At 63.2% G+C, this 56529-nt stretch carries 54 protein-coding genes, 1 tRNA gene and 1 other RNA gene; 26 read left to right on the plus strand and 30 right to left on the minus strand.

Features of this window, described 5'->3' with window-relative positions; genetic code table 11:
- Positions 1-241: 241 nt before the first annotated feature.
- The 9 genes from ACE3UG_RS02895 to ybgC form a co-directional block, all read right to left on the minus strand.
- Positions 242-317, minus strand: a tRNA-Lys gene (locus ACE3UG_RS02895).
- Between the two features lie 106 nt (positions 318-423).
- Positions 424-1539 (minus strand): YeeE/YedE family protein, encoded by a 1116-nt coding sequence (locus ACE3UG_RS02900; protein WP_374619377.1) that lies wholly within the window; start codon positions 1537-1539, stop codon positions 424-426.
- Between the two features lie 333 nt (positions 1540-1872).
- On the minus strand, positions 1873-2616 hold the full coding sequence (gene ybgF / locus ACE3UG_RS02905; RefSeq protein WP_374619380.1) for a tol-pal system protein YbgF: 744 nt from the start codon (positions 2614-2616) through the stop codon (positions 1873-1875).
- A gap of 10 nt (positions 2617-2626) precedes the next feature.
- Positions 2627-3127, minus strand: a complete 501-nt coding sequence (locus tag ACE3UG_RS02910) for an OmpA family protein (RefSeq protein ID WP_374619383.1) — start codon at positions 3125-3127, stop codon at positions 2627-2629.
- A gap of 30 nt (positions 3128-3157) precedes the next feature.
- A complete protein-coding gene (gene tolB / locus ACE3UG_RS02915; RefSeq protein WP_374619385.1) occupies positions 3158-4450 on the minus strand; it encodes a Tol-Pal system beta propeller repeat protein TolB in 1293 nt (430 codons plus the stop codon).
- Positions 4451-4551: 101 nt separating this feature from the next.
- The gene (gene tolA, locus ACE3UG_RS02920; RefSeq protein WP_374619387.1) at positions 4552-5592 is read right to left on the minus strand and encodes a cell envelope integrity protein TolA; all 1041 of its coding nucleotides are present in this window, start codon (positions 5590-5592) and stop codon (positions 4552-4554) included.
- Positions 5589-6023, minus strand: coding sequence for a protein TolR (gene tolR, locus ACE3UG_RS02925; RefSeq protein WP_374619390.1), 435 nt, complete (start codon positions 6021-6023; stop codon positions 5589-5591). Before tolR ends, tolA begins: the two co-directional genes overlap by 4 nt.
- A 21-nt stretch (positions 6024-6044) precedes the next feature.
- A complete protein-coding gene (gene tolQ / locus ACE3UG_RS02930; protein WP_374619392.1) occupies positions 6045-6719 on the minus strand; it encodes a protein TolQ in 675 nt (224 codons plus the stop codon).
- Between the two features lie 39 nt (positions 6720-6758).
- Complete coding sequence (ybgC, locus tag ACE3UG_RS02935; RefSeq protein WP_374619937.1) at positions 6759-7244, minus strand: tol-pal system-associated acyl-CoA thioesterase; 486 nt, start codon at positions 7242-7244, stop codon at positions 6759-6761.
- A 289-nt stretch (positions 7245-7533) separates the two neighbouring features.
- On the opposite strand from ybgC, the gene ACE3UG_RS02940 reads away from it, so the two are divergent.
- Together ACE3UG_RS02940 and ACE3UG_RS02945 are read left to right on the plus strand one after the other, a co-directional pair.
- Positions 7534-8442, plus strand: a complete 909-nt coding sequence (locus ACE3UG_RS02940; RefSeq protein ID WP_374619395.1) for an NAD(P)-dependent oxidoreductase — start codon at positions 7534-7536, stop codon at positions 8440-8442.
- Between the two features lie 298 nt (positions 8443-8740).
- Positions 8741-9499 (plus strand): IclR family transcriptional regulator, encoded by a 759-nt coding sequence (locus ACE3UG_RS02945; RefSeq protein ID WP_374619397.1) that lies wholly within the window; start codon positions 8741-8743, stop codon positions 9497-9499.
- A 74-nt stretch (positions 9500-9573) separates the two neighbouring features.
- Here the strand turns inward: ACE3UG_RS02945 and ACE3UG_RS02950 are convergent, their stop codons facing one another.
- The 3 genes from ACE3UG_RS02950 to ACE3UG_RS02960 form a co-directional block, all read right to left on the minus strand.
- Positions 9574-10215 (minus strand): SRPBCC family protein, encoded by a 642-nt coding sequence (locus ACE3UG_RS02950; protein WP_374619399.1) that lies wholly within the window; start codon positions 10213-10215, stop codon positions 9574-9576.
- Between the two features lie 10 nt (positions 10216-10225).
- Positions 10226-10756, minus strand: coding sequence for a glycine cleavage system protein R (locus tag ACE3UG_RS02955; protein WP_374619401.1), 531 nt, complete (start codon positions 10754-10756; stop codon positions 10226-10228).
- Positions 10757-10941: 185 nt separating this feature from the next.
- Entirely contained in the window at positions 10942-11649 is a 708-nt protein-coding gene (locus ACE3UG_RS02960; RefSeq protein ID WP_374619404.1) for a phosphatase PAP2 family protein, read from the minus strand.
- 430 nt (positions 11650-12079) lie between these two features.
- On the opposite strand from ACE3UG_RS02960, the gene ACE3UG_RS02965 reads away from it, so the two are divergent.
- The 10 genes from ACE3UG_RS02965 (at position 12080) to ACE3UG_RS03010 (ending at position 20781) form a co-directional block, all read left to right on the plus strand.
- Entirely contained in the window at positions 12080-12475 is a 396-nt protein-coding gene (locus tag ACE3UG_RS02965; RefSeq protein ID WP_374619407.1) for a GFA family protein, read from the plus strand.
- 104 nt (positions 12476-12579) lie between these two features.
- Positions 12580-14202, plus strand: coding sequence for a restriction endonuclease (locus ACE3UG_RS02970; protein WP_374619411.1), 1623 nt, complete (start codon positions 12580-12582; stop codon positions 14200-14202).
- A 229-nt stretch (positions 14203-14431) separates the two neighbouring features.
- A complete protein-coding gene (locus ACE3UG_RS02975) occupies positions 14432-14839 on the plus strand; it encodes a DUF2501 domain-containing protein (RefSeq protein ID WP_374619939.1) in 408 nt (135 codons plus the stop codon).
- Positions 14840-15005: 166 nt separating this feature from the next.
- On the plus strand, positions 15006-15650 hold the full coding sequence (locus ACE3UG_RS02980) for an FMN-binding negative transcriptional regulator (protein WP_374619414.1): 645 nt from the start codon (positions 15006-15008) through the stop codon (positions 15648-15650).
- 111 nt (positions 15651-15761) lie between these two features.
- Positions 15762-15920, plus strand: coding sequence for a hypothetical protein (locus ACE3UG_RS02985; protein WP_374619417.1), 159 nt, complete (start codon positions 15762-15764; stop codon positions 15918-15920).
- A gap of 51 nt (positions 15921-15971) precedes the next feature.
- The gene (locus ACE3UG_RS02990) at positions 15972-16913 is read left to right on the plus strand and encodes a DNA/RNA non-specific endonuclease (RefSeq protein ID WP_374619420.1); all 942 of its coding nucleotides are present in this window, start codon (positions 15972-15974) and stop codon (positions 16911-16913) included.
- A gap of 122 nt (positions 16914-17035) precedes the next feature.
- Positions 17036-17317: a hypothetical protein gene (locus ACE3UG_RS02995; protein ID WP_374619423.1), complete on the plus strand. Its 282-nt coding sequence runs from the start codon at positions 17036-17038 to the stop codon at positions 17315-17317.
- A 1222-nt stretch (positions 17318-18539) separates the two neighbouring features.
- Positions 18540-18707, plus strand: coding sequence for a hypothetical protein (locus tag ACE3UG_RS03000; RefSeq protein WP_374619425.1), 168 nt, complete (start codon positions 18540-18542; stop codon positions 18705-18707).
- 95 nt (positions 18708-18802) lie between these two features.
- Complete coding sequence (locus tag ACE3UG_RS03005) at positions 18803-19063, plus strand: hypothetical protein (RefSeq protein ID WP_374619428.1); 261 nt, start codon at positions 18803-18805, stop codon at positions 19061-19063.
- Between the two features lie 257 nt (positions 19064-19320).
- Entirely contained in the window at positions 19321-20781 is a 1461-nt protein-coding gene (locus ACE3UG_RS03010; RefSeq protein ID WP_374619431.1) for a M20 family metallopeptidase, read from the plus strand.
- A 156-nt stretch (positions 20782-20937) separates the two neighbouring features.
- Here ACE3UG_RS03010 and ACE3UG_RS03015 read toward each other — a convergent pair whose 3' ends face one another.
- The 6 genes from ACE3UG_RS03015 to ACE3UG_RS03040 all read right to left on the minus strand — a co-directional run bounded on the left by ACE3UG_RS03015 (position 20938) and on the right by ACE3UG_RS03040 (position 27222).
- Positions 20938-22191 carry a hydantoinase/carbamoylase family amidase gene (locus tag ACE3UG_RS03015; RefSeq protein ID WP_374619434.1) on the minus strand — a complete coding sequence of 418 codons (1254 nt, stop codon included), beginning with the start codon at positions 22189-22191 and terminating at the stop codon, positions 20938-20940.
- Positions 22192-22246: 55 nt separating this feature from the next.
- Complete coding sequence (locus tag ACE3UG_RS03020) at positions 22247-23197, minus strand: dihydroorotate dehydrogenase (protein WP_374619437.1); 951 nt, start codon at positions 23195-23197, stop codon at positions 22247-22249.
- Positions 23190-24158, minus strand: coding sequence for a dihydroorotate dehydrogenase electron transfer subunit (locus ACE3UG_RS03025; protein WP_374619440.1), 969 nt, complete (start codon positions 24156-24158; stop codon positions 23190-23192). The genes ACE3UG_RS03020 and ACE3UG_RS03025 overlap by 8 nt, the downstream gene beginning before the upstream one ends.
- A 66-nt stretch (positions 24159-24224) precedes the next feature.
- The gene (locus tag ACE3UG_RS03030; protein ID WP_374619443.1) at positions 24225-25490 is read right to left on the minus strand and encodes an MFS transporter; all 1266 of its coding nucleotides are present in this window, start codon (positions 25488-25490) and stop codon (positions 24225-24227) included.
- 186 nt (positions 25491-25676) lie between these two features.
- A complete protein-coding gene (locus tag ACE3UG_RS03035) occupies positions 25677-26000 on the minus strand; it encodes a hypothetical protein (protein ID WP_374619446.1) in 324 nt (107 codons plus the stop codon).
- 172 nt (positions 26001-26172) lie between these two features.
- Positions 26173-27222: a porin gene (locus ACE3UG_RS03040; protein WP_374619448.1), complete on the minus strand. Its 1050-nt coding sequence runs from the start codon at positions 27220-27222 to the stop codon at positions 26173-26175.
- A gap of 336 nt (positions 27223-27558) precedes the next feature.
- On the opposite strand from ACE3UG_RS03040, the gene ACE3UG_RS03045 reads away from it, so the two are divergent.
- From ACE3UG_RS03045 to ACE3UG_RS03075, 7 genes are all read left to right on the plus strand, one after another.
- Positions 27559-28473, plus strand: a complete 915-nt coding sequence (locus ACE3UG_RS03045) for a helix-turn-helix domain-containing protein (RefSeq protein WP_374619451.1) — start codon at positions 27559-27561, stop codon at positions 28471-28473.
- Between the two features lie 702 nt (positions 28474-29175).
- A complete protein-coding gene (locus ACE3UG_RS03050) occupies positions 29176-30303 on the plus strand; it encodes a hypothetical protein (RefSeq protein ID WP_374619454.1) in 1128 nt (375 codons plus the stop codon).
- Positions 30304-30670: 367 nt separating this feature from the next.
- The gene (locus tag ACE3UG_RS03055) at positions 30671-31393 is read left to right on the plus strand and encodes a gluconate 2-dehydrogenase subunit 3 family protein (RefSeq protein ID WP_374619457.1); all 723 of its coding nucleotides are present in this window, start codon (positions 30671-30673) and stop codon (positions 31391-31393) included.
- A gap of 3 nt (positions 31394-31396) precedes the next feature.
- The gene (locus tag ACE3UG_RS03060; protein ID WP_374619460.1) at positions 31397-33172 is read left to right on the plus strand and encodes a GMC family oxidoreductase; all 1776 of its coding nucleotides are present in this window, start codon (positions 31397-31399) and stop codon (positions 33170-33172) included.
- An 11-nt stretch (positions 33173-33183) separates the two neighbouring features.
- The gene (locus ACE3UG_RS03065; protein WP_374619462.1) at positions 33184-34584 is read left to right on the plus strand and encodes a cytochrome c; all 1401 of its coding nucleotides are present in this window, start codon (positions 33184-33186) and stop codon (positions 34582-34584) included.
- Between the two features lie 345 nt (positions 34585-34929).
- On the plus strand, positions 34930-36009 hold the full coding sequence (locus ACE3UG_RS03070) for a linear amide C-N hydrolase (RefSeq protein ID WP_374619465.1): 1080 nt from the start codon (positions 34930-34932) through the stop codon (positions 36007-36009).
- Positions 36010-36168: 159 nt separating this feature from the next.
- Positions 36169-36588, plus strand: a complete 420-nt coding sequence (locus ACE3UG_RS03075; protein ID WP_374619468.1) for a cell envelope integrity protein TolA — start codon at positions 36169-36171, stop codon at positions 36586-36588.
- Between the two features lie 108 nt (positions 36589-36696).
- On the opposite strand, the gene ACE3UG_RS03080 is transcribed toward ACE3UG_RS03075, so the two are convergent.
- From ACE3UG_RS03080 to ACE3UG_RS03110, 7 genes are all read right to left on the minus strand, one after another.
- Positions 36697-36984, minus strand: a complete 288-nt coding sequence (locus tag ACE3UG_RS03080; protein WP_374619471.1) for a transposase — start codon at positions 36982-36984, stop codon at positions 36697-36699.
- A 420-nt stretch (positions 36985-37404) separates the two neighbouring features.
- Positions 37405-37763, minus strand: a transfer-messenger RNA (tmRNA) gene (gene ssrA / locus ACE3UG_RS03085).
- Positions 37764-37792: 29 nt separating this feature from the next.
- Positions 37793-41794, minus strand: a complete 4002-nt coding sequence (locus ACE3UG_RS03090; RefSeq protein ID WP_374619474.1) for a DUF748 domain-containing protein — start codon at positions 41792-41794, stop codon at positions 37793-37795.
- Positions 41795-41910: 116 nt separating this feature from the next.
- Positions 41911-42636: a phosphoglycolate phosphatase gene (gene gph / locus ACE3UG_RS03095; RefSeq protein ID WP_374619478.1), complete on the minus strand. Its 726-nt coding sequence runs from the start codon at positions 42634-42636 to the stop codon at positions 41911-41913.
- A gap of 1 nt (position 42637) precedes the next feature.
- Positions 42638-43336: a bifunctional 2-polyprenyl-6-hydroxyphenol methylase/3-demethylubiquinol 3-O-methyltransferase UbiG gene (ubiG, locus tag ACE3UG_RS03100; RefSeq protein WP_374619481.1), complete on the minus strand. Its 699-nt coding sequence runs from the start codon at positions 43334-43336 to the stop codon at positions 42638-42640.
- Positions 43337-43563: 227 nt separating this feature from the next.
- Positions 43564-44697 carry an alanine dehydrogenase gene (gene ald / locus ACE3UG_RS03105; RefSeq protein WP_374619484.1) on the minus strand — a complete coding sequence of 378 codons (1134 nt, stop codon included), beginning with the start codon at positions 44695-44697 and terminating at the stop codon, positions 43564-43566.
- 106 nt (positions 44698-44803) lie between these two features.
- A complete protein-coding gene (locus ACE3UG_RS03110) occupies positions 44804-46090 on the minus strand; it encodes a D-amino acid dehydrogenase (protein WP_374619486.1) in 1287 nt (428 codons plus the stop codon).
- A 104-nt stretch (positions 46091-46194) separates the two neighbouring features.
- Between ACE3UG_RS03110 and ACE3UG_RS03115 the strand changes: the two genes are divergently transcribed.
- Positions 46195-46683 (plus strand): Lrp/AsnC ligand binding domain-containing protein, encoded by a 489-nt coding sequence (locus tag ACE3UG_RS03115; RefSeq protein ID WP_374619488.1) that lies wholly within the window; start codon positions 46195-46197, stop codon positions 46681-46683.
- 123 nt (positions 46684-46806) lie between these two features.
- Here the strand turns inward: ACE3UG_RS03115 and ACE3UG_RS03120 are convergent, their stop codons facing one another.
- The 5 genes from ACE3UG_RS03120 to ACE3UG_RS03140 all read right to left on the minus strand — a co-directional run bounded on the left by ACE3UG_RS03120 (position 46807) and on the right by ACE3UG_RS03140 (position 51800).
- On the minus strand, positions 46807-48015 hold the full coding sequence (locus ACE3UG_RS03120; RefSeq protein WP_374619490.1) for a PA0069 family radical SAM protein: 1209 nt from the start codon (positions 48013-48015) through the stop codon (positions 46807-46809).
- A gap of 236 nt (positions 48016-48251) precedes the next feature.
- The gene (locus tag ACE3UG_RS03125; protein ID WP_374619941.1) at positions 48252-49175 is read right to left on the minus strand and encodes a Rossmann-like and DUF2520 domain-containing protein; all 924 of its coding nucleotides are present in this window, start codon (positions 49173-49175) and stop codon (positions 48252-48254) included.
- A 54-nt stretch (positions 49176-49229) separates the two neighbouring features.
- Positions 49230-49679, minus strand: coding sequence for a hypothetical protein (locus ACE3UG_RS03130; RefSeq protein WP_374619492.1), 450 nt, complete (start codon positions 49677-49679; stop codon positions 49230-49232).
- Positions 49680-49688: 9 nt separating this feature from the next.
- Positions 49689-50501, minus strand: a complete 813-nt coding sequence (locus ACE3UG_RS03135; RefSeq protein WP_374619495.1) for a DUF4377 domain-containing protein — start codon at positions 50499-50501, stop codon at positions 49689-49691.
- Between the two features lie 219 nt (positions 50502-50720).
- The gene (locus tag ACE3UG_RS03140) at positions 50721-51800 is read right to left on the minus strand and encodes a sorbosone dehydrogenase family protein (protein ID WP_374619944.1); all 1080 of its coding nucleotides are present in this window, start codon (positions 51798-51800) and stop codon (positions 50721-50723) included.
- 330 nt (positions 51801-52130) lie between these two features.
- Here ACE3UG_RS03140 and rpsP point away from each other — a divergent pair, with 330 nt between their 5' ends.
- From rpsP to ACE3UG_RS03170, 6 genes are all read left to right on the plus strand, one after another.
- The gene (gene rpsP / locus ACE3UG_RS03145) at positions 52131-52382 is read left to right on the plus strand and encodes a 30S ribosomal protein S16 (RefSeq protein ID WP_017234865.1); all 252 of its coding nucleotides are present in this window, start codon (positions 52131-52133) and stop codon (positions 52380-52382) included.
- A gap of 203 nt (positions 52383-52585) precedes the next feature.
- Positions 52586-53161: a ribosome maturation factor RimM gene (gene rimM, locus ACE3UG_RS03150; RefSeq protein ID WP_374619502.1), complete on the plus strand. Its 576-nt coding sequence runs from the start codon at positions 52586-52588 to the stop codon at positions 53159-53161.
- 60 nt (positions 53162-53221) lie between these two features.
- Complete coding sequence (gene trmD, locus ACE3UG_RS03155; RefSeq protein WP_374619504.1) at positions 53222-53998, plus strand: tRNA (guanosine(37)-N1)-methyltransferase TrmD; 777 nt, start codon at positions 53222-53224, stop codon at positions 53996-53998.
- Positions 53999-54101: 103 nt separating this feature from the next.
- Positions 54102-54488: a 50S ribosomal protein L19 gene (gene rplS / locus ACE3UG_RS03160; RefSeq protein ID WP_374619507.1), complete on the plus strand. Its 387-nt coding sequence runs from the start codon at positions 54102-54104 to the stop codon at positions 54486-54488.
- Positions 54489-54726: 238 nt separating this feature from the next.
- The gene (locus ACE3UG_RS03165; protein ID WP_374619510.1) at positions 54727-55413 is read left to right on the plus strand and encodes a CoA pyrophosphatase; all 687 of its coding nucleotides are present in this window, start codon (positions 54727-54729) and stop codon (positions 55411-55413) included.
- 135 nt (positions 55414-55548) lie between these two features.
- A complete protein-coding gene (locus ACE3UG_RS03170) occupies positions 55549-56487 on the plus strand; it encodes a CobD/CbiB family protein (RefSeq protein ID WP_374619513.1) in 939 nt (312 codons plus the stop codon).
- Positions 56488-56529 lie beyond the last annotated feature (42 nt).

Consider the following 56529-nt stretch of genomic DNA (forward strand, 5'->3'; position numbering starts at 1 on the left):
CTTTCGGTTGGGGATTGGGGATCTTCCGTTGCGGGGGGTACTTTTTTTCCGGCCTTCTGTTTTCTAAAAACATGACCGCTCGGCCCGCACCGAATCCTAAATCTAAATGTTCCGGGTCTTTGTGCCAGGCAGTTGGTAGCGGCAGCAAATGGGGTGCGCGATCGTGGCGTTTTGCGGAAAACCCCATCGATTGCGGAAAACAAAAAGGGGTTGCGATTTCTCGCAACCCCTTGAATTTGTTTGGTAGGCCGTGCGGGATTCGAACCTGCGACCAACGGATTAAAAGTCCGCTGCTCTACCAGCTGAGCTAACGACCCAACGAAGACCGAGATTATAGCGACGCTATCGCCATAGTGTCAACTCCTGCGCGACGCCGTTGTGCCAACTTCAGCGCCATTCTCCGCATATGCGCGCGAATTACGCTCAAACACTGCGCTCAATGCGCCACATCTGGTACTTGAACGCGCAGACGCCGCCTACCAGAATTGCCGCAATGGCAAGGAACGACCCCAACGCCAGTGTCGACACGCCCGACAATCCCTGACCCACCGTGCAGCCCAACGCCGTCACGCCGCCAAAGCCCATCAGCACCCCACCCATCATGTGATTCGCTGTGTCTTCCGTGCCCTGAAATCCTTCCCAACGGAAATTGCGCGATACCACCGCATACACAAACGACCCCGCCACCACGCCCAATACGCTCGCAATGCCCAACGTGATCACATTGCTCGTGTCACTCCACATCATCAGCCAATACACCGTGTAAGCCAGCGGCGAGACGAACGACAGCGCTTCCATCTTCCCGGAATTCGTGGCAATGAAACTCTCCTCCAACGTGTTCGGATTCTCGGCAACATAGCCCACCTTGCCCGACACATACCACAGCGCCACGATGATCGCACCCACCACAACGCCGCCCAGCAGATTGTCGAACGTCCAGAACTCGCGTCGCGCAAGCGCCGCAATCACGAACGCACCCCCAATCGCCAGCCCAAGAATAAGCTGCGCGCGGTGCACGTCGCCCCCGAACAGCCCGCCCACCAGCGTCGGCAAATCCTGCGATGTCGCAAACGTCGTCTGCACACTATCGATGGCCGCCACGCGCAACACCGCGAACAACCCCTTGAGCGTCATGTAGGCCGACAAGCCAATCATCACGAAAACAAGCAGCGATTTCAAATTCCCGCCACCAATGCGCACGAGGGTCTTGCTGCCGCAACCCGACGCCAGCACCATGCCGAAGCCGAACATCCACCCGCCAACGATGTACGAGAGCCACGTAAAGCGCGGCGTCGTGTAAATGGCCTTGATCGGATCGATGATGCCCAGCCAGGCGAGTATGCCCGTCCCCATCGTCGCCACGCCAATCGCCAGCCACCACATGCGCATGCGATTCCAGTCGCCGATGTTCACAATGTCGGATAACGCACCCATCGTGCAGAAATGCGTGCGTTGCAACACAGCACCAAACACGAAGGCCAGGCCAAAGGTGAGCCACACGACAGTGTGGGAGAGGGCAGTGAGATCGACGTCAGTCATGAGGCGAGAGGACGATAGCGGCCGTGCCCGGCCGTTCGGTACATTGTCGCGAGCCACGGGGCGTAGCCGGCGTTGTTGTCATCAGACATGCCGCGCCATCTGCACGCAGGCACATCGCGGGTGCGGTCGTCATGTCGTACAGGCCCTCGGTTGACCCGCACACATCCCCTTGTGACGCCGCGCCTCGAGCGCTTGGAAAGCCCGTATTCTACTTGAGGTCGCGCCCCGCATCCGGAAACCCCGGAAACGACAACGCCGCCCAAGGGCGGCGTCATACGCTTGACGAGTGACCTCACGCGGAAGACCGGTTCGCACAGCCTCCCGAGAGACGTCTTACTTCAGCTTGGCCACACGCTTCTTGGCCTCCGCTGCCGATTCGCTGTCCGGATACCTGGACATCAAATCCTGCAACGTTTTCTTCGCTGCCGTAATCTGCCCGGATTCCGCCTGGTTGCTGGCAATCGCCAACATGGCCTCGGCAGCCTTCGGGCTCGTCGGGTACTTCGTCACGATCCCTTGCAGCGTCGCCGTCGAACCCTTCAGATCCTTGTTGGCATACTGCGCATTGCCAAGCCAGAACTGTGCTTCAGGTTGATACGGGCTGTCGGGATACTTGGCCGCGAAGGTCCGGAATGCCATCTGCGCACCCTTGTAGTCACCGTTGCGGAATTTCGTCAGCGCGGCGTCAAAGACATCTTTCTCGCCCGGTTGGACGGTGCCGGTCACGCCGCCGACGGTCATCTGCTGCGGTTCGAACTTCTTCAAACGCCCGTCGAGATCGTTGTAGAAATCCTTCTGACTCTGTTGCAGGTTCGCAAGCTGGTTTTTCAGATCCTCGTTCTGACCGCGCTGATCGGCCAGATCACGTTGCAACTGCTGAATCTGATTGTTCAAATCCAGCACGTTGCGCGTGAGCCCCTCGATTCGCTGCTTGTCCGAATCCAGACGGCTGCGGATATCGAGGATCGCTTTGCGCGCCTCGTCGTCATCGAACAATCCGGCATGCGCCAGCGGACTCAGCACCGCAGTGCCGAGCGTCACCGCGCAGATCATGTTTTTAAGCAAACGAGACGTCATGACGTTTCAATCAATAAGCCAGATCGGCACGACGATCTTGCGCCCAGCTCGCCTCGTCGGTACCCGTAGCCTTTTCCTTGCCCAGCGAAACGGCTTCCATTTGGCTGGTGTTGGCGCCCAGTGCCGACATCGCCTTCACCACGGCTTCAGCACGCTTCTGGCCCAGCGCCAGGTTGTACTCGCTCGTGCCGCGCGGGTCAGTGTTGCCCTGAACCAGCACGTGACGCTGCGAGTACTTGTTCAGGAACGCAGCGTGCGCCTGGAGCATCGGCGTGTACTGAGCATCCACACTGTACTGATTGAAGCCGAAGTACACGCTGCGCTTGGCGAGCGGGCCGTTCGGGTTGTTCAGTTCGTCGGCCGAAGCGTCGACGGGGGCGACCGCGCGGGCATCGGTCGTGGTTTGACCCTTGTTGGCGTTAGCCTGATCGTCGAGCTTCACGCCCGACGAGCAAGCGGCCAAAGCGGCCAGCGAAGAGATGGCGAAGATGTTACGAAGCAGGGAACTCATTTGAGCCTCCGATTGATGTTGCTGTTGATGTTATTGCATAAAAGGGCCCCAGGAGGGTTCGCGAACTTCCCCCCCTCGAACCTGAAGAATCTGCCGGGTCTGCCCGTCCACCGAGACTGCCGCGAGAACCTTGCGGCCCCCCGACTGCGTTGCATAAAGAATGTACTTGCCGTTCGCGGCAAAACTCGGTGACTCGTCGTGGCTGGTGTCGGTCAGAGCCGTAACATCGCCAGTACTCATATCCTGCACGCACAGCTTGAATGCGCCTGCCTGACGCGCGATAAACGCGAGCAACTTGCCGTCGGGACTGATGCGCGGGCTGACGTTGTAACTCCCCTTGAAGGTGACGCGCTGCGCCGCGCCGACCCCTTCGCCACCGGCCGGCATCTTATAGATCTGCGGACCACCGCCACGATCGCTCGTGAAGTAGATCCATTTGCCGTCCGGAGAATACTGCGGTTCGGTGTCGATCGCACCGCTGCGCGACAGACGCTTGAGGCCGCCGCCATTGGCGTTGACCTGGTAGATCTGCGTGTTGCCGTCGCGCGAGAGCGCCACCGCCAGCTTGCTGCCGTCCGGTGCCCACGCAGGTGCCGAGTTGTTACCCTTCTCATTGGCCAGCACAGCACGGCGGCCCGTCGGCAGATCGTGGATGTACACGACAGGCTTGCGCTTCTCGAACGAGACGTAAGCGACCTTGGTGCCGTCCGGCGACCAGGCCGGCGAGATGATCGGCTCGCGACTGTTGAGCGCGACGCGCGCGTCCTGACCGTCCGAATCGGAAATCTGCAACTGGTAGTGGTTGCCGCTATGCAAGACGTAAGACAGACGCGTGGCGAATACGCCACGATCTCCCAGCAGCTTCTGGTAGATGTAGTCCGCAATCTTGTGCGCCGTGAGACGCAGGTTCGCCGCCGACGAGGTGAGGGCCAGGCCGCCGAGCGGCTGACTGTTCACGGCATCGTACAGGCGGAAGCTGACCTGGAAGTTGCCGTTGCCTGCCGGCGCGATCGTGCCCGAGACGAATGCATTGGCACCCTTGGCGCGCCACGTGCCGAGGTCGACCGAATCGTCCACGCCAACGGCGGCGCTGCCCGCATCGATCTGATTGAAGCGCCCGCTGTTGGTCAGGTCAGCCTTGACGACGGACACGATGTCCGTCGGCGCCGTGCCCTTGAAGTTCGACACGGCAATCGGGTAACGGTTGGTGCCGACGCCCGTAATGTCCACGGTCAGCGGCGTCTGCGCATGGGCGATCGTGCACGCTGCGGTGAGCCAGGTGGCCACCAGCGCACGCCATGCATATTGACTGGAAATTCGCATGCGTTCGATTGGTCAGTTACGCGGTGCAAGGGCCATTTTTACCACATTCGGATGAAAATGGACTCACGTCGCTCGGTTTTCGTTCCCGTTTCACAACACGCTCAGCCTTTGGGACTGAAGCGAAGGTTGACGCTCGGGGGTGCTTTGCCATTGGTGTCGCGCGGCAAGGGGTCGGACTTGGTGATGGCCGCCTGCACGGCGGCGTCCCACGCGGGATTGCCGCTCGATTTGAGGAGCTGCATCGACATTACGCTGCCGTCCGGCGCGAGCCGCACCGACACGACAGCCGTGGGATTGCCCGTCGTGTCGCCACCATAGGCAATGTTCGGTTTGACCTTCGCGCGCACGCGGTCGGCATAGCCCGCCGACGCCGTCCCGCCTGCGCCCGAGCCGGTTCCGCCCGCTTGCGAGCCCAGGCCGTTGCCGGTCGCGCCCGCCGTACCGCCCGCCATGCCGCGCAACGCCGCCAGACGCGCGGCGCGTGCCGCATCCGCAGCCTTCTGGGCCGCCGCTTCCTTCGCGGCCTTGGCCTTGGCGGCCTTGTCTTCTGCCGCCTTCTTCTCGGCGTCGGCCTTCTTCTGCGCATCGGCCAATTGCTGCTGCTTCAACTGTTCGGCCTTCTTGGCCTCTTCGTCTTTCTGATGCTTCAACTCGTCCGCTTTCTTTTGATCGGCCAGCTTCTGCGCACGGGCGGCGTCCTCTGCCGCCGCCTTCTTGCGAGCGATTTCCGCCGCCGCTTGCTGCTCGGCGAGTTGCTTCTGCTTGAGCGCTTCCTGACGTGCCTTCTCCTGCTGCGCTTCAAGCAAGCGCGCCTGCTCGGCGGCCTGCTGTTCCTGCCTGCGCTTCTTCTGCTGCAGGGCGATGTCGGCGTCTTCGGCCGGCGGCGTCGGCGCGGCCACGGCGGGTGGCGTGGGGGCGGGCGCAGGCGTTACCACCGGCGGCGTCGGCTCGGCGACTTCAGCGGGCGTCCACAATTCGGCTTCGGAACCGGCGGGGGAGCTGTTCTGCCACCGCATGCCATAGAAGAGCAGTGCAAACAGCAACGCGTGCATGAGCAGCGCGAGGAGAAATGCCCGTCCCGTGCCGCGCTCATCGCTGCGCGGGCCAATGGGACGGTCGGATCGGGCGGCGGCGCGGCTCATTTTTGCTTGACGAGCAGGCCCACGCGCTTGACGCCCTGGGCCTTGAGATCGGACATCACGTTCATCACGATTTCATAGCGCACCGACTTGTCGGCGGCGATGACGACCGGCTGATCCGGATTCGCCGCCTGGCGCCCCTGCAGGAAACCGGTCAGATCGGCCCCGCTCATGCGTTGTTCGATGGTGTTCTCACCGTCCTTGTAGCGCACCAACATGCGATTGTCCGCTTCGATGTTGACAACCACCGGCGGCGTCTGCTGCTGCGGACTCGCGTTGGCGACGCTCGGCAGATTGACGATCGACGGCGCAACCAGCGGAGCAGCCACCATGAAAATGACGAGCAGCACCAACATCACGTCGATGTACGGTACGACGTTGATATCTGCCATGGCGCGACGGCCGCGGCGAGCGTTGCGCATAGAACCTGCCATGTCTCGGCGCTCCCGAATTGCTTAGTGAATCTGCCGTTGCAGGATGTTGGAGAACTCTTCGACGAAACTCTCGAAGCGGATCGACAGCCGGTCGATGTCGTTGGCGAAGCGGTTGTAGGCAACCACGGCAGGGATAGCGGCGAACAGGCCGATGGCCGTGGCCACCAGCGCTTCCGCGATACCCGGCGCCACATTGGCGAGCGTGGCTTGTTGCACGTTCGAGAGGCCGCGGAAAGCGTTCATGATACCCCACACGGTACCGAACAGACCAATGTACGGACTGACCGAACCGACCGACGCGAGGAAGGGCAGATTGGCTTCGAGCGAGTCCATTTCGCGTTGGTAGCAGGCACGCATGGCACGCCGAGCGCCGTCCAGAATCGCGGTCGGGTCGTGCAAACCTTTTTCGCTCGCCTTGATGTATTCGCGCATGCCCGATTCGAAGATTCGTTCGAGTGCGCCCGTTTGATGGCGGTTATTCAGCGCACTTTGATAGAGCGCCTGAAGATCGCCGCCCGACCAGAAATCGCGCTCGAAGCGCTCGGTCTGTGCACGGGCGCGGCGAATCGCGAAGATCTTGCGGAAGATATGCGTCCACGAGAGCAGCGAGAGCACCAGCAGCAGGCCCATGACGGCTTGGGCGAGCACGCTGGCGTGCATGACCAGCGAAATAATGGAAAGGTCTTGATCGGGCATGGTGTGGTTATTGACTGACCGGGATTCTTGTCATTCACTTCAGGCGGCTGCCGGACGGGCAGGCTCACGCGCCGCAGCGGCGTTGGCCGTTGTGGCAGCCGATTGCATGGCGAGGCGCACCTGCGCGGGAATCTTGCCGGGGCGCAGGGTCGAGGCCGTCACACAGCCGATTTTGATGCTGCCGCGCACCAACAGTTCGCCGCTGCCGTCGGGCGCGTCGCGCCAGGCTTCCTGGTAGAAATCGACGGAGGCGCCGCCCACGCGCTCGATGCGGCTTCTGACGCTGAGACGATCGTCCAGCCGCGCGGGGCGCAGATAGTCGAGCGCGGTTGCGCGCACGATGAAAATCATGCCGGTATTGCGGGCCATTTCGAGTTGTTCGATACCGAGCGAACGGAGCCACTCGGTGCGGGCCCGTTCAAAGAATTTCAGATAGTTGGCGTAGAAGACGACGCCACCGGCGTCTGTGTCCTCGTAGTAAACGCGAATTGACCAACAGGTATCAAAATCAGCCATGCCGCGCATTGTATCGGAACCGGACAGCAACGCCAGCCACGGAAACACAATTTTTCAAACCGGCGCGACGGCATTCTGTTTACGGATAATTACTAATCACCCGGCGGCGCACCAAACTGGGGCGAATTCGCGTGAATGCCCCGTGTGGCGGGGGATTGCGCTGGCGCCCAGATGTAGCGAGTCTCTATAATGAAGGCTCGCAAGCCCCCTGAATTTCAGACAGGACCATCAGGTGTGCACGTTGGTATTGCGCGCCGTTGGATCCCCTCATAGCGAATCAACCTGCGAGGCCCTCGAATTGACTTCCCCTTCATCGCAAGCATCCTCCCTGCGCGTCGCGTTTCTCGGTCTGGGCGTGATGGGTTACCCCATGGCCGGCCATCTGCAACGTGCCGGCCATCAGGTCACCGTCTATAACCGTACGGCCGCCAAGGCGCAGCAATGGGCCAAGGAATACGGCGGTGCTGCTGCGGCCACGCCCGCCGAGGCGGTGCGCGACGCCGACATCGTTGCCGCCTGCGTGGGCAATGACGACGACCTGCGCAGCATCGTGCTCGGCGAGCATGGCGCATTCGCCGGGATGAAAGCGGATGCCGTCTTCGTCGACCACACGACGGCCTCGGCCGACGTGGCGCGTGAGCTCTATGCCGCTGCGCGTGCGAAGGGGCTGCACTTCGTCGACGCCCCCGTCTCGGGCGGCGAAGCCGGTGCCAAGAACGCCGCGCTCACGATCATGTGCGGTGGCGACGTCCCGGCGTTCGACCGGGTGGCCGGCACACTCGGCGCCTACGGCCGTGCCGTCACGCGCATTGGTGAGGCCGGTGCCGGTCAGCTTGCCAAGATGGTCAACCAGATCTGCATCGCCGGCATCGTGCAGGGATTGTCTGAGGCGATCAACTTCGGCCAACGAACCGGCCTGGATATGGCGCTCGTGCTCGACGTAATCAGCAAGGGCGCGGCGGCCAGTTGGCAAATGGACAACCGCGGCCAGACGATGATCGACGGCAAGTTCGATTTCGGCTTCGCCGTGGATTGGATGCGCAAGGATCTGGGCCTGTGCCTGGCGGAGGCGCAGCGCAACGGGGTGTCGCTGCCCGTCACGGCCCTTGTCGATCAGTTCTACGCAGACGTGCAGTCACTCGGCGGTTCGCGCTGGGACACGTCCAGCCTGATCTATCGTTTGCGGGCGCTCTCGGGCAAGGCCTGAGCGACATCGGCGAGCCGGCACGCGCAGCGCAGGCAAGATGCCCGGCAGACGGTCGGGCACCGGCCCTGCGCGCGCCAGATATCTGGTATTCGGCATATCTTCGGGTTTGTCTCCAATCGTCAGGCGGGGTCGATTGGCACTAGAATGCGGAAAACGGGACGTCGCGGTGCGACGGCACGGCGGCGTGGCAGCTTGGGAGCGGGCTGGGGCGGTGGCGTGTCGATGTCGGGCAGAAGGGAGACCGCCGCGAGCGATAACGATCTGGCACACAACTCGACCCCGAGACCCTAGCACCGACATGAGCAATCAGTCGAACGCCGCGGCCGTCCGCGCATTTCGCATTCTTGAAATTCTCAGCGCGTCCGGCACGCCCATGACCCTGGCGGAGATTGTCGCCGCCATTGGCCTGCCCAAGCAGACGGTGCACCGCATTCTCAAGCAGCTCGAAGCTGCCTGGCTCGTCACGCGCGAAGCCGGGAGCCGGCATTACGAGCCGTCGTCGCGGGTGCGCGCGATGGCCGTCAATGCGCTGATGCACGTTGGTCCGGCGGCAGCGCGTCACGCGATTCTCCAGCAACTGGTCGACAAACTCGGCGAGACCTGCAACCTGTCGATGCTCTCGGGCGACGATCTGGTCTACCTCGACCGCGTGGAGACCGAATGGTCGCGCCAGCTCAAGCTTTCGCCGGGCTCGCGTGTTCCGCTGCACTGCACGGCAAGCGGCAAGTTGCTGCTGGCGTTTCTGCCACGGGCGCGCCGCGAAAAGCTGATTGCGCATTTGCCGCTGCGCCCGCGCGCGGGCAACACCATTACCGATCTGGAGGACCTGCGCGAAGAGCTCACGGAGACGCGCAAGCGTCGTGTGGGCACCAATAATGAGGAGCACGTGCCGGGCATGATCGCCGTGGCCGTGCCCGTCATGCTCGACCGCAATCGCGCCTGTGCGGCCATCGCGGTGCAGGCGAGCGCGCAGCATTGCACGCTCGACAAGCTCATGACGTTCCTGCCGGAACTTCAGGCAGCGGCCGAGACGATGGCCGCTACGTTCAACGAATAGGGCGAGCGCAACGCGCCGGTGAAGCTTGCCGCGCGCCACCCGCAAGCGACCTGCGAACCCGCCGCCTCTTGCTTCTACTGCGCTCGGGCAGAACGCGTGGCGGCCGCCGGTATCGATGCCGACGCCGGGATCGCGGAAATGGCGGAAATGGTGGGAAGCGCGGATGTGGTGGACGTGGCGGAGGTCGCGGGCGTCTTCGTCTCGAAGATCTGCGCGAGTTGCTTCACGCCCTGCGCAGACTCCGCTCGTATGCGTGGGCCGATGAAGATCGGATCGAGCATCAGAAAGAGCAGGTTCGGCGTTCGATAGATGAAGTCACGCTTGAAGCGGGTGCCGGTTCCCTCCGGCGTGAGCGTGTATCGCACTTCGCCCGATGCGCGCCGGTTCATCTCGCCTTCGATGCGCCATTCGAATGGCGGCTTCGCCTCGACGACCTTCCAGTGAATGATGCCGTGACGTCCCGCGAGGCGGAATTCCTCGGCCACTTTCTCTCCCACCGTGAGTGGGTGATCGGTCGCGCCTTGCACGGCAAGCGACGCCGGATGCCACTTCGGCCAATGGGCCGGCGTGGTGGCGTAGTCGTAGACGACCTGCGGGGGCGCGTTCAACACGAGGGTGTTCACGACGTGGACCTTGCGCTCGAAGGGCAAGGGCAGCAGCGAGAGCAGGGCAAGTGCCGCCACTACCCCTAGAACGAACAGGAAGGCTCGCTTCATCGGCGCGCGCTCACGCACCGGCGGGCGAATCGAGTTCGATATCGACCATCAGGTCGTCGGCAAGGCTTTCCAGTGTCTCGCGCAGCGACGCCGTGCTGACACTCGCAGGAACATGAAGGCGGGCCGTCGCGCGAAACAGTGTGCCGCCCGACATCGATCCTTCGACGCATTCCGTGGCGAGTTCGTCGATGCTGATGCCGCGCGAGAAGAGCACGTGCGAGATTTCCCTCACGATTCCCGGATGGTCCTGCCCGACGAGGTCGAGTTCCAGCATGCGCGCAGCCGGGTCGGCGGCGGCGCTTTGTGCCCGCGTGACGGCAATACGCAGGCCTTGCGTCTCCAGCGCCTGCAGGGCGTGGGTGAGCGCGTCGGCGTGTTCGTCGGGGACTTGCAGATGAATGATGCCGGCGAACTGGCCGGCAAGATTGGCGAGGCGGCTCTCGAGCCAGTTGGCGCCGGCGGCGGTGGCGCGATCGGCAATCGCGTTGACCAGCCCCGGGCGATCCGGGCCAATCACGTTGAGAATCAGGGACGTCGTCATCACAGGCTCCGTCGAAACTGAGGGGCACGAGGTGGCACGAGGTGGCGCGGACCGCGCGACGTCGCCAGTGGCGACCGTTGCGCGCAGCAGCCTCAAGTGTAGTGCAATCGCGGGGGGCGCCGCTACGGCGTACCCGCGTGTCACGCAGATTCCAATCATGCTCGATGCGCACGAAGCCCAGCGTCTCACGCGCTTCGGGGCGTGACCCAGCGCTGCCAGGCCGCGACGAACGCCGTGCCGACCGCCATGCCGAGCGCAGCGCCTGCAAGGGCATCGCTCGTCCAGTGGTAGGCGGCGGCGATCTGCCCGAAGCCCGTCAGCGCAACGGCGACGGCACACGGCCAACGCAATGTGCGGTGGCGCAGCGCGAGCACCGTGGCGAACGCGAGCATGACGGTGAGGTGCCCCGACGGGAACGACGCGTATGCCGCTCCGTCACCGCCGAAAAGCCGGAATTGAAAGACACCGTCGCGCAGATACGACGGATTCTCGTGAATCCACGTGGCCGGCCACGTCCGCCCGAACACGAACTTCAGCGCTTGCTTAAGCACACTGCCTACGCCGACGGCGCCCGCCGCGAGCCACAGCGTCGCGACCCAGGCCGGACGTTGGCGTCGCCCGATGAGGCTTGCGCCGGCGACCGCGAATGTCGGCCAGGCGAGCACGAACAACGGCGACGGTAGCTCGGCAATGTGCTCAATCCATCGAATGCCCTGCGTATGGGCGTGCGCAAGGTTCACGACCGGCCGGTCGACCCACGGGATGGCGACCAGCGCCAGCAACAGGCACGCAAGCGCGCCGAACCAGGCGGTGCGCAGACATGTGCGCGAAACGGCAGGTGACACGGAAGCCGGCAGGTCTGCCGGTCGCGCGTTCGGGGCAAGCTCGGTCATGACGCGATTGAAACGAGGTAGACGACGGGACACTCGGTGAGATCGCGACATGTTAGCCGTCATTGACGACAACGCCGCAGCGACCTCCCGTGGGCGACCCGTTCGTGCCGCATTGAGCGGTGCGCGGCGGGGTCGGCCATTAAGCGTCAGCTATGGATTGGGGCGTGACGGAACAGGGGCACAGCCCCAGCCCGGGAACGAGGGTTCGAGCGTGCCTTGTCGTCATGGCGGTTTGATGACGATCCGAATGATCCAGACGATCCGGACGATCCCAAACGATCGGGGCGCGCACGTTGCACTTGCGTCATGCTCATCGGGTAATCGATTGAAAGATTCCTTTGCGAGGTGACGGGCCATCGTCCTACAATCGTCCCCTACGTAGAAGCCGGATATTGTCGGGCACGGCGGGCGGTATCAAGGGGAGGTTGTGATGAAAGGCAGTTGTCTGTGCGGCGCGGTCACGTATGAAGTGGACCAGTTTTCCGGACCTATCGCGCACTGCTCTTGCGCAACCTGCCGGAAGGCGCACGGCGCGGCGTTCACGACGACAGCGGCAGTGCTGCGTGAGCATTTCCGCTTCACGCGTGGCGCTGAGCACGTGGCGTCGTTCCGGTCGTCGCCGGACAAGGCACGCTACTTCTGTCCGACGTGTGGCACGCATCTGGTCGCCATGCGCGACGCTCAGCCCAACGTGATCGTGCGCGTGGCATCGCTCGACGAAGACCCGGGGCTGCGCGCGCAATTCCATATCTGGACGTCGCACGAAGTGCCGTGGCTCGATTACCTCGACGTGCCGCGTTTCGAGGCTTGGCAACCGGGGCGGTGAGCCCGGCCGGGGCGGCATCGACACCTGTGTCGTACGAAGCAGCAGCAGTCTTGAGCGTTGAAGTTCGCTTGACAAGAAAATCAATATCGCATGCGGGGGCAGTAGTGAACCGGGGATTCGAGAGCATCATCGATCGATTGGCGCGTGAGTTCTGGCGCGCGGCGCGCACGCGCGAGCAACAACACGCCCAAACGCAGGCGCGCGCACTCGCGGAAGTTCGTGCCATGGAGCAGGCGCAGCGCGCTGCGCAGGAGGCACCGCCTGCCGACGCCGCCGCCCGCGAGCGGCAACATGTGGCGTGGCGACAGGCGGAGGCGGCTGCGCAGGGCGCGCTCGCCAAACTGGAGGTGGCGCGGCTCGAACGGTTGCTCGCCGAGGGTCTCGCGCGCGATCTGCGCATTCCGCCCGCCGACCTGCGCGCGCGTAACACGCCGCCGGTGCTCGACACTCGGCATCTTCCGAAGATTTTGGCCAAACCCGAATGGGAGAACTTTGCCCCCGAGAAGCCTGGCCGGCTCGCCCTGGCCATGCCGGGCGCGTCAGGACGTTATGAGCAGGCGGTGGCCAAGGCGCGAAGCGAATTCGTGCACGCCGAGCGCGAGCACGAGGCGTCGAAGCTGCGCCGTGCGCAAGGCTCGATGATTCTCCAGATCGCGCAGCAAAAGGCCACCGAAGCCGCCCGCGCCGAGAGCGCGCGTCACAACGCGGCCGTGGCCGACTTCGAGGGTGCCCTGTTGCGGGGCGAAGCGGCTGCCATCACGGGCTACGCGCGCATCGTGCTGAGCCGCAGCCCGTATCCGGAAGCGTTCCCGCAAACGCTCGCGGCGCATTACGTCGAAAATCACAAACTGCTTGCCATCGGGTATGACGTTCCGGCGCTCGACGCCGCCATCCCCGTCGCGCTTGAGTATCGCTACAACCCAGCAGAAGATCTCGTGCAGGGCGTGCCTGCGGGCGAGTCGATGCGTGCGCAGCTCTATGCCAGTGTGCTGCGGCAGATCGTGCTTCGTTCGCTGCATGAGCTGTTCTCGGCCGACCCTCTGCGTCAGGTCAACGCCATCGTTTTCAATGTCTATGCCAGCGATGGCAATGCGCGCGTGTGTCTGGCGAGCGCCCACGTGGCGCGTGCGGACTTTGCGGCGCTTGCGCTGACGCAGGACGATGCGGCGGCCCACCTGGCGGCGCTGGGGGGGCGTCTATCGGCGCGTCCGGAAGCGTTGGAGGCCGTGGTGCCCGTCGCCGGCGTCGATATGACGAAGGTCGTCACGGACGACGACGTCGCCGTCGACCGCCGCTTCAATCTGATGACGCTCAGCGACAAGGACTTCATGCAGGTGATGTTCCACCTGTTGCGCTCGCTCGGTCTGGAAGGGCCGCCGCTGTTGCCGGGCGAGGAGGAGGGCCTGTTGACCTGTCGCGCCTGGGACCCTCACCCCATTTTTGGTGGCGACGTCGTTGTGCACATTTATCGCGACATACATCCCTGCGCGCGTCTGGAAATGAACGCCGCCCGCACCATGCTCGCGGAGATGCAGACGATTGGCGCGGCCCGCGGAATGCTGATCACGACGGGGGCGTTCGACGACGGCGTTGAAGAGTTCGCGCGCGATCGTCGCATCGAACTGCTTGCCGGACATCACCTGGTCTTCCTGCTCAAGGAGCATGCGGGCGTCGATGCGAGCGTCGTGGTGCCGCAGACGCGCGAGACGACCGCCGCTCTGTTCTGACGCCTGCGCGTCGGTGGCGGCCACGAGACATCGTCCAGGCGGCGACGCCCTGCTATAGTGAGCCGGCCTGACCCACGTCATTTACATCACGGAGGATCGTATGTCGCGACGCACGGAAAGTCTGCCTGCAGCAGGACTCAAGACAGTGAGACGCACATCCAAAGCCCGCGGGGCTGGAACCGGCGTGGCGGGGGGCTGCGTCGCGCTGGCGCTGGCCCTCGGCATACCAATGCAGGCACACGCGCAGTTCGATATGCTCAAGAATGCGGTCGGCGGGGGCGCAGGCGGCAGCAGCGCCGGTGGCCTCGCGGGCAGCCTGGGCGGGCTGGGCGCAGCCGGCTCGCTGACGTCGGGCAGTATCGGCAACGCGACGGGGGTGTTGCAGTTCTGCATCAACAACAACTATCTCAGCGGCGCAAATCTGAGTTCGGCGAGCGATGTCAAAGACAAGCTGCTCGGCAAGCTCGGCACCCAGTCTGGGTCGCCAGCGGCCAGCCCCGGCTATCTCGACGGGGCCAAGGGGCTGTTGTCCTCGCCCGATGGGAAGACCGTCGACCTGAACGGTGGCGGGCTCAGGGAGCAACTCACGCGTCGGGTCTGCGCCAAGATTCTCGATCAGGCCAAGTCCTTCCTCTGAGCACGTGGGCGTTGGCGAACCGCTTGGCCTGCGAGCGACCGAACCGGCTGCCGCCCGGCGGTGTTGTGGCATCAAAAAAATTGTCGGGATTGGGTCTTTGCCGGGGGCCACGCGCGGGCGTACGCTACACGTTATTTCATCCCGCCGTATTCGTCCGGAGACGTCGATGTATCAGCCCGCCGCCTTTGTCGAGGATCGTCCTGAAGTCCTGCACGACCTGATCCGCACGCAGCCGCTCGGCCTGCTTGTGAGTGCCGGGTCGCAGGGGTTGATCGCCGATTCGATCCCGTTTCTGATGTATCCCGATGAAGGCGAGTTCGGCACGTTGCGCGCACATCTGGCACGTGCGAACCCGCATGCCGCAGCGCTGCGTGACGTCGACGATTGTCTCGTCGCCTTCACGGGGCCGCAGGGGTACATCACCCCTTCGTGGTACGCCGCCAAGGCCGAACATGGCAAAGTGGTGCCCACGTGGAACTATGCGGCGGTGCATGCGTGGGGTGCGCCGCGCGTGATCGACGATGCGGCGTGGGTGCGGCGTCTGGTCGGCGATCTCACACAATCGCAGGAAGCGGGTCGCGCCGCCCCCTGGGCGGTGGAAGACGCACCTGCCGACTTTATCGAGACCATGCTGCGTGCCATCGTGGGTGTGGAGATTCCGATTCGCCGCATCGAAGGCAAATTCAAGATGTCGCAGAATCGTGCGATGCCCGACCGTGCCGGTGTGGTCGATGGCCTGCGAGCCGATGGGGCGTTGCGCGAGCCGCTGGCGGCGCTGGTCGCGCTGCGAGGCGATGTGCCCGGGAATTGAGGGCGGCCATCGCCCGCCACCGTAACGAAGCGAAACAATTCGGTGGTGCGACGGACCGGCGGTCCGGCGGTGTCCCCGCATACAATGCGGCATCCCGACTCGGATGCCGCAATGAAAACGTTGCTCCTCATGCTTGCGCTGGTGCTCTGTGTACTATTTCTCGCGCAGGCGTGGCTGCCGAGTGCGCAGGCCGGTGAGTGCGACAACCTCGGCCCTGCCCAGACCCTGCAATGCGCCGCCTACGGCGCGGCGAACGTCGCCCCCGAATAGCCGCGCTTCCGCTACAATCGCACGCCCTGACGTCATACCCCAAGCAGTGCGATGAAGCAGTCACGATGGACGGTCACCGTAGTGCGCGCACGCCGCCTGCGCGCGATGGCCGGGCAGTGGGCAGTCCCCCAAGTCGCGCGTCTCTGCGCTATCTCTCTCACGTGCGTTGTGACCGTCGCCGCCTTTCCGGGCGCCGCATCAGCGGCCGTCTCGGCGTGCGGCGATCACTACTGGGCCGGTACGGCACCCGACATCACCCGTGCCGCCATGACTCGAAATGCGCGCGAAGTCTGCTTCAGCGCGTTCGGTGTGATGCACTCGGGGGTGACGCGCACGCCGCTCTGGTCGGCTGAGCATCTCACGCGTGCGGGCCTGCGCGACGCGCGTCAGATTTCCCGCGTCAACAATTTCCATGCCGAATCGCGGCTGCCGTTCGACGAGCGCGCCGAGCTTCGCGATTACGTGCGCTCCGGCTACGACCGCGGGCATATGGCACCGTCGGCCGACATGCCCGATGCACAAGCGCAGTCGGAGAGTTTTTCGTTGTCGAACATGGTGCCGCAGAACAGCGAAAACAATCGCTACTTGTGGGCGGGCATCGAATCGAGTGTGCGCAAACTGGCCAAGGATCGCGGCGAGTTGTTCGTCATCACCGGGCCGCTCTTCCAGGGCAAGTCGATTGAGCAGATTGGCGAGCGGGTGATGGTGCCCACACAGCTCTATAAGGTCGTCTATGACCCGAAGCGCAAACAGGCCGGTGCCTATCTTGTCGCAAACGAAGCCACGGGCGATTATTCGGTCGTGAGCGTGGCCCAACTCGAGGCCATCGCCGGTATCGACTTCTTTCCTGGTATGCCGTCGGCCATCAAGAATACGGCGATGCGGCTGCCGGCACCCAGTGCGGCGGGCGGCAAACGCAAGCGGGCGCCGGACCTGCCGTCGTATCGCGAGGTGCGGACGGTACTCGACTTCTTGCGTACGATCATCCGCTAAGCATCGGCTGCAAGCCACTTGGCGAATTGCCCACTGCGTGAGCTTCGCCAGTGACGCTGCCGCGAGGCCGACCCTGCCGGCCGATCGCCACCGACCGATTTTCCTCGACTCAGGAGTCTCCGATGTCCGCCTCGTCTTCTGCCAACGCCACATTCGTCCCGTTCGCCAACGACGCCGACGCGCTCTCGCTTGGCGAACTCAACGTCGAAAACCACACGGACCGCATCGCTATCTTCGGCAATCTGGACCTGCGCCGTGACGCGCAAGGGCTGCGCCAGGCCCAAGCGCTCAAGGCGGTGCTCGACGCCGTGGTCGCTGCACTCGCCAATGCCGATCTGCCTGCGCACGCCGAGGCCTCGGACGCCACGACGGTGCGACACGTGAAAAATCCGTTCGATTCGTGATGCTTGCTGCGGGGGGGGGAGGGCCGTGCCCCCCGGATTTACCCCAGCTTTGTAGCCAATTCGAACAATCGATGTTGCGTTGCACGATGCCGCACGCGTGGCACGCCGGGCGCGTGAGGTCTGCCTTGGCCGTCCGGCTGGCCGCCGATGTCACGCGTGTGACATGAAAGGCCCCGCGCCACCCTGAAATTTTCCCAATTCTCCGATTCATGCGGGTTGCGCGACAACTTGTCGCACCTGCGACATTCTGTCGCATTGACACGCCCTGTCACAAATAGCGAATCGCGTCACGGTGACGGTAATCGCACTCGCGCGTTCTCGTCTCGGAATCCGTACGAATTCTCGGTTTTACTTGCGGCGACGCAGCACGGAAGAGGGGTTTACGGCGGCCGGACAAAGCGCATACTAGCCCTGCGTCTCGTCGATTCCGATAGTGTGAATCGATGACGGGCAAGGCTACGAACACTGAACAACGCGAGGTAACTTATGCACATCCGTTGGAAAAAAGTGTATTCAAGTGGTTGGGGGACGATTCATCACGATGCACCCCGTTCCCATCGCAGCGCCAGCGAGCGCGAGCAACTCTTTCAACGCCTTTTGGCAATTGCGATCGCCTGCAGTGTTGGGGGTTTCGTTTTCTTGTCAGTAGGTGCGGCCTTCCTGGGACGCTAAAGTCACCGATCTTCCTTTTCGTGCGCGGCACCGCCTTCGGCGGATGGCCGCGCAGCGTTGCTTCGTCTGACACATTCCCCTGATGCTTACGCGACCGATCCACCCCCCGCCCTTGTGGCGACGGGGGCTTCGGTGCGGTCGTCGCGCGAATTCAAATTCCCGATTCAAACGAACGTCCATATTTTCTTGAAACGCTTTGTTACATAAACAACGCATTTCAAAGAGGTCGGCGGCGCTGAATTTCGAGAAGGCGCTGCAATAGTCGCTTAAAAATCCATTGCGACGTGCGGTAAAGCACGTTATGCACGTTGATATCCATCGTCGATAACGGGGTCTTTGACGGCGCTGGCGTTGCATTCGGCACGTTCACGCTATTGCGTTTACGAAAGAATAGTGCGATCTTGAAGCGACGGCGCTGTGTCGGAATTTTGGGTACTCCTGCCTTCGGGATTTGCCCGGATTTATCCGGATTGTCTTGCGTCTCAAAAATCTAGATAAAGAAGAAAAGAAAAGTAACGCGGGCCGGTTTGATTGATTTGTGAGGTGCGTCATGGAAATTCGCTGGGAAAAGCTGTACTCGGGCGGATTGGGTCGTTTCTACGACACTTCGGAATCGAGCCGCCGTCGGGCGCGGCGCGCGCAACTGGCATGGTTCGGCATCGTTATCTCCGTTGGCGTTGCCATCGGTGCCATCGCCATCGCTTGGCGTTGGCTTTGACGGGCGTCGCGGCAAGGCCCCGCACGGGGATCGCGCGAACGCTCATATGGCTCGCCTTCGCGACGTGTGTGCCGGTTCACGCCCAGACGCCCTCCATGCCGACCGAGCCGGTGGATGCTGCCGGAAAACCCTGCGGGGCGCTGCGCGCGCGACCCGCCGACGTGACGCACTATCGCTACGAAGTCTCGAACCGGTGCGAGCGCCCGATCACGTTCTTTTGGCGGTGCACAGCGACGGACGTCGAACATTCGCTCGACCTCGCCGGCCAAGGGACTCAGTCGGCCACCTGTGTGAAAGCCACTGGCGCGGCGGGTGAGCTGGTGTTTCGTTTCGGCCCGCCGGGCACGGGCAACTGAGCGCTTCGGTACGCTTCGGTACCGGCGCTCGCCACCCACCCAACGTCATGCGCTGCCTTTCGGCACCCTGCTGCGGGTGCGGTCGGCGGGTGGGCGCTGGCGCATCGATGGGGCTGCCCGGTCGCCACCTCTGCCGGGAATGGCTATCATGACGCCATACGGCTTGCTGGCGTGCCCGGTGCGCGTGCTCAACAGTTCGCTGCGATCCGCGCGACGCTGTCCATCAAGCCAATCAAGACATCCCCAAGGACGCCCCCATGAACGACATCGTCACCCCGACCCAGCCGTCGCTCGATACGGCCGCATTGCGCGAATTCGTCGAGCGCAAATGGAATGAGGAAATCCTGCACGCGCTGACCGACTACATCGCGGTGCCAGCCAAAAGCCCCGGCTTCGACGCCGATTGGGCGCGCAACGGTTATATCGATCGCGTGGTGCGCGACGCCGCCCAGTGGGCCGAACGTCAGCCCGTCAAAGGCCTGAAGCTCGAAGTGATTCGACTTGAGGGACGCACGCCGGTGATCTTCTTCGAGGCGCCGGCCACGCGCTCGGGCAGCGAGCAAACGATCGTGCTCTACGGCCACCTCGACAAGCAGCCCGAGTTCGATGGATGGCGTCGCGATCTGGGGCCGTGGACGCCCAAGTTCGAAGACGGCAAGCTCTACGGCCGCGGCGGCGCGGACGACGGCTATGCGATCTATTCGAGCCTCACGGCGCTCGCCGCCCTCGACGCACAAGGCGTGGAGCGTCCGCGCTGCGTGGGTCTCATCGAGACGTGCGAAGAGTCCGGCAGCTACGATCTGCTGCCGTATGTCGATGCGCTGCGTGAGCGTCTGGGCCGCGTCGGACTGGTCGTCTGTCTCGATTCGGGGGCGGGCAACTACGACCAGTTGTGGCTGACGACCTCGCTTCGCGGTTTGATCTCGGGCAGTCTCGAAGTGCAGGTGCTCGACGAGGGTATTCACTCGGGCGGCTATGGCGGCATTGCGCCGTCGAGTTTTCGCATCATGCGCCAGTTGTTCGAACGCCTCGAAGACGCGGGCAGCGGCAGTGTGCTGCCGCAGGGCTTCCACACGCCGATCCCGATGCAGCGTCTCAAGGAGGCGGAAGCGACCGCGCACATTCTCGGCGACGACGTCTGGAAGAAGCTGCCGTGGGCGTGTGGCCAAGACGGTCTGTCGGTGCTGCCGACCACGACCGATCCGAAGGAGGCGCTTCTCAATTCGACGTGGCGGCCGTCGCTGTCGGTGACGGGAGCCGCCGGCATGCCCGCGCTGGCGGACGCAGGCAACGTGTTGCGTCCGCGCACGGCGTTCAAGCTGTCGCTACGCCTGCCGCCGCTGATCGACGCGGCACAGGCGGTGGCCGAACTCAAGGCGCTGCTCGAACTCGATCCCCCGTACAACGCAAAGGTGACCTTCAAATCCGACGCCGGTGCGGCTTCCGGCTGGAACGCGCCCGACGTGGCGCCGTGGCTCACCTCGGCGCTGAACACGGCGTCGCAACGGCATTACGGGGCGGATGTCGCGTACATCGGGCAGGGCGGCACAATTCCGCTGATGAACACGTTGCAGGCGGGCTTCCCGGCGGCCCAGTTCATGGTGTGCGGCGTACTCGGCCCCAAGTCGAACGCGCACGGCCCGAACGAATTCCTGCACGTGCCCTATGCAAAGAAGCTGACTGCCGCAGTGGCCGAGGTCATCGCACTGGCGCCGTAAGTCGCGTTGCCGCGCCGACGTCCGGACGTGTTCGGCAAGCGTGCGTCCAGCGAGTAAGCGGGCCAGCAGTGCGCGGTCCGGTGCTGTTTGTGACGCCGCTCAACGTCACTTGATGCCACTTGATGCAGCGTGATGTCGGCTCTGCGGCTCTGCGGCTCAGAGCCGATGCGTGGTGGCGTCCATGACCTGCACGCCGCACAGAAAGTCGTCGAGATCCATGTGCTCCAGCGGATTGTGCGAGCCGTTGGCGTTGCGCACGAACACCATGCCGCTCGGAATCCCTGCGTTGGCGAAGAGGGCGGCGTCGTGACCGGCGCCACTCGGCACGCGCTCTTGTGGAAGGCCGAGCGTGCGGCACGCGTCGACCAACAGCGACGACACATGCGCATCCATGACGGCGGGCGGCGACGTGAGACGCCGGTCGAACTCGAACGACACGCCCCGGTCGCGCGCGATGGCGCGGCACTCGGTTCGCATCAGTTCGTAGAACACGTCCAGGGTGTCGGGGCTTTGGCTGCGGACTTCGAGACTGAAGTCCACCTTGCCCGGAATGCGCGAGATGGCGTGTTCGGCCGGATCGGTGCCGACGATGCCGGCCGTGACCACCAGATCGATGCCACGCTCGAGCAACGCGCGCCAATGCTCGTCGAGCCGCGTGATGAGATCGGCGACCGCGAACATGGCATCGTGACGCAGCCAGCGTGGCACAGCGCCCGAGTGGCCCGCTTCGCCCAGGCACGACACACGGTTGTGGCGCACATTGCCGCGAATGCCGGGCACGATGGCGACGGGCAGGTTGCGCGCGATCATCACCGGCCCCTGCTCGATGTGCAGCTCCAGCCACGCCTTGGCCCGCGAGGCATCGAACAGCGTTGCGCCGTTGCGAATGGCCTCGATGTCGGCGCCGGCGTGTGCCATGCACTCCGCCAGCGAACGCCCGTGGGTACGATGCGGCATGGCCAGATCGGCCTCGTCGAGCTTGCCGAACAGCGCGCTCGAGCCCATGTACGCCCGGCCGAACCACGCACTTTCCTCGCCGCGCAACGCAAGCACGCGTACCGGGGTCGCCGTGTGACGCTGGCTGCGCCGTTGTTCGACAAGGCACAGCAGACCGGCGACGATACCGGCGAGGCCGTCGTAATTACCACCCTGCGGCACCGAGTCGAGATGTGAGCCGACCCACGTGGCGGCGGTGTCGCCGGTGTCGTCGGGCAGCGTGAAGATCAGGTTGGCGGCACGATCGCGGGTGACGGACAGGCCGTGGTGACCCGCCCATTGTGTCAGATACGACGCCGCAGCATTTTCGCCTTCGCCGTAGCTGTCGCGAGTAATGCCGACGCCGTCGTCGCCGAGTTGGCGCAGGTCGGTGAAGAGTTGCTCGGCCAACGGGGCCAGCGCGTTCAGTTCCATGAGGGGCTTCTTTTCGCGTGAGACTTCGCGAGGGTTGCGTGTAACGAATTGCGGCTCAGCCGGACTGCTGGGCAAAGCGCAGCCAGCGGTCGGTCAGCCGGGCGTCGAGCGCGAGCGCGCCCGTGAGCGTTGCGATGCGCTCGACAGCCTGTGCGTCGCAATAGGCGGCAAGCCCATCGACGATGCGTGCCATCACGGCAGGATCGCGAAACGATGCCGTGCCAACCTGAACCGCGCTGGCCCCTGCGAGCATGAATTCGACGGCGTCGTCGGCCGTCTCGATACCGCCGCAGCCGATGATCGGAATGCGCACTGCGCGATGGCACTGGTGCACGAGCCGCACGGCCAGCGGCTTGATCGCCGGTCCCGAGAGTCCGCCCATCACGTTGCCGAGTTTGGGCTTGCGCGTGCGTATGTCGATGGCCATGCCGAGCACGGTGTTGCCCATGACGATGGCATCGGCCCCGGCGTCTTCCGCCGCGCGTGCAATCAGTGCGATCTGCCCCGCGTTGGGCGTGAGCTTCACCCACAGCGGATGCGACGTACGGCGGCGAATGGCGCTCACCGCCTGGTAAGTGCTCTCGGGCTGCATCGCGAACGCCATGCCGTCCGCTTCGAGGTTCGGGCACGAGATGTTCGCTTCGATAGCCGCCACTTCCGGCAGGGAGAGGGTCTCGCACGCTTGTGCGAAAGACGCCGCCGTGTCGGCCGATACGGACACCACCACCGGGGTGTCGAAGCGCGTGTAGGCGGGCAGGACATCGCGCCGATACGCGTCGAGCCCCTTGCTCGGAATGCCGATGGAATTGAGCATGCCGCTGGCCGTTTCTGCCACGCGCGGCGTCGGATTGCCTGCGCGCGTGGCCGGCGAGACGCTCTTGACGACAAGCGCGCCGAGCCGGTTCAGATCGAGCGCCTCGGCATATTCGATCGCGAAGCATCCGGAGGCCGGCATCACAGGGTTGCGCAGCGTGAGCGATCCAATGCGAACGCAGAGATCAGCCAAAATCCACCTCCCCGACAACGTCGCGAATCGGGAATACCGGACCCTCGCGACACACCCGCAGAAATTGTTTGTCGCCATTGCAATCGAACAGGCGCACGCACGACAGGCACACGCCCATACCGCACGCCATGCGCTGCTCCATCGCGACTTCGGCGGTGATGTGCGGGTGTGCCTGCAACACGCGCTGGAGCAGCATCAACAGCCGATGCGAGCCGCAGGTGTAGACAGCGTCGTGCGGTGCCGCGTCGAGCAGGGCGCGCACGCGTGGCGTGAGTGCTTCGACGGCCGACGAGCCGTCGCTGTCGAAGACGCAATGCACATCGGCCAATGCGTGGGCTTCGGGCGAGCGCAGGAATTCATCGCGCATCAGATCCGCCGCACTGCGGGCCGACATGACGACCGTCAACTTCAGTCTTGCCTTGGCCGCGCGCTGCACGAGCGGGGCCATGGTCGCCAAGCCCACGCCGCGCGCCACGAACATCACGCGCTGCCAGCGGGGATCGAGCGTGAAGGTATTGCCGAGCGGACCGACGATATCGAGCGAGGCGCCCTGCGCGAGCGTGGCCAGTGCGCGCGTGCCGACGCCCGTCACGTTGTAAAGAAACTCGACGGTGTCCGGCTCAGGACCGGTGCCGTACACGCTCATCGGACGCAGCAGGAAGGGCGCATCGTGTTCCGTGACCGGGCACTTCAGTTGGTAGAACTGCCCGGGCTGTGTTGTGAGGGCGATGGGGGCGTCGGCCTGCAATCGCAGATAGCGATAGCGGGCGTTCACGGCGTGATGGCCGAGCACGCGGCAGCGATGCGCCGCGACCTTGGGTGCGCCGCATGCCGCCTCGTGCGAATCGCGCAAATCGTGTGAATCGTGTGGATCGGTTGCATCGATTGAATCGTGGCTGTCCGACGGCACCGGCGCGACGGCGCGGGCGAGGTCGGTACACGCCAGGGTGGCAACTGACATAAGGACTCCGAATAGTGAGGGCAGGCGTGAGGACGACGCAAAGACGCCGAAGCGTCTTGCGCGCCGTTATTCCAGTTCAACGCCTTTGAGTTCGGGAATCAGGAAACGCGTCGCGAGCATGTCGAGCAGATACAGGCTCGCGAGCAGTGCGATGGCGATCTGGAACGAATAGCGTGCGGCGAGCGCGCCGACAACGATGGGGCCGAGTCCGCCGATCGCGCGTCCGATGTTCCAGAGGACGTTCTGGGCGGTCGCACGCGCGGCGGTGGGGTAGGCCTCGGACATGAGCGTGCCGTAGCCGCCGACCATGCCGTTGACGAACATGCCCATCAGCGCGCCGGCAAAGAGCATGACCGTCGGGTCGGTCAACTGAGCGTAGACGAGCACCATGACCACGGCACCGGCCTGATACAGAAGGAACGTGGGGCGGCGGCCGATGCGGTCGGCCAACTGCCCGAACACCCAGACGCCGAACATCATGCCGATCACGGTGGCCGCCGTCCAAAGGCCGGACTTCGTGAGCGAGAAGCCGAGCTTCTGCGAGAGGAACGTCGGCAACCAGATCATGATGCCGTAGTAGCCGAAGTTCTGGACCGAGCACAGGATCGCGATGCCCAGACTCACGCGGGTGGTGCGGGCGTCTTTCACGAGCAGACGGAATGCGTTGGCGCTGCCGTGACCCGGCTTCGCCCCGCTGTCGGCGCGGCGCACGAAAACGTCGGGCTCGTGCAGCTTGTTGCGCAGCACCCAGGCGACCAGCGCCGGCAGCACGCCCACGAGGAACATGCCGCGCCAGCCGATGTGCATGAGCAGCAGCGGCGTGAGCAGGGCCGCGGCGAGAACGCCGGTCTGCCAGCCGAGCGCGACATATGACGAAACGCGCGCACGTTTGGCCGCAGGCCATGCTTCAGCGGCCAGCGCCATGCCGATGCCGAACTCGCCGCCAAGCCCGATGCCCGCGATCGTGCGATACACCAGCAAGTCCCAGAAGCCCTGCGCGAAAGCACACAAACCGGTGAAGACGGCAAACAGCAGGATCGTCCAGGTGAGCATGCGCACCCGGCCGTAGCGGTCCGAGAGGGCACCGAATAGAATGCCGCCCGCGACGGCGCCGACGAGCGTCCACGTCACCAGCGCACCGGCTTGCCCAGGCGAGAGATGCAGACCCGCCGAGATCGCCGGCAGCATGAAGCCGAGAATGAGCAGATCGAAGCCGTCCATCGCGTAGCCGATGGCCGAGCCCGCGAGCGCCTTCCACGCGTAAGGGGTGACAGTATCGTCGGGCGCGCCAGCCGCGCGCTGCGCACTCGGTGTGTTCAGATTGGCTTCCATGATCGGTTCCTGTGAGGCGGCGAATCGACGCAGCGCAACGCACCGCGGCCCTTCGTCAAAATGTCTAAATTTATAGACGATCAGATGAAAAAAAGTCGCTCATGGCCCACCGATGCCCGGCCATCGTGTGTAGCATGCCGCGCAATGTTCCGTGACATCTGGCGGCTCGTCAGTGCACGCAAATGCTTACGCATAGACTTCCGCCGTAAGCTGAGCAGCGAAGTCGTTGAGCGCTGCGAGGAAGCGGGCATCGGACGTTTGCGCCGCGTCGCGCAGCATCGTCGCATAAGCCTTGCTGCGGGCGAGGAATGCCTGAAACGTCTCGCCGTTGGCGGCAACGCCGGATTGACGTTCCGTGAACGCTTGTGCCGCCTGCGCCAACAACAGCAAGGCGGCAGATTCCCGCGTGGGCGTGCGCGACGCGTTGAGGCAACGCGCAGCAAAATCCTCGATGTCGGACAGACCGGCGGTGTCGCGCTGTAACCAGACGCATGCAAGGTGCAGATCCATCGTGCGCTCCCTTTGTCTAAATATTTAGACTAGCCGAACCCGAAAAGGCGGGCAAGGCAAAAATAATCGGGTCAAACCCTGATGTCGATGCGATGCGGCGGCCGCAGCCCTTCGTGAAAGGGGCATGCCGCCGCGCGCATCGGGGGGACTTGCGATGTTGCCGGCGGAGTGCTCAGAACTTCACGCGCAAGCCGGCGCCGTACGTCTGGCCGGTCGACATGTCGCTCATGTGGTCGTACTTGTACGCGGCGTAGATGTCGGTGCGCTTTGACAGCGGGTAGTCGTAGCCGAGCGCCCATGTGGTGCGGCGCTGGTTGTCGCCCGAACCGTTCGATCGGGTGTATGCGAGCGAGGCGAGCACGCTGCCGCGGCCGAGCGGCACCGAGGCCCCCAACTGTCCTGTATTGGCGTGGAAGTTGCCACTTGCGGCCTGGCTCGCGACGAGCATGTACTGGGCAAAAACCTTGACCACCGCGAAGTCGTACGAGAGCCCCATCTGGACGGTGTTCTGGTTCGTCAGGCCCGTCACGCCCGTCAGTTGCGCGCCGAAGTCGCCCGGCGTCGCGCTGAAGTTCACATACTGGTAGTTCACTGCGGCAGCGAACGGCCCGTTGGCGTAGTTGAGCGCCGCGCCCCATTTCTTCGCGCTATGGTCGCTGGCGCTGTTGCCGGTCGCATAGAGGAGGGTGCCCGCGAGCCCGGCGTAGTTCGGCGAGCTGTACGCGATGGCGTTGTTCCATGCCGAGTCGCCCACCACGCCCTGCGTCCCCAGACCCTTGTAGGTGTGGAAGATGATCGGAGAGAACGTGTACGAGTTGTTGAACGGATTGAATTGGATCGTCGCCAGATAAAGCGGGGTGGTGATGCGACCCAGTCGCACGGTGCCGATGGCGCCCGAGAGTCCGACGTAGGCGTTGCGCGAGAAGAAGCTGTCGCCCGCAAAGCGGCCGTAAGTGCCGTTGTTCGGCTGTAAATAGCTTTCAATCACGAACAACGCGCGGTTGCCGCCGCCCAGATCTTCGTTGCCCGCCATGCCCCAGTACGACGTGGTCATGCCGCCACCCTGCTGAACGACAGCGGCATTGCCGCCGGGGCTCTTCACCGAACCGACGTACGCGTCCACCAGTCCGTAGAAGCTCACGTTCGATTGCGCATGCGCCGTGGTGGTGAGCGTTGCTGCACCCAATGCGGCGGCGCCAGCCACCTTGTGCCAGGTTTTCATCGTTCCCTCTCTGTGTGTACAAATTTCTGGACGGTGCGCAGGCTGGCATTGCCATCGCGCGAAGGTCATCCCCCAACCGGTGTCAGCCTTGCCCACGGTGCAGGACAGGCCTACGGCATGGGGGCCGTGGCTCAAATCGTGCCGATGTCTAAAAAAATAGACAACCGAAAAAAAATACTCAAGGGGGCGATGTGGGGTGTGCACGACAAGTTTGTGGGTCGGCGGGGGCCTTCGCGGGGGCGTCGAGACTTGCGGACGACCGGTATAATCCCGGCACTGCAATGCGGGTGCGGCGCGATCTGCCGAGCTTGGCATTGGCATCCGACAGGGGGCGATTTGAATCGAGCTGCGACCACATCCCGGGCGCCGAGGGGCGCGCGTTTCAATTTCCGAGCCATCGGCGAACGTCTGCGCGCCTACCGGTTGGCCGCGGAGTTACGCAGCGAGGATGTGGCCGAGCAACTCGATATCTCCCGTGCGGCGATCTACAAGCTCGAGCGCGGCGAGATCGTCAAAATCGATACGCTCGAGCGCCTGGCGGCACTATTGGGCGTGTCGCTCGCGAATCTGCTGGGTGTGGAAGTCGAGTATCACGACTCGGCGGTGAGTTACTTCGAACGTATGCGTCAGTTGGAGCGCCGTTCCGAGCGAATCGTCGCGCACTTCGATCCGATATCGTTCCTGTTGACGTCCGACGACTACGACGTCTGGCTGCGCCGCATGCTCGACGAGAGCATTCCGCCCACGCTGGCGGACCGGCAGTGGTCGAACACGATCGATCGCGTGCTGGGGATCTTGCAAGAGCGCAAGTCGACCTTTTCGCGTCAGCGGCTGGCGGTGACGAGTCTCATCGGGCTGCGCCAGATCGAACAGTTTCTGCACCACGGGCTCGTTGGACGGCTGGGCCTTCCCCCGGGGGTGCAGCTCGAGCGGAAGATGGCGGCGCGGCGTGAGGTGGCGCGCATTGTCGAATTTCTCGAGGCCGACACGACTGGCGTGCAGATCGGTATCGTGAGCGACAACATGCCGAACGAGACGTTTCAGATCTTCGAGGCGCAGGGCGAAGCGTATGTCGCGGTCTCGCCGTTTCGTCTGGGCGAGTTGCCAAACCTGCGTACCGGCATTGCCACCATCACCACATCCCCCGACGGGGTCGGCATGTATCGCGCCATGATCGATCGCCTGTGGGCCGATTCGGCCAAGGGCAAGGAAGGTGCGGCGCTGCTCGGGCAACTGCTCGCGCGCTTCTGAGCCGCTTCTGAGCCGCTTATGATCCACTTCTGAGCCTGGGCGAGGGCGGAATCAACGCGTCGAAAGCCATCGTGGGGCACGTTCATTGCGTGCAGGAAAACGATGAGCTTGTGCCACAAAACGAAGCCTTCCCACACAATCGACATCTTGTCGCGGCAATCCGTTTTAGTCTCCTTGCGCCTGAAGACCATCCGGTCTGCTTACCTGGAGACGATTATGGGAACAATTTCCGCCGCATCGCACAATTCGCCGGTGCAAGTCCTTTCCACGCGTTGGGCGAAGCCGCCTGATGACGGGAACACTTTCGGCTCAGACTTTCAGCGGCTGGGGAGTGTCGCGACGTCTTCGCTCGGATCGACTGGCAAGCCATGGCAGACATATCCGATGCGGCCGCGAAGCTTGCAAGCGAACAGTGGCATTCCGCTGGGGACTTGGTGCGCGGAGCGGGATCGGGAGTTGCTTCATGCCGGGCGCCTGAAAGCCGACCCGCTGATGCCCAGGTTCATTGGAGAACGCGTCGAGCGCTGGCGCAACTTGTTTGTCGACTCCGTCAAAGGGGACCTGGCTTTCGAGCGAACGCGTGCGACCGCTATGCAACGCGTACGTCACAACGTTCCACCCGACACCAGCGTCTTCATACGAAGGTTCGATGTTGGCTCGGTGCGCGCGCAGCTTCGCGAGATTGCGTATTTGAGCCGCGAAGTGAGCAAGCTGAGTGCCGCTTTGCCATCGTTGCCGGCAGGGGGCGTCAAGAAGATCGCGCAAAGAAATTGCGACGATCTCGCCGCGCTCAGGGATTCGATGCTGAGACTGACGATGAATTCGCACGACCGGCGGGGCGATCTGATTCGGTCGGAACTGAATGCGCTGATCGCGCTCAACGACATGGCTCGCGAGGCCGAACGAGAGTTGACCAACGGCGGCGCCGATGTGCCGCTGCGTTTGGCGGTGCGCGACGGCAATTGGGTACTCAAGCCCGCCGCGTCGACCTCCCGGTTTGCCAGAAACAAGACGCGTGCGGCGAACGATTCGGCCCGGCTGGCACTGCTTCTCGGCTATCCGGCCGATCGGCCCGTCACGCTCACGATGATTCGGAGCCGGGGATTCGGTGCGCATGAATATACGTCGGTGCTCAATGACGCCAGGTCCAGTGGCCGAGAAGCCGCGCGTTCGTGGCTCGCTGGCAGGGCGCTGGACATCGACACCTGGAAAGCGGCAGGTAACGCGGTGCACGACGACCTCACGCCGGCTGCGACGAGTCCAGCGCCCGCCGGCACGCGGGCTTCCTCGCTTGACGATAGCCTGCTTGACGAAGATCGCGCATCCACTGTCGATAATGGGCATCTGAGCCTGGATTCGTCGCGATCGACAGTCGCGAGGCAAGCTGGCGCCGTACTGACATCGCGCGCGGCGCACCCGTCGCCGATCGATTCGGCATCCGGCGCTGCGCCGGGGAGTCCCGAGATGGACGCAGCGGGATACGCACGTATCGCCCGGTCCCGATCGTCAGACGTACCTCACTTTGAATGTCCGGACGGTAGCGAATACGCGCTTGTCACGAGGACCAGCACGCCGCTCGAGGCGCCAGAGGACGCGTCGCCGCTCTCGCGGCGCGAACGTTTTGCCGAGGCGTTTTGCAAGGCGAATCCGGGCCGTCAGCACGGATTGCGGGAGCTATTTGCGCGATCGATGGTGTCTGGGCCGCAGTCGAGTGACGCTGGGCTCAGGGAGAGCCGGAACGTCTATAGCAGGCGGACCCGAGCGAGCGAGTTGCCTCCGCCGCCGCCATCATCGCCACCGCCGTCGTCGCTGGACGCCATCCCTGAGTAAACTACTGAGCTAAGCAAGCCAGGCCGCTACCGGAAACGGAGCGGCCTTTTTTTATGACGCTTCGGCATGGGATTCCCCTTCGCATTCGTCGTGAGGGCTGCCCCCAGATCGCCTCGTCGATTTTATTCATCGAAACCGTCTTGCGCGCGTAATAGTAAATATTTTAATTATCCGCAAGCCTTTTTAATCAGTATGTTGCGCGATTTACGCAACGACCTCTTGCTTTGCCATATAAGGACCATGTCAGTAGAATGGCCCGGTTAATTGCGCTACGCGAAGTGAATGGCCTGTCAGGTTTTCTTCACGCATGGCGAGCCTTCGCTTGACTGTCATGCGTGATTCGTCCCCCCACAAAACGGAGAACCCCATGTCACAGGACAAGGCGCCGCGCCGGCGCTTTTTGCGTCAGGTGCTGGCAATCGTGCCTGCCACGACCCTCGCCACGAGCGCGACGCTTTCGCAGTCCGCGTGCAGCACCGACACACCCGTTGCCCCCGTTGCGTCGACCACGCATTACGAGCCCAAGTACTTCACTGCCGACGAATGGCGCTTTATCAATGCGGCTGTCGACCGCTTGATTCCCGCCGACGAGCTTGGTCCGGGCGCGCTTCAGGCCGACGTGCCGCAGTTCATCGACCGTCAGATGGAAACCCCCTTTGGTTACGGCAAGCTCTGGTACATGCAGGGGCCGTTCCATACCGATCAGCCGCCGGAGATGGGCTACCAGTTGAGTCTTGCGCCGCGCGATATCTATCGTCATGGCATTGCCGCCTGCGATGCCTACTGCAGGACGCAGTATCAGAAGGCGTTCGCCGACCTCGATCATGGCGCGCAGGAAATGGTGCTTGGCGATCTCGAGCATGCAAAGGTCGAGTTCGAGAGCGTGCCGGCGCGGACGTTCTTCTCGTATCTGCTGGCCAATACGAAGGAGGGATTTCTCTCGGATCCGATTCACGGCGGCAACAAGGACATGGTCGGCTGGAAGCTCGTGGGTTTCCCGGGCGCGCGTGCCGACTTTCTTGACTGGGTGGATCAGCCGAACGTCAAGTATCCGTACGGTCCGGTGTCGATTTCTGGGAAGCGGGGTTAACGCATGGCGATCAAGAAAGAAAAGGTCGATGCCGTCATCGTGGGTTTCGGCTGGACCGGGGCGATTCTCGGGCAGGAACTCACCGATGCGGGGCTCAACGTCGTGGCGCTCGAGCGTGGCGCGATGCGCGACACCCCCACCGACGCACAGTACCCCAAGGTGATCGACGAACTCGAGTACTCGGTGCGCGGCAAGCTCTTTCAGCAACTCGCGCGCGAGACCGTCACGATTCGTCATACGCCGGACGATCTCGCGGTGCCGTACCGCCAGAACGGCTCGTTCCTGCTGGGCGATGGCGTGGGCGGCGCCGGTTTTCACTGGAACGGCATGCACTATCGCATTCTGCCGGAAGAGCTGAAGCTGCGGAGTCATTACGAGGAGCGCTACGGCAAGAAATTCATCCCTGACGGCATGACGATTCAGGACTTCGGGGTGAGCTATGAAGAACTCGAGCCGCACTTCGATTTCGCCGAAAAGGTGTTTGGCACATCGGGCAAGGCCGGGAATCTGAAGGGGACGATCGTGGCGGGCGGCAATCCGCGCGAGGGCGCGCGCTCGAGCGAGTACCCCACGCCGGCATTGCCGAATACCTATGGCGCCACACTCTTCGAGAAGGCCGCTCGCGAAGTCGGCTTCAATCCGTATCCGGCGCCTGCGGCGAACACCTCCGAGCCGTATACAAATCCGTACGGCGTGCGTCTCGGGCCGTGCAACTTCTGCGGCTTTTGCGAGAACTACGGCTGCTATATGTATTCGAAGGCGTCCCCGCAGACCACGATCCTGCCGGTGCTGCTCAAGAAGCCCAATTTCGAGCTGCGCACGCATGCCTACGTCGTCAAGGTCAATCTCGACAGCGATGGCAAGCGGGCGACCGGGGTGACGTATATCGACGCACAGGGCCGTGAAGTCGAGCAGCCGGCCGACATCGTCATCATGGCGGCGTACCAGATGCACAACGTGCGTTTGTTGCTGCTTTCGGGCATTGGCAAGCCCTATGATCCGAAGACGGGCGAGGGCGTCGTCGGCAAGAACTATGCGTATCAAATGAACGGTGCCGTGAATGTGCTGCTGCCCAAGGGCACGCAGTTGAATCCATTCGTGGGCACCGGCGCAGGGGGGGTGTCGATGGACGATCTGAACGGCGATCAGTTCGACCACGGGCCGTTGGGCTTCATTGGTGGGGCGAGCATTCGTCACGTTCGCACTGGCGGCCGCCCGATCAAGATGACGCCGACCGTGCCGGGCACGCCTTCATGGGGCAGCAAGTGGAAGGCGGGTATCGCCGATGCGTATCAGCGCTACATGACCATTGGCATTTCCGGCTCGGTCATGTCGTATCGCGACGCGTGTCTCGATCTCGATCCCACGTACAAGGACGCCTATGGCGTGCCGCTGCTGCGCATGACGTTCGACTGGCATGACAACGAGTACGCGATGCTGGGCTATATGGGCGACCGGATGGAAGCGGTCGGGCATGCGATGAACCCGGAGAAAGTGTTCCGCGCGATCCGCAAGAAGGGCGCCCATTACGATACGCGGATCTACCAGAGCACGCATACGACCGGTGGCGCGATCATGGGTGCGGACCCGTCCAGCAGCGTGGTCAACCGGTATCTGCAAAGTTGGGACGTGTCCAACGTGTTCGTCATGGGGGCGTCGGCATTTCCTCAGAATATGGGTTACAACCCCACGGGCGTGGTGGCGGCGCTGGCGTATTGGTCCGCGAAGGCAATTCGCGAGCAGTACCTCAAGCACGCCGGACCGTTGGTGCAAGCCTGAGGAGCGCAATCATGATTTGGAAAACGATGATGAAGCGCGCTGCTGGTGGACTTACGGCCGGTGCCCTGGCACTCCTGGCCATCACCGTGTCGGCACAGGGCACCACGACACCTTCCGCGACGAGCGTCTCGCCGGTACCCACACCTGCCGTACCCGCCGTGGCGGTGGCGGCCGGCACGCAAAGTTTGGCCGCCAACGATCCGCAAGTGCAACTCGTGAAGCAGGGCGAGTACCTCGCCCGCGCGGGCGATTGTGCGGCGTGTCATACGGCGCCCAAGGGCAAACCGTTCGCTGGCGGTCTGCCGATTGCGTCGCCGATCGGCACGATTTATTCGACCAACATCACGCCCGACAAAGAGACTGGCATTGGCAGCTACAGTCTTGAGGACTTTGACAACGCGGTGCGTCATGGAATCGCGAAGAACGGATCGACGCTATACCCGGCCATGCCGTACACGTCTTACGCTAAGGTGCGTCCTGCCGACATCAAGGCGCTGTATGCCTATTTCATGAATGGTGTGCCGCCGGTTGCGCAGGCCAACAAGTCGACCGATATTCCCTGGCCGATGTCGATGCGCTGGCCGCTGTCGATCTGGCGCAAGATGTTCGCGCCGACGGTTGCCGCCGACATCGTCTCGACCGACAGCGATCCGATCTCGCGTGGTCGCTATCTCGTCGAAGGTCTGGGCCATTGCAGCGCCTGCCATACGCCGCGCGGCTTTGCCTTGCAGGAAAAGGCGCTCTCGGACGACAGCACCGCGTTTCTCTCGGGCGGTGTGGTCGACAACTTCCTCGCAAAGAACCTGCGTGGCGACGTCGTCGACGGTCTGGGACATTGGAGCGAGGGCGATATCGCGGCGTTTCTGAAGGGCGGGCGTAACGATCACTCCGCCGCATTCGGCGGGATGGCGGACGTGGTGCAGCACAGCACGCAGCATATGAACGACGACGACCTCATGGCCATTGCAAAGTACCTTAAGACGTTGAAGCCGGTCGATTCGGGTGCCAAGGCCCTCGCATACGACGACACGGTGGCCAAGGCATTGCGCGTGGGCACCGACAGGAGCAACGGTGCGCTCACGTTCATCGACAACTGTGCGGCGTGCCACCGCAGCACGGGCAAGGGCTACACGCAAACGTTCCCGACGCTTGCCCTCAGCGCGACCGTGAACTCGGCGGACCCGACCTCACTCATCCACATCGTGTTGCGCGGCGCGGAGATGCCATGGACGAAGGCGGCGCCGACGCATTACGCGATGCCGGGCTTCGACGACCGTCTGACCGATCAGGATGTGGCCGATGTGCTGACGTTCGTGCGTTCGAGCTGGGGAAACCGGGCGCCGGCGGTGACGGCGGCGCAGGTCGCCACGGTGCGCAAGGATGTCGGCGCGACACCCCAGCCGCAGCGATAGGCCGACCGGGCGTCGGGTCGACGGTAGGCGCACGCCGTCCCGACGACCTCATTCGGGGGAAATGGAAGTCTCGCTGGGCGGGTCTGCTGGCGGGACTCGTTGTGGGCGACCTGGCGCCCGCCGCCGCTCCCCACCGCCCCTCACCCGGCGTGCTGCGGCTAGAGCCGGGCGGGCGGCAGGATTGAAGTGCTGATGGGGATTGGGGAATTCGCTTGCCGCTCTGTTCGGTGACGCATTGAGGGATGCAGTGCGGCGATTGGTGCTGAGCGGGCCGCTCGGGTAGACGGATTCCGTCGTTATACTGACGGTTCTTGCGTCTTCTTCCAGTCAAAGTGAGGTATCGCCATGCCCCGCAAGTTCGTCAAGACCCTGCCTTGTCTCGTTGCTGCTGCCGCGCTTGCTGTGTCCCCGCTGGCATCATTGGCTTGCACCCGCGTGGTGTATCTGGGGGCGAACGACGACGTCATCACTGCGCGTTCGATGGACTGGAGGGTCGATGTCGCCACGAATCTTTATGTATTGCCGCGCGGCATTGCGCGCACGGGCGACGCGGGGCCGAACTCGATTCGTTGGACGGCTAAGTATGGCAGCGTGGTGGCTACTGGCTACGACGTGTCGACGACCGATGGCGTCAATGAGCGGGGGCTGTCTGCACAGTTGCTGTGGCTGGCGGAGTCGCAGTATCCGAAGTTCGACAAGGGGTCGAAGCCGGGGCTGACGATTGCGGCCTGGGCGCAGTACGTGTTGGATAATTTTGCGACGGTTGCGCAAGCGGTGGCGGCGTTGGAGAAGGAGCCGTTCACGATCGTGACGGACAACGTGCCTGGAGAGGATCGGATCACGACGCTGCATCTGTCGATGTCTGACAAGTCGGGCGACAGTGCCATCGTCGAATACATCAACGGTCGCCAGGTGATTCACCACGGCCGTCAGTATCAGGTGATGACCAATTCGCCGACGTTCGACGAGCAACTCGCATTGAATACGTACTGGAAGCAGATCGGCGGAACGACCTTCCTTCCTGGGACGAACCGCTCGTCGGATCGTTTTGCGCGGGCGTCGTTCTACGTCAATGCGATTCCGAAGAATGAGGATCCGGTCCAGGCGTTGGCGAGCGTATTCAGCGTTATTCGGAATGCATCGGTGCCGTTTGGCATTACGACGCCGGGCGAGCCGAACATCTCGTCGACGCGCTGGCGCACGGTCGTCGATCACAAGCGCATGTTGTATTTCTTCGAATCGGCGCTCACGCCCAACACGTTCTGGGTGGATTTGAAGAAGCTCGACTTCGCGGCGGGGGCGCCGGTCAAACGCCTTGATCTCGGACCGGATCAGCGCAATACGTTCAGCGGTGAGGTGTCGGCTGATTTCAAGGTGGCGCCACCGTTTCCGTTTCTAGGGGTGTCGGCGAGCCAAGGGAACTGACGGGGAAATGAAATTATGAATTCGTCGTTAGAGTCGAGCCTATGACGGAGCGCGATGGCGTCGAACAGGTTGCGGCCAACGACTGTTAGTCGGGCGCTCGCACTGCCCGCTGTTGTGCTTCATCAATACCAACAATTCGTTTAAACGGGGAACGCATTAATGCGTGTGACGTCTCTTTGTTGCGCTGCAATCTGCATCGCGCTTGTGGGTTGTGCAACGACCGAGGTGGTGGAGCCAAAATTCGAGCGGGGCGCATTTGCGAAAGAGGCGTTCGCGGCTCGACTTCGAACAAAGACACAACGGGATTACGTCGACACAATTACTCGCCTAATCTACCGCAAGTTCACCTATACGGGTCGCATGCCCAGCGCGCGTCCCTTAGAAGTAGGAGTCCGTTTGAGAATCGGTAAAGGCGGGACGGTCATGTGGGCGGAAGTCACATACTCAAGCGGGATCCCGGAGCTCGACCAGGCGGTTCTGCGAGCGTTCGATGACTCTTCACCGTGGCCCGCGCCACCGCCCTGGATGGCACACACGAATATCGCTTTTCGCGTGAAGGTTCCTGACCGAACGAACTAATCGGTTTCATCAGGTATCTCCGTCGCTTTGATCTCCAACTCGATCCGCGTCGTGAATCCGCCGTTCGAGTCGAGCGTATGCTGGGTCTTGGATAGAATCCAATCGGTACTATCGATCTGCGGTTTGAATCCACGCACTGACTTTTGCGCCGATCTCCTTCAAGATCTGAATATCCAATGCTTGGTCGGCGACCAACTTCTTCAGCCTGACATTCTCCGCTTCGAGCGCTTTGAGGCGTTTAACGTCATCGCTGACCATCTCGCCGAACCGTTTGCGCCAGGCGTAAATCGACGCTTCGCTCACGCCATTGCGCTTGGCCACCTCGGGGATCGTATCTCGATCCGCTTCGCGCAGAATTCGTACGATCTGTTCGTCACTGTACCGGCTCTTCTTCATACCAACTCCTCGTCTGAGCTGAGGAGCCATTATCTCCAGATTCCTTTGGTACGAAATTTCCCGGGCAGGTCATTTTGTATTCGTAGGCGTTCTGGCCCTCGACCTTCAAGCATTCTCCACTCGCTGAATCGGGGCGGTTTCCACCGCCTGCTGATTCCTAAAAACAACCGATCGATTCGTCCGCGCGTAACCTGTTGATTAATAATGAGGCAGGCGACGGCCTTTGCGGACTTCAGGCGTTTCGCAGAGAGCGATGCCGGAGAGAAGAAGGGTCAGGAGAGAGTGGAAAGCGGCCATGAACCGTCCACCCGGCCAACCAGCGAAGTCCGCAGCTTTCCGCACGAATCCCTGCAAACACGCGGGAACCAGCGCGATCAAACGAGAAAAAGCCCCAACTGAGAACAGTTGGGGCTTCAATAGTGGTGGAGCCGGCGGGGATCGAACCCGCGTCCGCAAGTACTCTACGATCAGTTCTACATACTTAGTTCAGTCATTTGATTTAACCGTTTTGTCGCGGACGAACACGCTACGCAACAGCGATCCACTTGATTTTCGGCCCCGGCGCCGTGGCACCACCGGAGATTAGCTGACGTAAATGACCTCGCGTGGTATTGCTACCCTAACCCATCAGCGAGCTAGTGCGAGGCAGGCGCCCTTAGGCAGCCAGTGCGTAACGGTCGTTGTTAGCGGTTACTTAGTGTCCCATTGATTTACGAGGTGACGGGTCCTCGGTATGCCCTGATTCGCTTCGCTACCCACGTCGAAACCATGTCGGCCCCAGTGGTATTGCAATTATGCCACAAATGATTCACTTCAGTGCGAAGTCCACCCGTGTCGTCGCCCCCTTGTCCTTGATGCCATCCGCATTGAGCTTCGGCGCCACCACGAACAGCCGGTCCGACGCAATCTTGCCGTCCAGCCACGACCGCACGCGCTGTGCCCGCCGCTCCGCCAGCGCCCGTAGATCGTCGTCGCCGACCTTGACGTTCGTCTCCATCAGCTTCTCCATCTCGTCGTCCGGCAGCGATTTCGCAAACCCGATCATGTTGCGCGGCTTCGCAAAATCCGCCGCTTTGTAAGCCGCCGTCAGGTACTTGCTGCGCTCTTCCGGAGTCACCTTCACGCTGTCCACGTCGATGCTCTCGCCTTTACCCACCATCGCCTTGACCTTCTGCGCCTTGATCGCGCGCTCCACCGCCACCTTGCGCAGACCGTCGGTATCCTTCGCCGGATCGACGCGCCCCTCGATGTCCAGCTTCAGCGCCGTGCGGTCCGTCAGCGCCTTCACCAACGTTTCGAGCCGCTTCTCGTCCTCAGGTGTCAGACGTGCGCTGCCCGGCGCGAATTCGACGTAGCCGAGTTCCTGGTCGCCGCCACCAAACGCCGACGCCAGCAAACTGAACGGCGCCGTCACCGCTTTGACGATCAAGTTCACGAATGCCCGGAATATCACGCCACCGAGACTGAACTGCGGATCGTCGAGCGAGCCCGAAATCGGAATGTCCACATCGATCTCGCCACGTGAATTCTTCAGCAGCGAGACCGCCAGACGCACCGGAAGATTCGTGGCCGTCGGGCTGTCCACGTGGTCGCCGAACGTCAACTGGTCGATGAAGATGTGATTGTTCGCCGTCAGCTTCGCCTGATCGAGCAGATAATGCACATCGACCGTGAGCTTGCCCTTTTCGATGGGATACCCCGCGTACTTCGTCGAGTACGGCGTGAGATTGGTCAGCTCGATCCCGTCGGCCTTGGCACTCAGATCCACGAACGCCATCGGCGCAAGCGGATTGATCTTGCCATTAATGCCGATCGGTGAATTGCGGTTGACCTTGCCCTGCAGCGCCACCTCGGCCGGCTCCGTCGTCGCCGTGCCGAATGCGCCGATCCGCCCGCCAATATCGGTCAGGTTGGCCGTGTAGTTCGGTTTGACGAAGTTGTCCGTGAAGTTGATGTTCCCGCCTTGCAGCGTAATACGCCCAATGTGAACGTCCGCAGGCAGCGCCTTGCCGGCGCCGTAACCCGGCCCGCGCTGCGCCGTCGTCTCTCCCGGTTTCTGCTCCTTCTTCTCCGGTTCCGTCGGCTGCCCGGCTTCGACGGCCGAAGCGGCCGCATCGAGCGGTGGCTTTGCCGTCGACCCGCCTAGCGGCACCCCTTCGTTGGCGCGCGTCAGAGAGCGTGGTGCCGCTTCCTTGTTGCCGACCACATCCGCCAGATTCAAGCGCCCGTTGGCGTTGATGATCAAACGTGCATAGAAGCGCGACAGCGCAATGCTGCCCAACTGCACGTTCGGCTTGCCGCTGCCCACCGCAAGATTGATCTGCTGCACCGATAGCGCATTCCAGCGCATGAAGTCGTCCGTTGTCACCTTGTCGAGCAGACGGACGTTGCCCAGTGTCGCATCGCCGCGATACGTCGCTTGTGGGGTGTCGCCCTTCATCGCAAAGGTCGCGCGGCCGTTGCTGGAGAGCAGGGCGCTTGCGATGCTCGCGTTCAGGTGGTCGCTCATGTACGAATCGAATGCCGCCAGATCGAGCTGTTGCGTCTTGATCTGCAGGTCGCCCGCGAGCGGCTGCGGCGTCACGTGACCCGTGGCATTGAGTGAGCCCTTCTTGTTGAGCGTGCCGGTCACGTCCAACTGCAACGGCTTGCTCATGTCCTGCGATACGCCCTGTACCTTGACGTTGAGCGGCGCGAACTTCGCATTGATCGGGCGGCCTTTGACGGCAAAGTCTTCAAATCCGATGCTGGCGTTCTCCAGCGCCACCTTGCCGATCTTCCATTGCCACGGGCCCGCGTTCGCCTGTGTGCTCGACGATGCAGATACCTTGGTGGATGTCCGGCGGCCACGCTCCGTGCCGACACGCGCATTGATGCCTTTGCCCTTGCTGGTGGCAACCTTTGGCTGGCCGTCGCCGCTCAGGGCGAGTAGATTGATCTTGCCGTCCTTGTCGCGCCGCGCCGACACATCCAGGCCGCTGACGGTGACCTCGTCGAGCACGGCTTGCCGTGCGCCCAGATCGAAGCGCGAGAGTTTCGCTTCGGCCTTGGCCAGCTTGAGCGGCGCGTCGCCCTTATGACCGGTAAGCCACTCGACCTTTTCGAGCGTCGCCGTGGCCGGTGCGATCTGGATGTTCGGCTGCTTGTCCGGAGCGAACGCCACATTGAACTTGGCTTGCGCTCCGAGCGTGCCGCTCTTCAGGTCACCCGCGAGCGCACCTTGCGCGAAGGGCAGAAACGGCGCGAGGGCGATCGATCGCGCATCGAGTTCTCCACTCGCGTTGTAGGCGTTCAGACTGAACTGACCGTTCGACTTGAGCGAACCGCCGCTCTGAAGGCCGAGCGATGCGTCATAGGTCGCCGGGGCCTTGCCAAGTGTTGAGAACTGCTTCACGCCAATCTGGACGTTCTCCAGCGACACACTCGCCGGCTTCGCCCCGCGCTCGTCGGTAAAGCGCAGCTTGCTGTTCACGAGCGCGACGTCGCCAATGAGCAGATCGAGCGGTTCAGGCTGGGCTGCGGCCACCGCTTTGGTCTGTGCCGCGGCGGCAGCCGATGCGGGCGACGCGGGCTGCGCCGTCTGCTCGGCCGGGACCTTGGGGGCCGCCTTGGCCGCTTCGCTCGCCTTCGGCGACGCCGCCGCCTCGTCGACCGCCTTGCCCACCGCCTTGATGACGGGGCGCTGCGGCAGCAGCGCCTTCACCACATTGATCGAGCCGTCCTTCTCCAGCGTGACGTGCTGATCGAGGCCGTCGATCCGCACGCTGTCGATGTGATAGACGTTGTCGAGCGGCTCGACCTTGCCCAGCTTCACGTCGACCTGCTTGACCGCGACAAGGGGTGAGCCGTCCGGCTCGCTGACCACTGCGTCCGAGAGCCCCGCCGTGCCGGTGAGAAGTACGTGATTGCCGGCCTTGTCGCGTGTGAAGCGCAGCTTCAGATCGGTACTGATGGCGCCACTTTTGATTTGCGCGGGGACCGTGACCGGTGAGTAGCCAAGATACTTGGGCAGGTCGAATCGGTCGAGCTTGATGTCGACCGTCGATTCCAGCGAGTTGGCGAATGGTTTGGTCTGTCCCGAAATACGCAGCGGCGAGCCGTCAATGGACGCCTGTAACAACGGTTGCACGAAGATATCGGTGTCTGCCGGCAAATTCGCAATGAATGGCACACCGACCTGCAGATGGTCGATGACGTGCTTTTCTTTTTGAACCTCGTCGTCGAAGCGAACCGTACCGTTCTTGATCTGAACGTTGTTCAGCGCGAATCGCGCGGGCTTCGACGGCTCGGGCGACGGCGGCCCTGACGTCGCGCGATCGACGATGTCCGAGAAGTTGAAGCGTTGCGGGGCGGTGCGCACGATGTTGACCACCGGTGTGTCAACGTAAAGTTCATCGACGACGGGCGCAAAGCGGAATAGCGAGCCCCACGAAGCGTTCACGCGCAGCATGCCCACATCGACGAACGGCTGCCCCGGCGTCTTGTCGCCGATGTGCACCTGATGCAGCTGGAGACGCAGCGTGTAGGGATTGAAGCTGACGTCGCCCACGCTCACCGGCCGTTCCAGATACGCCGATAGCTTGTCTACGGCGTAATGCTTGAGGATTGCCGGGACGGTGAAATAGCCCACCACACCGAACACGGCAATGACGCCCACGGTCCAGAGACCCGTCTTGCGGGCACGACGACGCACATTGGGATCGCGCCCGAGCGCTTGGGCGCGGGCGAGGCCTTGTTGCAGACGGCGGCCGCCGGCAGAAGATGCTGAAGATGTTGACGACGGTTTGCGATCGTTCGCTTGCTCGGCCATGCGGTCTCCCGTAAGTCGCCAGTGAAGCACTCGCCGCGGCCCAGTTGCGCGGCGGGACAGAGCCGGAACCGGCCGCCGCTTCGGCGGCTCGGTCCACGGCGGCAACGCCCGGCCGCTCAGGCCGGTGACATCACCAGCGGGGCGATCGCGCCCGCGCGTTCGACAACCGCGTCCGCCTGCCATTGGGCAGGGGACAGCGAATCGCCGCAATACCCATAGGCGGCGGCTACGGTCGCCATCCCCGCCGCCTTGCCCGCCTGAATGTCACGCAGGTCGTCGCCGACATACACGATCTGTCCAGGCATGATGCCGATACGCTCGGCGGCGTACAGCAAAGGCGCAGGGTGCGGTTTGCTGTGCGGTGTCGTATCGCCCGACACCACGCAGGCGGCACCCTCGGCAAGCCCGAGCCGTTCGACGAGCGGGTCGGTCAGACGGGCCGCCTTGTTCGTGACGATGCCCCACGGCATGCCGCGCTCGGTCAAGGCCGCAAGCAGCGCGGGAATTCCATCGAACAGGCGGCTCTGCACGCACAACGCACTTTCGTAATTGGCGAGAAATGCATCGCGCAGCGCCGCAAACGCTGCGTCGTCGGGTGTAACGCCGAATGCGCTGCCGATCAGCCCGCGCGCGCCGTGCGATGCTTGCAGTCGCAGCGTCTCATAGGGGCCAGGCGGCAGGCCGCGGTCGGTTCGTACCTTGTTGACGGCCGCGACGAGATCCGGCGCCGTGTCGGCCAGCGTACCGTCCAGATCGAACAGCACGGCACGAACGCTGCCGTGCAGCAGATACGGCGCGTTGCCGAAATGTGATGATGAGGCGCGGGCGGGGGGCTCGAACATATCAGGCGTCACGTGTGCACGCGATCATGTAGTTGACGTCGGTGTCGGGGTTGATCGCGTAACGTTTGCTCAGCGGGTTATAGGTCATGCCGCGCAGATCCCGCACAGTCAGGCCGCTTGCCCGGGCGAACGAAGCGAGTTCCGACGGACGGATGAACTTGGCGTAATCGTGAGTGCCGCGCGGCAGCATGCGCAGCACGTACTCGGCGCCGACCACGGCCAGCAGCCAGGCCTTCGGATTGCGGTTGAGCGTTGAGAAGAACACATGACCGCCGGGCTTGACGAGCGTTGCGCAGGCCGCCACGACAGACGCCGGCGACGGCACGTGTTCGAGCATTTCCATGCAGGTCACCACGTCATACGTGCTGGCATCGCGCGCGGCGAGCGCCTCGGCGGAGATCTCTTCGTAGTCGATGGAAAGGCCCGCTTCGAGGCTATGCAGATCGGCCACGCCGAGCGCTTTCTTCGACAGATCGATTCCCTTGACGCGTGCGCCCTGACGCGCCATGGATTCGGAGAGAATTCCGCCGCCGCAGCCAATATCGAGTACACGCTTGCCTTGAAGCGGTACATGTTGTTCGATCCAGTCGAGGCGCAGCGGGTTGATCTCGTGCAGCGGCTTGAATTCGCTGTGCGGATCCCACCAACGGTGAGCCAATTCACTGAATTTATTGAGTTCTTGCGGGTCGGCGTTCATCACTTGCTCATGGACATTGACGGCTCGGGGGCAGGCAGTATGCCGCGCGCAAGCGCGTGCCTGTGTACCGGGCGTGACCGGCGGGCGCCGTCGCGATGGAGCAAGTATAACGAAGGGAGTGCGCCCATGTCCAAAGCGCCAGGCGTGGCGCGGCCCTGCGGTCAACGCGTCGCGCATGGCCGCAGGGCCGGACGTGATGTCTCCCGGCGCCCGCCCGTGCGCCACGGCGACTACGTTGCAGCCGTCAAGTCGGCCAGCACGGCATGTGGATCGTGATAGACCATACCCAGCGCATCGGCGACACCGCGGTTGGTCACCTTGCCGTTTGCCACGTTGAGTCCCGCCAGCAGGTGAGGATCGGCGCGCATGGCCGCGACCGGTCCGTGGTCCGCCAGTTGCAGAATGAATGGCAACGTCACATTGTTGAGGGCGAACGTCGAGGTGCGCGGTACGCCGCCCGGCATATTGGCCACGCAGTAGTGCACGACGCCGTCCACGACATAGACCGGATCGGCATGCGTCGTCGCGTGCGACGTCTCGCAGCAACCGCCCTGATCGATCGCGACGTCGACAATGACCGCTCCCTTGCGCATGAGGCCCAGCATCGCGCGGGTGATGAGTTTCGGCGCGGCCGCGCCCGGAATCAGCACGCCACCGATCACGAGGTCGGCCTCGCGCAAATGCGTTTCGATGGCGTGTTGCGTTGAGTAGACCGTCTGTACGCGCCCACCGAACTGCGCGCTGATGCGGCGCAGCGCCTCGACCGACCTGTCGATGACCGTCACCTGCGCGCCAATGCCCACGGCCACCGTCGCCGCGTTGGTGCCAACGACACCGCCCCCCAGAATCACGACTTTGCCCGCTTCGACGCCAGGCACACCGGAGAGCAGAAGACCCAGACCGCCATGGGTCTTTTCGAGCGCCGTTGCCCCGGCCTGAATCGACATGCGTCCGGCCACTTCGGACATGGGCGCGAGCAGCGGTAGCCCGCCATTCGCGGCGGTCACCGTCTCATACGCGATACATGTGGCCCCGCTCTTGAGCAGGTCATGGGTCTGGTCGGGGTCGGGGGCGAGATGGAGGTACGTGAAGAGCGTGTGATGGGGATGCAATCGAGCGCGTTCAACGGCCTGCGGCTCTTTGACTTTGACGATCAGTTCGGCGAGGTCGAACACATCGGCCGCACGGGTGGCAATGCGCGCACCGGCGGCGGTGTAGACCGTGTCGTCCATGCCGATGCCCGCGCCGGCTTGTGTTTCGATCCACACCTCGTGCCCGCGCGCGACCACTTCGCGTACGGCTGCGGGCGTCATGCCTACCCGGTACTCGTGGTTCTTGATCTCCTTCGGAACACCGATTTTCATGATGCGTCTCCTTTGTTGTGTTGGGACAGCAAAATAGCGGCGACTTCTCACACAAATGTTCCGGCGGCCCAAAGCAAAACGGCACCCGAAGGTGCCGTCCGGGCGATCAAGCGAAGGCGGGTTGGGCCTGCGCGTCGGGCGCGCCGCTGTATCGCGCCACCGACAGGTCGTCGGCCAGAATCGCCGGCCGACGACCTGACATCAGATCGGCCAGCAACTGGCCCGAGCCGCAGGACATCGTCCAGCCGAGCGTGCCGTGTCCCGTGTTCAGGAACAGATTGCGCAGGGCGGTGGCGCCGACGATCGGCGTGCCGTCCGGCGTCATCGGACGCAGGCCAGTCCAGAACGAGGCCTCGGCAGTGTTGCCCGCGCCCGGGTATAGATCGTTCACGACCATTTCCAGCGTGGCGCGGCGCGCCGGATTGAGCGCTTTGTCGTAGCCGACAACTTCGGCCATGCCGCCGACGCGGATACGATCGTCGAAACGGGTAACCGCGATCTTGTAGGTCTCGTCAAGCACGGTCGATACCGGTGCACGCGATGCGTCGGCGATCGGTACCGTGATCGAATACCCCTTCAGCGGATAGACGGGAATGTCGACGATGTCGCGCAGGAATGGCGTGCTGTACGAGCCGAGCGCGACCACGTAGGCATCTGCACGCTGCATCGCGCCTGCGCAGACGACGCCGTCGATCTTGTCGCCCGCGACGTGCAGCCCGTCGATCGGCGTGTCGTAGCGGAATTTCACGCCAAGGGCCTCGGCCATTGCCGCCAGATGCGTCGTGAACAACTGGCAGTCACCCGTCTCGTCGTTCGGCAGGCGCAAGCCGCCGGTGAGCTTGTGCGAGACCGCCGCCAGCGCAGGTTCCGCACTGGCGAGTGCGGTGCTGTCGAGCAACTCGAACGGCACGCCGGCGTCTTCGAGCACGGCGATGTCGCGCGCGGCGTTCGCCAGTTGCTCGTCGGTACGGAACAACTGCAGCGTGCCTGCCTGACGGCCTTCGTAGGGAATGCCGGTCTCGGCACGCAGCGCGCGGAAGCAATCGCGGCTGTACTCAGCGATGCGCACCATGCGTTCCTTGTTGACCGCGTAACGCTCCGGCGTGCAATTGCGCAGCATCTGATAGAGCCATTTGAGCTGTGCAAGCGTGCCGTCCGGGCGAATGGCGAGCGGGGCGTGCTTCTGGAACAACCACTTGATGGCCTTCGTCGGAATGCCCGGTGCGGCCCACGGCGATGCGTAGCCCGGCGAAATCTGGCCGGCGTTGCCGAAGCTGGTCTCAAGCGCCGGACCCGCCTGACGATCGAGCACCGTGACGTCGTGCCCGGCCTTCGCCAGGTAATAGGCGCTGGTGACACCAATGACGCCGCTACCGAGAACGATGACCTTCATTGCGTTGACTCCTGTAAAACCAAAGTTATCCAGTAATAATTGGCATGCTATTCTCGGATTCGTAGGTTTAGTTAATGTTTATAGCGAAGATTCAGGAATAAATCATGAGAGTCCAACAGCAATCGATCCGAACGCTGGATCGGCTCGACCGACGCATTCTTGCGTTGCTCCAGCAGGACGGGCGGATGTCGATGAAAGACCTCTCCGAGCAGGTTGGGCTTTCGATCACGCCTTGTATCGAGCGGGTGAAGCGCATGGAGCGCGATGGCGTGATCATGGGCTACTTCGCGCGGGTGAATCCGGCGGCGCTTGGGGCCGCATTGCTGGTGTTCGTCGAGATCACGCTCGATCACAAGTCCGGCAACATGTTCGATCAGTTTCGTCGTGAAGTGCTGCGAATCCCGGAAGTCATGGAGTGTCATCTGATCTCGGGCGACTTCGATTACCTGATCAAGGCGCGCATTCGGGAGATGTCGGAATACCGGAAGTTGCTCGGTGACATCCTTCTGCAGTTGCCGGGCGCGGTGCAATCCAAGAGTTACGTCGTGATGGAAGAGATCAAGGAGACGCTCACGATCAACGTCGAAGAGTAGCCGGGGCAAGGATGGCGCAAGCGAGGCGCGGGTTGCTGGGGAGCGCCCCGGTGGCGCGTCGTCATCGATGGCTTCGTCGCGGGCGCCGGGCGCGCGGATTGGGGTTGAGCGATCGATGAGCGCCTAAAAGAGCGGCATCTGCGGGTTGGCGTGGCCTGCGAGGCCACCATGATCCTGCGCGGATGTGGCGGATGTGGCGGATGTCGCAGATTGCTGACGCGGTCGACGTTGCGATTCGGGATTGCGCTCACTCTCAGTGGTGGGCGTTTCGGGTTCGGGGACGTTGAACTGGTCGATGCGCAAAGGCGGTCTCGCCTGATTGAGTCCCAACTTGCGGGCTGCGAGATGAAAGCGCTGACGGATCAATTCCGCGTGCAAACCGGTGCCCCGCATGCGGGTACCGAATTCAGCGCTGTTATGTTTGCCGTCGCGCACCTGTTCGATCAGGCTCATGACGTGGCGTGCCCGAAGCGGGTAATGGGTTTCCAGCCAGGTGACGAACACGTCGTGCACTTCGCGCGGTAGCCGCAGCATGACATAGCCCGCGTACGTTGCGCCGGCTTCGGACGCTGTCTTCAAGACCCGTTCGATATCGAAATCGGTGAGCGCCGGTACGATTGGCGCGACGATCACGCCCGTGGGTACGCCCGCGTCCGTCAGCTTGCGTATCGCTTCGATGCGACGCGCGGGGGTATTGGCACGCGGCTCCATTTTGCGGGCAATGTCCGCGTCGAGCGTTCCCACCGAGATGAAGACACGGGCCAGGCCGCGCTTCGCCATCCGCGACAGGATGTCGATGTCGCGGGTGACCAGCGCAGATTTCGTGGTGATGCCGACCGGATGGCCGAAGCGCTCGAGCACTTCCAGCACGCTGCGGGTGATGCGGTATTCGCGCTCGATGGGTTGATAGGGGTCGGTGTTTGCACCGAGCGCCAGCAGGGCGGGCCGATAGCCGCGTTTGCGCAGCTCGGCGTCGAGGCGTTCGGCGGCGTTGTGTTTCGCGTACAGACGGGTTTCGAAGTCGAGCCCCGGCGAGAGCCCCAGGTAGGCGTGCGTGGGGCGGGCAAAACAATACGTGCACCCATGCTCGCACCCTCGGTAAGGATTGATCGATCGGTCGAACGGAATGTCTGCCGACTGATTGCGCGAGATGATCGTGCGCGCGTTCTCCAGCGCGACTTGCGTCACGAACTTGACCTCGCATTCCTGGGCCGCGTCCGATTCGTAGCGGGTTTCGTCGCTTTCGCGCCGGAATTCGGAGAAGCGGGATTCGACGTTGGCGGTGGCGCCTCGGCCCTTGCGCGAAGGGGGCGGCACGAATGAGGAAGCCATAGCTCGTCTCCTTGATGGCAGTCCGGGGCGCAAATGCTTGGCGTCCGCGAGGGATGCTTGTCATTATACTGTGTTTTTATACAGTATCGACAGGGAGGGTGGCCATGACGGAAATTGGACTGGCAGGTGTGTCAGGTATGTCGGGCATGTCGGGCATGGCGAGCATGCCAGGCATGGCGGGTTGGCCTTGGCGCGCAGCGTCGATGGTCTGGAATGGTTGGCGACGCTGGATGGACTTATGGGTTGCCTTCGGGCGGGGCGGGCGGCAAATACGGTGCGATGGCGTGCGCGATAGCGTCGAGTGCGGCGTTGTCTGCATGGGGACGTTGCCGGGCGAGTCGAACCGCGCGGAGCGTCAGGAGCGAGTAAAGCGTCGCGTGATGATCGCCCAACGAGGCAAGCGCTTCCGTGTGTCGCGTGACGATGCTGGCGTCGCCACGCGACACCGGGCCGGCAAGCGCGCCGGCGAGTCCGCGTTCGCGGGCGGCGTTGAGCGTGCCCATGACGAGTGGCCACATGGCGTCGCGAGCGTCGTCTTCGGGCATGCCGATGGCTTGCCAGAGCCAGGTGGCTTCGTCGAGCAAGCAGAGGAGAAAGCTGGCGGCGTAGTTGGCGCCCGCGTGATAGCGCATGCGCGCGCCTGCCGGGATCGACAGCGCATGGCAGCCGATGGCCCGCGCGAGGCCGTGAAGCGTGTCGGACAATGGCGCGTCGGCTTCGATGGTGATCGCGCTGCCCGACATGCGCGTGGCGTCGTCGTCGAGTCCTGCGAAGAGAAAGAGCGGGTGGAAGCCGCCGATCTGCGCACCGTGCTGTGTTGCAGGCGCGAGCAAGCCGACTTCCGACGCGCCGCTGCAATGGACCAGTGCCTGACCGGTGCGCGGTGCGAGGTGCGCGGCACACGTGGCGATGGCGTCGTCGGGAACGCTCAGAAAGACCAAATCCGCGTGCGAGAAGACGGCATTCATGTCTTCAGGGCGGTCAATTGGCAGTGCCGCGCATCCGGGCAGTGCAGACGCGACGCGCTGCGCCGCGTCAAGGCGCCGGCTTGCGATGGCGGTCACGGCATATCCCGCCTGCGCGGCCGCGGCCGCGAGGGCGCGCGCGACACGGCCGGCTCCGATGAAGCCGAGTGTCGGCCGGGGAATCACGGGAATCACGGGAATCCGGGGAACCGAGGGACGTTGGGCGAAGGGGGCTGTCGTCACTGCGGGTTACTGCGACAGACGGTTCGGCGTTTCATGCGTTTCGAAGTAGGTCTGGAACGCGACGGCGAAGCCGATCATGAGCAACATCGCGCCGACGAAAAGCGACACGCTGACGATAATGACGGCCGTCCATCCCGAGCGGGATTTGCGCTGGGTGTGGGTGTTGAACTGGGCATTCCACCGTTCGTCGGGGCGAAGTCCGTAGACGATCGCCGTCAGGAATGCCGAGAACAGAGAGATGGCGCCCAGAATCGTCAGCGCCCACCCGGCGGGCGAGCGCAGGTCGCTCGTGACAAGCAGGCCCCAGCCCGCCAAGCCGCATGCCGATCCGACGATATGCGCCCATCCGAAGCGGTCGCGCAAACCGTACAGATAGAAGCGGTGCAGGCCCAGTGTGCCAAACAGCATCGCCAGGCCGGCGGTCAGGGTTTTGGATTTGTAGGCGACTGCGTTCATTTGGCGTGGTTATCGGGCAGGCGTTTCGCGAATGACTTCGACAAGCGTCCAGCGCATGCTCGAAGCGTCGGCGGGCGGATTGGCGATGGGTTCGCCGTGGATTTTCACGCGGTATTCTACGCCGGGCTTCCACTCGAAACCATCGATGCGGGTGTACCAGAGTTCCCACGGCGCTTTGCCGGAATCGTCCGCGTTGCGCACGCGCAGGCACTTGCGCGGTGCCACGCCCGTGCAATCCGCCAGTTGCGAATCGACATCGACGATACGGTCTTCAGTCCCTGCGGTGCTGCGCGTGCCGGCGAAGGGATGGTCGAGCAACGTTTGGGAGGCGTAGGTCAGTATCTGCCCGCCGGGGGCGCTCAGCATCAACTGTGTATCGCGGCGTTCGAAACGCGTGACGCGAGGCAGTATCTTCAGGTAGCGGTCTTCGAACGCCATCGAGTCGGGGCACGCCATGCGCGTTGTCGCCGGCGGCTGAAGGCTGACCTGCCCCTTGGCGGGGCCGACCTTGTATTGACCGAAGATTCGGTTACATCCGCCCGTGCCCGAGAACGCGCCCTTGTCGTTGAAGGTCAGGTTGATCGCACGGCCTTCCGGCAGGCTCGGAACGTCGCTGTCACCCTCCCACTTCACCAACTGCCAGGTGCCGAGAATATCGGCGGGCTTCGTCGCAGCGACAGGGGCGCCGGACGAAGCCGACGATTGATTGGCGCCGCCGCCCGACGGGGCCGCGCAGCCGGCCAGCATGGCCGCAGGTATCAGGAGAGTGGTCATATAAGCGGCGAACGAGGAGGGCAGGAACGAGCGTCGGCGTTGGGTCATGATCTTGTCCGGGCGTAGTTGCGAAGCGGGCGGCGACGGTGAAAATGTCGCGGCGGGTGTGGGAGCGTGTCTTTGTGCGGCGCCTCGAGGGCAGTGAAACGTTGACCCGAGGGCGGGCGGAGCAGTTCCTTGCGCGATGCTTGCGTTCGGATGGCCGAACCGGTGCGGTTGCAGGGGCCGAGACGGCTGCGGGGGGCGGGCGGTAGTCATGCCGTGGCCTCACGGTTTCCGGTAGGTGATGCGATAAATGGCACCGGCGTGGTCGTCGCTGATCAATAGCGAGCCGTCCGGCAACGTGAGGAGATCGACGGGACGGCCCCAAGCCGTATCGTCCTCACCCAACCAGCCTTGCGCGAATATCTCCTGCTTCGTAACGTTGCCCTTGGTGTCGAGTATGGCTCGGACCACCCGGTAGCCAACCTTGCGACTTCGGTCCCAAGAGCCGTGTTCCGCGATAAAGATGCTGTTGCGGTAGTCCCTGGGAAACTGCTTGCCTATATAAAAGCGCATACCGAGCGCGGCCACATGGGCGCCGAGTTTCGCCATGGGCGGTGAAAAGTCGGCGCAGCGCGACTTTCGTCCGAACTCCGGATCCGCAATGTTCCCGGCATGGCAGTAGGGGAATCCGAAGTGCTCGCCGACGCGCGTGAGCCGGTTGAGTTCGTCATCCGGAACGTCGTCGCCAAGTCGATCGCGCCCGTTATCGGTAAACCAAAGCGTATGGGTTCCGGGTTGCCAATCGAAGCCGACGGCGTTGCGCACGCCACGCGCGACCACCCGCCAGTCGGTGCCGTCCGGCTTCATGCTGCCGATCATTGCGTAACGGTTTTCGTCGCGCTTGCAGACATTGCAGGGCGCGCCCACACCGACATACAGGCGTTGGTCGGGGCCGAACGCAATGTACCGCCCGCCGTGTTGGGGCTCGCTCGGGAGCTTGTCATAGACGACAACCGGTTTGCCGGGACGATCGAGGCGGTTTTCAATATCGTCGAATCTGACGATGCGTGAGACGGCGGAGATATAGAGTGCGCCCCCGCGCATGGCCACGCCCATGGGCATGTTCAGTCCGGAGGCCACCGTGCGGACGCCGGCGGCATATGCGCGCGACGGGTCCAGCGTGACGGCATAAACCACGCCTTGCGCCCGGCTGCCGACGAATAGCGTGCCTTTCGGGCCAAGGACCATGCCGCGAGCACCTGGCACGCGATCGGAGAGAACTTCGACGTGGAAGCCCGGCGGTAGTGCGAGACGTTCGATGGGAAGGGCATCGCTCGCGGTCGCGAGCAATGGCCCAAGCATCAGCGCGGCGCCAAGAATCCGGCTGGCCTGACGCGAATGCTGAACAAGGCGGACATCTCGTTGGGCGCTGCGTGCCAGGCGCTGCGGCCGCAAGAGATGTTGCCATCCATCGGGAAATCGTCGCATGCCGGACTCGCTTCGCTCAAGGGATGCGTGCATTGTAGACCAGGGCTCGCAAGGGCTGACGTAGCCCAACCCCCGGTCCAATGGCGGTGCGGCTTGGCCGGGTACGTCCGGCATCTGGGGAAGTGTTTGTTTTGACGAGGGTTTTGCGCTATAATCACGCGTTTTCTGTCCGAACACTTCTGGATTCACAAGGATTTATTCATTATGGTCGTTATCCGCCTGGCTCGCGGCGGCGCGAAGAAGCGCCCGTTCTACAACATCGTTGCAACCGACTCGCGTAACCGTCGCGATGGTCGCTTCATCGAGCGTATTGGCTTCTACAACCCGGTCGCTGCCGAAGGCACGGAAGGTCTGCGTATTGCTCAAGACCGTCTGACTTACTGGCAAGGCGTTGGCGCACAACTGTCGCCGACCGTGGCTCGTCTGATCAAGCAAGGCGCCAAGGCTGCTGCCTAAACGCTTCGACTTGTCGAGCTGTACGCATTGCTGTCGGTTGCCGATGGCATGAGAATTGAACGGCGGTGCCTGCTCTTGAGCGATCTGGAGCGGGCATCGCCGTGTGTTCGTCACAACGTTGGATTGGCATGGTTCGTTCCGCTCGACCCGCACGTGAGCGGGTACCACTGAAAATCGGTGCTGAGGCGCGGCGCGCCAGCGGCATGCGCGCTGAGCAAGTACTCGCGCCGGTGACCGAAGTGCCCGACGATCTCGTCGAACTGGGTTATATCGGCGAAGCTTACGGCATTCGCGGCTGGATCAAGGTGCAGCCGCACACGGGTGAGGGCGAAGGGCTCTTGTCCGCGAATCGCTGGTTTTTCCGTCGTCCCGGCGAGTCGGCCTATACCCAGGCCGACGTGCTGCACAGCCGCGGGCATTCGGGGACCGTCGTCGCGCAATTGCGTGGTAGCGAGAACCGGACGGCTGCGGAGGCGCTCAAGGGGCTTCAGGTTTGGGTGCCGCGCAGTGCATTCCCGAGCGCCGGCGAAGACGAGTTCTACTGGGTCGACCTGATGGGCGCCCAGGTGACGAATTTGCAGGGTGAACTGCTTGGCAAAGTTGTCGGATTGCTCGACAACGGCGTGCATACGGTGTTGCGTGTTGCTTACGAGGTTCCGGCCGTTGCCGATGCGCCGGCGAAGACTGCCGAGCGTCTGGTCCCGTTTGTGGGTCAATACGTGCAGACCGTCGATGTCGAGGCGGGCCGTATCGTGGCGGACTGGGGTCTCGACTATTGAAATACCGATTGAACGCCCGGCCATCGATGTGTCCGGGCACTCCTGGACGGAACCGGTCAGATGCAGTTTGACGTCGTCACGCTCTTTCCCGAAATGTTTCGGGCACTGACCGACTGGGGCGTCACCAGCCGGGCGCTCAAGCAGTCGCGCTACGGTCTGCGATTTTGGAATCCGCGTGATTTCACGCATAACAACTATCGCACGATCGACGATCGGCCATACGGCGGGGGGCCGGGCATGGTAATGCTCGCCAAGCCGCTGGACGACGCGATCGTTGCGGCGAAGGCGGCGCAGGCCGAAGTCGGCGTGCCGCGTAGCCGGGTGCTGCTGATGTCGCCGCAAGGCAAGCCGCTCACGCATCGCCGGGTCGTAGCGTTGCGTGAAGAGGAGCAGGGGCTGATTCTGCTCTGTGGCCGCTACGAAGCCATCGATCAACGATTGATCGATCGTGTGGTGGACGAAGAGGTCAGTGTTGGCGATTTCGTGTTGTCGGGCGGCGAGTTGCCCGCCATGGCATTGATGGACTCGCTGATCCGGCTGCTGCCGGGTGCGCTCAACGACGCGCAATCGGCCGAGCAGGACAGCTTCGTCAATGGGCTGCTCGATTGTCCGCACTACACGCGACCGGAAGAATACGAAGGCGTGCGAGTGCCCGATGTGCTGTTGGGCGGGCACCACGCAGAGATTGAAAAATGGCGGCGCCGCGAGGCGTTGGCCAATACCTGGCGCAAGCGCCCCGATCTGATCGAGAGCGCACGCGTCAACGGATTGCTCAGCCGTGCCGACGAGGCGTGGCTGGCAAGCCTGCAGGCCGATGCCATTATGTCGGCCAGGTAGGCAACGGGTGTCGTCATGGGGACGACATTCGGTTTGAACCCATCCTCTGTCGGGGCCGGCATGCCGGTATAGAACGCCGATACGATGGCACAAGGAGTAGTCAATGAATCTGATCGCCAAGATCGAGCAAGAAGAAATCGCGCGTCTGACCGCGAACAAGACGATCCCCGAATTCGCCCCGGGCGATACCGTGATCGTTAATGTGAACGTTGTGGAAGGTACGCGCAAGCGTGTGCAGGCTTACGAAGGCGTCGTGATCGCCAAGCGTAACCGCGGCCTGAACTCGGCGTTCATCGTTCGCAAGATTTCGTCGGGTGAAGGCGTTGAGCGTACGTTCCAGACGTACTCGCCGCTGATCGCCAGCATCGAAGTCAAGCGTCGTGGTGACGTTCGCCGCGCCAAGCTGTATTACCTGCGCGAGCGTTCGGGCAAGTCGGCACGTATCAAGGAAAAGCTCACGTTCAAGAGCAAGACCGTCGCTGCCGAGTAAGTCGGACGTTGGCACGCTGGGTGACCCCGCTGTTGGGTGAAGCCAAAAGCTGCAAGGAAAAAGCACCCCTCGGGGTGCTTTTTTCATGATGTTGCGTCGCATGGTCGCGAGTGTGGCGGCGCGGCCCCCCCCCCCGTGAAATACCCCGAATTGCCGTGGGATTGGCATTTTCTTCGCATGTACGCATTTTCGGCTTCCTCGCTAAAATAGCGAAGTTGTCCATCGAACCAAGGTCTACGTGACGCCACCTCTCATCCTGCATCCTGAAGCGTTACCCATCTTCTCGACGGGTCGGGATGAGCCTGCGGTGCCCGCAGAGCGGCTAACACCGGAAGCGTTACGAGATCGTCTCGCCAGTCCGCCGATCTGGACGCCCGACGCGGGCGCGATCGAACGCCTTGCTTCGCCGTTTTTTACGCCGCGTGCTGCGGCCGTGCTGGTGCCGTTGGTCATGCGCCCGCATGGCACCACCGTGCTGCTCACCCGGCGCACACAGCACTTGAGCACGCATGCAGGGCAAGTGAGCTTCCCCGGCGGCAGTCGCGAGCCCGAAGACCCTACGCCGATCGCCACGGCTTTACGGGAGTCGCGAGAAGAAATCGGCCTCGATTCGGGCGCGGTGGAAGTGATCGGCAGCCTGCCTGATTACGTCACGGGCACTGGCTTTCGCGTCGCACCTGTTGTGGGGCTGGTCACGCCACCGTTCGATCTCGTGGCCGACGCCGGGGAGGTCGACGAGATTTTCGAGGTGCCGTTGGATTTCCTGATGAACCCCGCGCATCATCAGATCCGTGTGTTCAACTATCAGGTGGGGGAGCGCCGGTTTTACGCCATGCCCTATCCGAAGCCCGCTGGCGGCGAATACTTCATCTGGGGTGCCACGGCCGGTATGCTGCGCAATTTCTATCAACTCCTGCGGGCCTGACGCGAGAGACGAATCGTTTCTGCGCGTTGTGTGCCTGGCGCGTGAATCGAGTGCGTCGAGAAGGCGCTTGGGACGGGCATTCGCGAGAAGCTGTGCTATCGTTACACCATTCCGTCTGGTGATTTGATCGCACGCATGACATTCTTTTCGGTACTCCTCGCGCTGATCCTTGAGCAGATGCGTGCCCTCTCCACGCAGAACCCGATCTACAACCTGATTCGCTCCCACGCGACCCATACGTCGCAAACGTTCGACGCCGGACAGCCTCGTCATGGCTTGCTTGCGTGGCTAGTCGTTGTGCTGCCGTTCGTGCTGGCGGTTGGCGTGATCTACTACCTGCTCATGCGGGTCAATATTTTCCTGGGCTTCGCATGGAATGTGCTCATTGTCTATCTGACGATGGGCTTCCGGCAGTTCAGTCACTATTTCACCGATATCCACGTTGCGTTGAACAACGATAACGTGAACGAAGCGCGAGAGATCCTGCATCAGTGGATCGGCATCGACACGGTTGACATGCCGGTCGACGAGATCGTGCGCCACACGCTGCTTCACGCCGTCATCGCATCGCATCGCCATGTGTTCGGTGTGTTCTTCTGGTTCCTGATGCCGGTCGGTCCGGCGGGTGCCGTCCTTTACCGTCTCGCGGAATATCTGTCGCGTCGCTGGACCGAGGCTGCCCCGGATCGCAGCCCGGCGTTCGGCGCGTTCGCGCGCAAGGCGTTCTACGTGATCGACTGGGTGCCGGCCCGGTTGACGGCCATCGGGTTTGCCATCGTCGGCAACTTCGAAGACGCCATCTACGCATGGCGTCATTACGCAAAGCAGTGGCCGAACGAGAACGAGGGCATTCTGCTGGCCGCAGGCAGTGGCGCACTCGGTGCTCGCCTCACCGGGCCGCTGGCGGAAGTCTCCAGCGTCGACGCGCTCAATCAAGGCGACGATGCGGTTCTGCCCGTGGGCAGCGAATGCACGCCGCGTACGCTGCAGGCCGCCGTCGGTTTGGTGTGGCGCGCCGTGCTGCTGTGGATGCTGCTGCTGCTGTTGCTGACCCTGGCAGTTTGGTTGGGCTGACGTCGACGTCCGGGGCGTCCAGGGAGGCTAGGGCGGCTAGGG

Source organism: Pandoraea sp. (genome assembly GCF_041919235.1).
Lineage (GTDB): Bacteria > Pseudomonadota > Gammaproteobacteria > Burkholderiales > Burkholderiaceae > Pandoraea.

Coding starts and splice junctions, on each gene's coding strand:
- ACE3UG_RS02900 (WP_374619377.1), bottom strand. CDS start 1,539: ATGACTGACGTCGATCTCACTGCCCTCTCCCACACTGTCGTGTGGCTC.
- ybgF (WP_374619380.1), bottom strand. CDS start 2,616: ATGACGTCTCGTTTGCTTAAAAACATGATCTGCGCGGTGACGCTCGGC.
- ACE3UG_RS02910 (WP_374619383.1), bottom strand. CDS start 3,127: ATGAGTTCCCTGCTTCGTAACATCTTCGCCATCTCTTCGCTGGCCGCT.
- tolB (WP_374619385.1), bottom strand. CDS start 4,450: ATGCGAATTTCCAGTCAATATGCATGGCGTGCGCTGGTGGCCACCTGG.
- tolA (WP_374619387.1), bottom strand. CDS start 5,592: ATGAGCCGCGCCGCCGCCCGATCCGACCGTCCCATTGGCCCGCGCAGC.
- tolR (WP_374619390.1), bottom strand. CDS start 6,023: ATGGCAGGTTCTATGCGCAACGCTCGCCGCGGCCGTCGCGCCATGGCA.
- tolQ (WP_374619392.1), bottom strand. CDS start 6,719: ATGCCCGATCAAGACCTTTCCATTATTTCGCTGGTCATGCACGCCAGC.
- ybgC (WP_374619937.1), bottom strand. CDS start 7,244: ATGCGCGGCATGGCTGATTTTGATACCTGTTGGTCAATTCGCGTTTAC.
- ACE3UG_RS02945 (WP_374619397.1), top strand. CDS start 8,741: ATGAGCAATCAGTCGAACGCCGCGGCCGTCCGCGCATTTCGCATTCTT.
- ACE3UG_RS02950 (WP_374619399.1), bottom strand. CDS start 10,215: ATGAAGCGAGCCTTCCTGTTCGTTCTAGGGGTAGTGGCGGCACTTGCC.
- ACE3UG_RS02955 (WP_374619401.1), bottom strand. CDS start 10,756: ATGACGACGTCCCTGATTCTCAACGTGATTGGCCCGGATCGCCCGGGG.
- ACE3UG_RS02960 (WP_374619404.1), bottom strand. CDS start 11,649: ATGACCGAGCTTGCCCCGAACGCGCGACCGGCAGACCTGCCGGCTTCC.
- ACE3UG_RS02965 (WP_374619407.1), top strand. CDS start 12,080: ATGAAAGGCAGTTGTCTGTGCGGCGCGGTCACGTATGAAGTGGACCAG.
- ACE3UG_RS02975 (WP_374619939.1), top strand. CDS start 14,432: ATGCAGGCACACGCGCAGTTCGATATGCTCAAGAATGCGGTCGGCGGG.
- ACE3UG_RS02980 (WP_374619414.1), top strand. CDS start 15,006: ATGTATCAGCCCGCCGCCTTTGTCGAGGATCGTCCTGAAGTCCTGCAC.
- ACE3UG_RS02985 (WP_374619417.1), top strand. CDS start 15,762: ATGAAAACGTTGCTCCTCATGCTTGCGCTGGTGCTCTGTGTACTATTT.
- ACE3UG_RS02990 (WP_374619420.1), top strand. CDS start 15,972: ATGAAGCAGTCACGATGGACGGTCACCGTAGTGCGCGCACGCCGCCTG.
- ACE3UG_RS02995 (WP_374619423.1), top strand. CDS start 17,036: ATGTCCGCCTCGTCTTCTGCCAACGCCACATTCGTCCCGTTCGCCAAC.
- ACE3UG_RS03000 (WP_374619425.1), top strand. CDS start 18,540: ATGGAAATTCGCTGGGAAAAGCTGTACTCGGGCGGATTGGGTCGTTTC.
- ACE3UG_RS03005 (WP_374619428.1), top strand. CDS start 18,803: ATGCCGACCGAGCCGGTGGATGCTGCCGGAAAACCCTGCGGGGCGCTG.
- ACE3UG_RS03010 (WP_374619431.1), top strand. CDS start 19,321: ATGAACGACATCGTCACCCCGACCCAGCCGTCGCTCGATACGGCCGCA.
- ACE3UG_RS03015 (WP_374619434.1), bottom strand. CDS start 22,191: ATGGAACTGAACGCGCTGGCCCCGTTGGCCGAGCAACTCTTCACCGAC.
- ACE3UG_RS03025 (WP_374619440.1), bottom strand. CDS start 24,158: ATGTCAGTTGCCACCCTGGCGTGTACCGACCTCGCCCGCGCCGTCGCG.
- ACE3UG_RS03030 (WP_374619443.1), bottom strand. CDS start 25,490: ATGGAAGCCAATCTGAACACACCGAGTGCGCAGCGCGCGGCTGGCGCG.
- ACE3UG_RS03035 (WP_374619446.1), bottom strand. CDS start 26,000: ATGGATCTGCACCTTGCATGCGTCTGGTTACAGCGCGACACCGCCGGT.
- ACE3UG_RS03040 (WP_374619448.1), bottom strand. CDS start 27,222: ATGAAAACCTGGCACAAGGTGGCTGGCGCCGCCGCATTGGGTGCAGCA.
- ACE3UG_RS03055 (WP_374619457.1), top strand. CDS start 30,671: ATGTCACAGGACAAGGCGCCGCGCCGGCGCTTTTTGCGTCAGGTGCTG.
- ACE3UG_RS03060 (WP_374619460.1), top strand. CDS start 31,397: ATGGCGATCAAGAAAGAAAAGGTCGATGCCGTCATCGTGGGTTTCGGC.
- ACE3UG_RS03065 (WP_374619462.1), top strand. CDS start 33,184: ATGATTTGGAAAACGATGATGAAGCGCGCTGCTGGTGGACTTACGGCC.
- ACE3UG_RS03070 (WP_374619465.1), top strand. CDS start 34,930: ATGCCCCGCAAGTTCGTCAAGACCCTGCCTTGTCTCGTTGCTGCTGCC.
- ACE3UG_RS03075 (WP_374619468.1), top strand. CDS start 36,169: ATGCGTGTGACGTCTCTTTGTTGCGCTGCAATCTGCATCGCGCTTGTG.
- ACE3UG_RS03080 (WP_374619471.1), bottom strand. CDS start 36,984: ATGAAGAAGAGCCGGTACAGTGACGAACAGATCGTACGAATTCTGCGC.
- ACE3UG_RS03090 (WP_374619474.1), bottom strand. CDS start 41,794: ATGGCCGAGCAAGCGAACGATCGCAAACCGTCGTCAACATCTTCAGCA.
- gph (WP_374619478.1), bottom strand. CDS start 42,636: ATGTTCGAGCCCCCCGCCCGCGCCTCATCATCACATTTCGGCAACGCG.
- ald (WP_374619484.1), bottom strand. CDS start 44,697: ATGAAAATCGGTGTTCCGAAGGAGATCAAGAACCACGAGTACCGGGTA.
- ACE3UG_RS03110 (WP_374619486.1), bottom strand. CDS start 46,090: ATGAAGGTCATCGTTCTCGGTAGCGGCGTCATTGGTGTCACCAGCGCC.
- ACE3UG_RS03115 (WP_374619488.1), top strand. CDS start 46,195: ATGAGAGTCCAACAGCAATCGATCCGAACGCTGGATCGGCTCGACCGA.
- ACE3UG_RS03120 (WP_374619490.1), bottom strand. CDS start 48,015: ATGGCTTCCTCATTCGTGCCGCCCCCTTCGCGCAAGGGCCGAGGCGCC.
- ACE3UG_RS03130 (WP_374619492.1), bottom strand. CDS start 49,679: ATGAACGCAGTCGCCTACAAATCCAAAACCCTGACCGCCGGCCTGGCG.
- ACE3UG_RS03135 (WP_374619495.1), bottom strand. CDS start 50,501: ATGACCCAACGCCGACGCTCGTTCCTGCCCTCCTCGTTCGCCGCTTAT.
- ACE3UG_RS03140 (WP_374619944.1), bottom strand. CDS start 51,800: ATGCTTGGGCCATTGCTCGCGACCGCGAGCGATGCCCTTCCCATCGAA.
- rpsP (WP_017234865.1), top strand. CDS start 52,131: ATGGTCGTTATCCGCCTGGCTCGCGGCGGCGCGAAGAAGCGCCCGTTC.
- rimM (WP_374619502.1), top strand. CDS start 52,586: ATGCGCGCTGAGCAAGTACTCGCGCCGGTGACCGAAGTGCCCGACGAT.
- trmD (WP_374619504.1), top strand. CDS start 53,222: ATGCAGTTTGACGTCGTCACGCTCTTTCCCGAAATGTTTCGGGCACTG.
- rplS (WP_374619507.1), top strand. CDS start 54,102: ATGAATCTGATCGCCAAGATCGAGCAAGAAGAAATCGCGCGTCTGACC.
- ACE3UG_RS03170 (WP_374619513.1), top strand. CDS start 55,549: ATGACATTCTTTTCGGTACTCCTCGCGCTGATCCTTGAGCAGATGCGT.